Here is a 57,671-nt window from a genome sequence, read left to right as displayed (position 1 = left end):
ATCGCTCAATGCCGTCAGGTTATTGGTGATGACATGCAGGCCGCGTCGCTGATTGAGCACATGAGCCAGCGCACTGGTGCTGGTGCCGCCTTCCAGGAACAGCGTGTCGTGATCGTTGATGTGCGCCAGCGCCGCCAGGGCGATGTCCATCTTCTCCTGGCTGTGCTGGCGGCTGCGTTCTTCAATCGTGGTTTCCGGTTCACGCTGGCCAATGTGCGCAGCACCGCCGTAGGTGCGGATGATCAGGCCGTCTTCGGCCAGTGCTGTCAGGTCGCGCCGCACGGTGGCTTCCGAAACGCCGAGTTGGGCACACAGCTCATCGACGTTGGATTTTCCGGAGAGAACCAGTTCGAGTATCGATTGGCGACGATTGGCGACTTTCATTCAAGCTCTTCTAACGCAGGAAAACGAGGTGCAACCTTACAACGACGCACCGCCGCATACCACCAGGCTTTGACCGGTGATGGCACCTGCGTCCGGGCCGAGCAGAAAGGCGGTCAGCCCGGCAATCTCGTGGGGCTGCACAAAACGCCCCAGTGGCGGCTTGTTGGGTGGCGTTGCGCTGCGAGCCGGGTCCAGCAGCATCGGGGTTTCGGTAGCACCGGGGGCAATGAGATTGACGGTGATTCCCCTTGGGGCCAGCTCAATGGCCCATGAGCGGACCATGCCTTGCAGCGCAGCCTTGGTCGCGGCGTACTGGCTGCGCCCGGCGGCGCCCTGCATGGTGCGGCTGCCGATCATTACCAGACGGGCACCGGGTTTGAGTCGCGGGTAAAGCGCATTGACCATATGGCTGGCGGCGGCCACATGCAGATGCCACATGGCCTGGCCGTCGGTATCGTTGAGTTGCCCAAGCGGTGCGGTGCGCATGAAGCCTGCGGCATGCACCAGTGCATCGATCTGCGGAGTCTGTTGCAGCGCCCGGTCCAGGGCGTTGAAGTCATTGAGGTCGCATTCGATCCAGGTGAAGTTCGGGTGTTGCAGGTCTGGCGCACGACGGCTCAGGCCGGTGACGTGCAAACCCTGCTCAAGCAGGCGCACGACGATGGCCTGACCGATGCCGGAGCTGGCACCGGTCACAAGTACGGATTCTATCGGGTCGGGCATATTCAGGGCTTCCGAAGGTGGGCCGGCTCGCAGGCCGGCGCAGGACTTTCAGCGAATCGCATTGAGCGGCAGATGCACGTGCTTGATCTTCTGCCGGAAGTAAGTGAACGCGACATGCAGGCTACCATCGGCGGCCTGGATGATGCTGGGGTAGGAGAACTCGCGATTGAGTTTTTCCTGCGAGTTGTTGGTCAGGCAGAAGCCGTCACCCAGTTCGATATCCAGACGAGTCGGCCAGCTATGACCGCCATCGCGGGAGACGGCCAGGCTCATCGGCGCACGCGGAATGCCCCAGATGGCTGCCTTGCCATCGCTGCGGGCACCTGGCGTTACCCGATCGTCGCCTTCGTCCTCGATCTCGTCGTACAGCGAAGCGCGGCGCTGGCTGTGACCTTCGGCACTGACCGGGTTGTAGACCAGCGCCAGCTCATCGGTGGCCAGCCTGACGAACTGGATCGATGAATTGTTGTTAGGCAGTTCGGTCGGGGCCGGCGCGCTCCAGGTGCGGCCACGGTCGTTCGAGCGGCTGCTGTAGATGAAGTCCGCCCAGCGGCTGCGAAACAGCCCGAGCAAAGTGCCGTCCGGTAACTGGTGGACGTTCATGTGTACGCTGCCGGTGCTGTCCGGCACGTCATGGCGTGACCAACTGACGCCTTGGTCGCTGGAGATCATCACGGCGCTGACGTCATGATTGCCGACCCACTTTTCACCCGGCCCCGTGATGCAGTACCAGACCGGCAGCACCCAGTCGCCGTTGTCCAGTACGGCTGGCGGCTGGCGCACGAAAGTGCCGGCTTCGTCGAACAGGGTTTCGATGGCACCCCAGGTCTTGCCCTGGTCCAGCGACAGGCGACGGCGGATGATCGCCGTCTCCTGATTGCCGGAAACCTGTGCGGTCCAGATCAGCCAGAGTGGCCCGTTTGGCGCCTGGAACAGGATCGGATTCTGCTCGGAACGGGTCGAGTCCTCGGACAGCTTTTGCGGTTCGCTCCACACACCGGTTTGCGGGTCGCGGCGCGACAGCAGGACGAAGATGTCGGCCATGCCTTCCTGAGTGCCGGCAAACCAGGTACAGAGCAGCGTACCGTCGGCCATTTCATGCAGGTTGGCGGCATGGTTCTGGGCGTAGGGCGTTGGCAGGAAGGCGTCCTGGCGAATGTCATTGGTTGGCATTGGGAACCTCGGCGTCTTGGCGTTTGGCCTGGGCGGATTTGGGCAGCAGGTGTTCGATGGCAATCACGATGGCCGGTGTCACCAGAGCGATGTACATGTTGTCGATGCCATATGGGTTGTTCAACAGATACCAGGCGCTGGTGGTGATGGCCGAAGCGATCAGGCCCAGCGTGGCACCACGGCCCGAGCCGAAGAACGGCAGGTAGATGGCGACCATGGCAACCACGGCAATCGACAGGCGCAGGGCGCGGGTGAAGAACGACAGGTTAAGGATTTCCGGTACGAAGAACACGAAGAACAGGGGCACGAAGCCGATCACCAGAGCGATCAGGCGTGTGGTCTTGAATTCCTGATCCACCGAAGGTTTACGCCAGGGCACGTAGAAGTCGCGCACCACCAGCGAAGCGATGGCCAGGGCCACGGTGCTGACGCTGACGAAGATCGAGGCCACCAGGGAGATGGTCACGACACCCGCCATGACCGGGCTCATGGATTGCAGGAATACCGGCAGGGCGTAGAGGCTGCTCATGTCCGGGTGCAGGTATTTGGACGCCACACCGATAAAGCCCAGCGCCAGCGCAATCGGGATGCACAGCAGCGATGCATAGAAGGTCGAACGACGGGCCGCATCCGGGCTCTGGGTAGAGGAAATCGCCTGAATGATGAACTGGGTGGAGAAGATCGCACCAACGGTGCCGATGATCCACGCCATGATTTTCGAGCCGCCGATGGTGCCGTCCCAGGTGAAGTAGTGCTCCGGCATGTTCTGGATCACTGGCGTGAAACCACCGGTCATTTGCAAGGCTACGCCCAGTACGATCAACACCCCGATATATTTCACTGCGGTGTGCAGGATGCTCATGTAGGCCACACTCTTCAGGCCGCCGAACACGTAGTAGAGGGTACTGATGATTGCGGTGATGAAAGCCGCAGTAGTGAGGTTGATCTTGAGCACTGTGGCGATGGCGGCGGCACCGCTGACATAGTTGCCGACGTTCACCAGTAGCAGCGCGTAGATCATGATGATCGACACCGCGAGCTTGGTGGACGTGCCGTATTTCTTGGCGATGAAGCCGGAGATGGTGAACTCCCCGGAGCTGTAAAGCTTGCGGGCCATCAACAGTCCGAACAGCGGGAAGCCGATGGCGGCGGCAATTACCGACCATGAAGCAGCGAAGCCGCTTTCAAAGGCTGCCTGTGCGGTGCCGACCGTGGATTTGGCGCCGATGAATTCGGACATCATCAGAATGCCGACGATGATGGCAGGCATGGTCCTGGCAGCGACCATGTATTGCTCGCTGGTCTTGCTGCGCATGCGCATGCTCATCCAGGTGGTGATTGCGATGTAGACGATCACCATGCCGACGATGATCGAGGTGTCTTGTGCGTTGAAGGTATCCATCGGTATCGCTCCATTATTGTTTTTTTGGCGCGTTATGGGTGCCGCACGTCTTTGCCGGTTTTTGCGCTCAGACGGCGATGGAATTGCGGGTGTCGCGTTTACGGGTAGCCAGTTCCCCTGCCTGGCGCAGGGCTTCGATCAGGCTGCGTTCGTCGGCAATGCCTTTACCGGCGATGTCGAAAGCGGTGCCGTGATCCACCGAGGTCCTGATCACAGGCAGGCCGATGGTGACGTTGACTCCGGCTTCCAGGCCCATGACCTTGACCGGGCCATGGCCCTGATCGTGATACATGGCGACCACGGCATCGAAGTCACCGCGACCGGCGCGGAAGAACAGCGTGTCGGCCGGCAGCGGGCCTTCGACACGCCAGCCGCGTGCGCGCAGTTCGTCGATGGCGGGCTGGATCTTGGTGGCTTCTTCGCCGTAACCGAACAGGCCGTTTTCACCGGCATGGGGGTTGATACCGCACACCGCGATCAGCGGGTTTTCGATACCGGCCCGCACCAGGGTTTCCCGGGCGCGCTCAATGGTGCGCTTGACCAGACCCGGTTCGATCCGGGCGATGGCGTCGATGATGCCGATGTGAGTGGTGACGTGGATGACCCGCAGAATCGGGGTCATCAGCATCATCGACACTTCTTCCACGCCCAGCAGGTGCGCGAGCATTTCTGTGTGGCCGGGGAATATATGCCCGCCTGCATGCAGCGCTTCCTTGTTCAGCGGTGCAGTGCAGATCGCATCCAGTTCACCAGCTTCGGTGAGTTGCACGGTGCGTTCGATATAGCGAAAGGCGGCATCACCGGCGATGGGCGACAACTTGCCGTAAGGCAGGTCGTCGGGGATCAGGCCCAGATCGATGCAGTCCACCACGCCCTGGACAAAGCGGGCCTGCGCCGGGCTGGCGATACTGTTGACGCGCAGATTGCTGCCGACGATGCGGCTGGCGTCTTCAAGGCGCTTGGCGTCGCCGATCACCAGCGGACGGCAGGTTTCGTATACCGAGGCGTGGGTCAGGGTTTTCATGATGATTTCAGGGCCCACCCCGGCGGCGTCGCCCATGGTGATACCAATGACAGGACGTTCAGACATAGGGAGCTTCCTCTTTGAAAGGTGTGCCGGTCGAAGCCGGTTCGTGCAGCTGTCGCCAGGCCGCGAGAAAGGTATCGGGTTCGCCAAAGCCGCCAGCCTTGGTCACCACGTTGAGGGTGCGAGCGCCGAGCCGGGCCTGGGACAGCACGACGCCGGTGGCCAGTTCGCCCAGCAGCGGCATCTGCTCGATACCGGCCTCGACCAGAATCGCCCGTGCGGTTTCGCCACCGGTGGCGATCAGCGAACCGGCATGGGGCAAGGCCGGTGCCAGCCACCTGGCCAGTGCGTTGCTCAAGGCTGCGGCGTGTGTCGGGTTGCGTTGTTGCTGATCCAGTCGTACCAGCACGTCATGTCCGGCGCTTAACTGGTCTTTCAAATGTTGGTGCAGTGCATCGCGTTCGGCCTGGGCGCTGCTGTCGAGCAAGGTGCCCGGAGCAATCGTCAGGCTGTATTGCGGGCTGGATTGCGCCAGCGTATCGGCCTGTAACTGGGAGTGCCGGGACATGCTGCCGACCACGGTCAACACGGGAGAGCAGGGCGAAATCTTGATGGGGCTGGCCGCTGGCAGACCCAATGCCTCAGGCAGATGCCGGGCAAGACCTGCCGAACCGACCCAGAACAGTTCTTGATGCCACGGGGCTGAGGCCTCCGCCAGCTTTTGCAGGTCGCTGTCCAGCTCGGCATCGCAGACCAGAGCCTGCACTCCGTTTTCCAGCGCTGTGCGCAGAGCCTGTTTCAGCGTGTCACTGTTGCGTATTTCGTCCAGGCCCAGCCATTGCGTACGCAAGCCTTGCTTGAGCAGCAGTTCCAGCAGGTTGCTGGTGCCTTGCAGGTTTTCATTGCGCCACACATCGCTTTGATCCACCGGCACACCGTCGATCAATTGCACGCCCTGGCTGGTGGTGCGTTTCATGTCCGGGAAGGCCGGCGCCACCAGTGCCATGCCGCGCACCGATTGCAGCGCGTCGATTTCGCTGGCGACATTGCCGCGCAGGGTCGAGTCGATTTTCTTGTACAGCGCCATCGCCGTCGCATGCTGTTGGCGCAGTACGGCATGGTGCTGTTCGGCGGCCTGCTGAGGGGCAAGGCGACGGGAGTCCACGTCGATTGCAACGACACCCGTGCCAGCCACGTGTGCGCCGCCATGGTTCAGCACCACGCGGGTATCGATACGGGCTGCAAAGTCCGCTGCACAGTCGGCGGCTCCCGACAGATCGTCGGCGAGTATCAGCAGGCCGGGAAAGTCGGCGCGAATCATGGCAGCAGGCACCGGTACAACTGCTGAATGTCTTCCAGGCTCAAAGGCTTGGGATTGTTGGTCATCAGGCGGGTGACTTTGGAGGCCGCTACTGCCATGTCCGGCAGATGCTCTTCGGCCACGCCGAAATCACGCAGGTTCTGGGGAATGTTCAGCACCAGAGTCCATTGGCGGATCTGCTCGATCAGCTTGTGGGCCGCCACTTCGTTGCTGTCGTCATGGCTGGCCAGACCGCATGTCAGCGCGGCGCGCTTGAGGCGTTCGGCGCAACTGTCCAGGTTGAAGGCCATGACATGGGGCAGCAGCATGGCGTTGGCCACGCCATGGGTGACGTGGAACTTGCCGCCCAGTGGATAAGCCAGTGCATGCACCGCTGCGGTTCCGGCTGCGGTCAGGGCCAGGCCGCCATACATCGAGCCCAGCAGCATATCGCCGCGCGCCCGTATCGATTCCGGTTGCTGATAGGACTCGACAATGCTGCCCGCGATCAGGCGCATGGACTCCAGCGCAAAGGCATCGCTGATGGGGTTGGCCTTGGTGGAAATGAAGGATTCCAGCGAGTGGGTAAAGGCATCCATCCCGGTGGCAGCGGTGATCGGGCGTGGCAGGCTCAGGGTCAAGAGCGGGTCGAGCACCACCAGCGTCGGCAGCAGATGGCGGCTCACTACGCCGATCTTCAATTCTTCATCGGGCAAGGTAACGATGGCATTGGGCGTGACTTCCGAGCCTGTGCCCGACGTGGTCGGCACCAGCACCATGGGTTTGCCGGGGTGCGTGACCTTGTCGATGCCCAGCAGGTCCTTGAGCGGTGTGTCGTTGGTCAGCATCACGGCGAACAGCTTGGCCGCATCCAGCACGCTGCCACCACCAATGGCGATCAGTGCGTCGGGGGCGTGTGGTGCAACGTCTTCCCGAAATACGCGCTCGATGTTTTCCAGAGTCGGTTCGATCTCGACGTTATCGAGCATATGCACGGCGATGTTGCGGGCCTTGAGTTGCTCGGTGACGCGCTGAGTCACGCCCAGGTTGTGCATGGCATTCTGGGTGACCAGCACCACGGTTTTGACCGGGACGTCGAGCAGCGGCAGCTTTTCAGTGAGCAGATCGAGGCTGCCGGGGCCGTGAACCACATGCTTCACGGTCTGGAAGTGATAAGTGGCGGACATGGGATTACCTCCGGCTTAGCGGTAGACGGCCAGCAGGCCTTGGAGTTTTTCCAGTGCGGCGGCATCAAGCGGCTGGACCGGCGCACGGCACGGGCCGACGGGGACGTTGAGCAATCGGGTCGCGGTTTTCAGCACCACAGGCATGGTGCCCAGCGCAAAGGCATCGCGCAGTGGACGAAGAGCTTCCTGGGCAGCGCGGGCGGCTTCGTGATTGCCTGACTGGAAGTTGTTCCAGATCGACATGACCGCATCCGGCACCGCATTGGCGGTGGCTGCGATAGCGCCATCGCCACCGGCCAGCAGGTTCCAGTAGATCAACGAGTCAGTGCCGGCGAACACGGCGAAGTCGTCGCTGCGGTATTTCATCATCTGCACCAGCGCGTCGAAGTTGCCGGCGCTGTCCTTGATGCCTTTGATTTTCGGGTGCTGGCTCAGGGTTGCCACGGCACCGATGCCGATGGACATGCCGGTCTTGGCCGGAATGTTGTACATCATCAGCGGCAACTCGGAGGCATCGGCAATCGCGGTGTAGTGCTTGATGAGTTCGGACTGGCTGATGGCATTGAAGTAGGGCGTGATGATCGACAGGGCATCTGCGCCCACATCGATCATTTTTTTGTTCAGTTCGATCACTTCATGAGTGGCAAAGGCACCGGTACCGACCACTACAGGCACACGTCCGGCCGCCGCTTCGACAGTGATGCGGGCGATTTTCAGTTTTTCGGATTCGGAGAGGGTAAAGAACTCGCCGTTGGTGCCCAGCACGAAAAGCCCGTGTACACCGGCTTGCAGAAGGTTTTCGATCAGGCCGCGAAGGGCTTGCTCATCGAGTTGCTGATCATCGGTGAAGGGCGTGACCAGAGCTGGAATGATGCCGCGAAATTGCATGGCCATATTCTCGTTTTATTGTTAGTGGCTTGATAGTGATTGAATCGATCATTTGTGGCAAGTGGTTTTGATTGGTTTTTTCAAAATGCGGGGTGAGATGTCTTTCGACACCGCAAACAAAAAAGCCAGACACGAGGTCTGGCTTTTGGTGTTGCAGGCAAGGATTACGCAGCAGCGGCCGCCTTGGGCACTGACTGGCGGCTGATCCGCAAGGCCACCAGGCTGCCGACGATGGTCAGGCCGGCCAGGGAGTACAGCGCCATGGTGGTGGAGCCGGTCTGGTCCTTGATCCAGCCCACCAGATACGGGCTGAGGAAGCCCGCCATCTGGCCGATGGAGTTGATCAGTGCCAGCCCGGCTACGGCGACGCTGGCGTTGAGCAGGGCGGTGGGCAGTGGCCAGAACATCGGCAGGCCGGTGAGGGCGCCCATGGTGGCGATGGTCAGGCCAAGAATCGCGATGACCGGCACGGCGGCGAAGTTGGCGGCGATGATCAGGCCCAGAGCGCCCATCAGCATCGGCACGACCAGGTGCCAGCGTCGCTCATTGCGCAGATCCGCCGAGCGGCCCACCAGAATCATGAATACGCCCGCCATGAGATAAGGCACGGCGCTGATCCAGCCGATCACCAGTGCGTCGCTGAAGCCCAGGTTCTTGATGATCGACGGCAGCCAGAAGTTGATCGCGTACACGCCGCTCTGGATGCAGAAGTAGATGAAGCCCAGCACCCAGATGAACGGCATGGTCAGTACCGAAAGAGGGGAGGCCTTTTCACTGATCACCGGGCGGCTGAGTTCATCGGTGGTGATATCGGCCTTGACCCGCTGACGTTGCTCGGGTGTCAGCCAGCCTGCATCTTCGACCTTGTCGCACAGCAGCAGGAACGCCAGCAGGCCCAGCACGACAGTCGGCAGGCCCTGAATCAGGAACATCCACTGCCAGCCCGCCATGCCGCCCTGGCCAGCGGCGAAGTGGTTGAGAATCCAGCCGGAGAACGGGCCGCCCAGCAGGCCGGATACCGGAATGGCGGACATGAACAGTGCCATGATCCGACCACGCCGCTGGTTCGGGTACCAGCGCGAGAGGTAGAGCACGATGCCGGGGAAGAAGCCGGCTTCGGCCATGCCGGTCACGAAGCGCAGTACATAAAACTCCACCGGAGTGGTGACGAACAGCAGGCAGGTGGAGAACGTGCCCCAGGTGATCATCATCAGGCCGATCCAGCGCCGGGGTCCGAAACGATTGAGCGCCAGGTTGCTGGGCAGGCCACACAGTACGTAGCCAATGAAGAAGATCCCGGCTCCCAGGCCGTAGACGGTTTCGCTGAAGTTCAGGGCATCGAGCATCTGCAGCTTGGCAAAGCCGACGTTGACCCGATCCAGGTAGTTGAACAGGTAGCAGATAAAGATAAAGGGTATGAGGCGCAGAGTGATGCGACGGTAGACATGATTGCCTTCGACGTCGCCAGCATCCCGAATCGATGGGTTGGACATGGCGGTGAATCCTCGGAGCTTGTTGTTTTTATACTGCGTGCAACTGATCCCGATCTTAGGGGGCCGGGAACAAAAACTCTTTGGCGATTTGCACTGCCATGCGGGGTGGTTGTTGTGAGATTGCACAAAGTAGGAGCGAATTCATTCGCGAAGCCACATTGAAAACGATAAAAATTTATTGGATGTACCGATTATCGCGAATGAATTCGCTCCTACGCGATCATTATTCAATCGCTTCGTAAGGCAGCCCCACATAATTCTCGGCAATGGTCTTGCGGCCTGATTCCGAGCCCACGTAGTAATCCAGTTCGGTCTGCTGGAGCCGCTGGCTGAAGTCATCGGTGTCTGGAAAGCTGTGCAGGATCGAGGTCATCCACCAGGAAAAACGTTCGGCCTTCCAGATCCGGCGCAGGCAGATCTGCGAATACTTCTCCAGCAGGTCCGTCCGGCCTTCCTTATAGACCTTGAGCAATATCCGGTACAGCGTGCTGACATCGCTGGCAGCCAGGTTCAGACCCTTGGCGCCGGTGGGCGGGACAATATGTGCGGCGTCGCCGAGCAGGAAAAGACGACCGTATTGCATGGGTTCCACGACAAAGCTGCGCAGCGGCGCGATGCTTTTCTCGATGGAGGGGCCGGTGACCAACCTCTCAGCCAGATGTTCGGGGAGACGGGTTTTCAACTCTTCCCAGAAGCGCTCATCCGACCAGTCTTCGACTTTCTCATCCGCGCTGACCTGCACGTAGTAACGGGTGCGAGTGGTCGAGCGCATGCTGCACAGGGCAAAGCCGCGAGGATGGCTGGCGTACACCAGTTCTTCGTTGACCGGCGGCGTGTCGGCCAGTACGCCGAGCCAGCCAAAAGGGTAAACGCGCTCGAAGACTTTCAGGCTGTCTGCGGGGATGGATTGCCGCGAAACCCCATGAAAACCGTCGCAACCGGCAATATAGTCGCAGTCCAGGCGCTGCGTTTTGCCGTTGTGGTTGAAGGTCACGTAAGGGCGATCGGTTTTCAGGTCGTGGGGTTGCACATCCTCGGCGTCATAAAGGGTCATGGCGCCTGCTGCCGAGCGGGCCTGCATCAGGTCGCGGGTGACTTCGGTCTGGCCGTAGACCATGACGGTCTTGCCATCGGTCAGGGTTTTCAGGTCTATACGCTCGCAGCGCCCGTCAAAAGCCAGTTCAAAGCCATCATGAATCAGTCCTTGGGCATCCATGCGTTCACTGGCACCGGCTTCGCGCAGCAGATCGATCATGCCTTGTTCAAGCACGCCGGCGCGGATACGGGAAAGGATGTAGTCGGGATTCTTGCGTTCGATGATGACGTTATCGATACCGGCGCGTTGCAGCAGTTGGCCCAGCAGCAGCCCGGACGGGCCTGAGCCGATGATTGCGACTTGGGTCTTCATTATTGTTTTCCTGCCATGTGATCCCTGCCAACCTATGGTCGGTGAGATGTCTTTGTTTTTGTCTCCTGTATTTTTAATGGATGCCGATGGCATAAGAAGGCAATATCCAGCGCATTATTTGGACTTTTCAAGGATTACCCTTCGGAGCCGGTCATGCCCAGAACAGCGCTCGTTGCGATTCCGGTATTCAAGCTCTATGGCGAGACGGCTGCCTGGCCGACGCCTGATCTGATTCACTGCGAGTCGATCCCCGAGCGCAGCAAGATCCATGAATGGGAGATCAAGCCCCATCGGCACAGCGATCTGGTGCAGTTGCTGTATGTGCAATCGGGGCTGGCGATGTTGAAGGTCGAAGACTCGGTCCAGCATGTCGATACACCTTCGTTGCAGGTGGTCCCGGCGCTGAGTGTGCATACCTTCAGGTTCTGTGAAGACATTCAAGGGCACATTCTCAGCCTGGCCAGGCCTTTGGTGGAGCAACTGGAGACGGCTCTGGACGGCTCGGTCCTGAGTGCGGCGCGGTGCTATTCGCTGGGTGACGACAGTCATTACGTGGATACGCTGTTCAGCGCGATTGCAGCGGAGTACCGACAGCGTCGACCTGGGCGTGACCTGATGTTGCATTCATTGATCAATGTGCTGATGGTCTGGCTCAGTCGGCGCAACAATGAGCACTCGCGTCAGGAAGTTCAGGTGCCGGATCGCGGGCGCGAGCATTTGCAGGCATTCATGCATCAACTGGAATCGAGTTTTCGCGAGCATTGGTCGATTGAGCGACATGCGCAGAAAATGGGCATCAGCGCCGCACATCTCAACGCATTGTGTCGCCGTCTGTGCGACCAGTCGGCCTTGCAGATCATCAACCAGCGACTGTTGCTGGAAGCCAGGCGCAATCTGGTTTACACCACCATGACCATCAATCAGGTGTCCGACAGCCTGGGGTTTTCAGAGCCTGCTTATTTCTCGCGTTTCTTCAAGCGTGCGACGGGGCTGTCGCCCAGGCAGTTTCGTATTCAGCGTTAAAAAAAACGGGGCGCAAGTGGGAGGGACCTTGGCCGCGACGACTAACTGACAGGCAACACATTTTCAGCGCCTTCAACTGGCTGTCGCGGCCAAGGCCCCTCCCACGGATTGTGAGTCTGGCCACCGGTTTTTTTGAAATCAGCCTCTTGCGTTTGTGTTTACGTCACTACCTGATAGCACGGCACATAGGCTGCGCCGCCGGGCAGTTTCATGCGGTGTTGTTCGACGAACGCCTGAAGCAGCTTGTCCAGCGGCTTCATGATCGCCGGGTCGCCATGGATCTGGTAAGGGCCATGTTCCTCGATCAGGCGAATGCCCTTGTCCTTCACGTTCCCTGCCACGATGCCGGAGAATGCACGACGCAGGTTGGCGGCCAGTTCATGAGGCGGCACGTCATGGTTCAGTTGCAGTTTCGCCATGTTTTCGTGGGTCGGATCGAAGGGGTGCTGGAAGCTTTCTTCAATCTTGAGCAGCCAGTTGAAGTGGAAGGCATCGTTGCGCTCGCGGCGGAACTGTTTGACTTCCTTCAGGCTGCGGGTCATCACCCGTGCAACTTCCGCAGGGTTATCGACGATGATCTGGTAATGCTTCTGCGCGGCTTCACCCAGCGTCGCGCCGACGAAGGCGTGCAGTTGTTGCAGGTAAGGCTCGGTATTTTTCGGGCCGGTCAGAATCACCGGGAACGGCACATCCTTGTTGTCCGGATGCATCAGGATGCCCAGCAGGTACAGGAACTCTTCAGCCGTGCCAGCGCCGCCGGGGAAGATGATGATGCCGTGGCCGACACGCACGAAGGCTTCCAGGCGTTTTTCGATATCCGGCAGGATCACCAGTTCGTTGACGATGGGGTTCGGCGCTTCGGCAGCGATGATGCCCGGTTCGGTCAGGCCCAGGTAACGGCCGCCATTGATCCGCTGTTTGGCGTGGGCAATGGTGGCGCCTTTCATCGGGCCTTTCATGACGCCAGGGCCGCAACCGGTGCAGATGTCCAGGCTGCGCAGGCCCAGTTCGTGGCCGACTTTCTTGGTGTATTTGTATTCTTCGGTGTTGATCGAGTGGCCGCCCCAGCAGACCACCATCTTCGGCTCTACACCGGCGCGCAGGGTACGGGCGTTGCGCAGCAGGTGGAACACGTAGTCGGTAATGCCCTGAGAGTCGCTCAGGTCGATGCGCTGGCTGTCCAGTTCGCTCTCGGTGTAGACGATATCGCGCAGGGCGCTGAACAGCATTTCGCGAGTGCTGGCGATCATTTCACCATCGACGAAGGCGTCGGCGGGTGCATTGAGCAATTCCAGGCGAACTCCGCGATCCTGCTGATGAATGCGGACCTCGAAGTTCTCGTAGGCTTCAAGAATGGTCTTGGCGTTATCGACATGGGCGCCGGTATTGAGAATGGCCAGGGCGCACTGGCGGAAAAGCGTGTAGGTGCTGCCTGAACCGGCAGCGCTGAGCTGCTGCACTTCGCGTTGAGAAAGGGTTTCGAGGCTGCCTTTGGGGCTGACCGAGGCGTTAATCACTTGTCTTGGGATCATTCTATTTTCCATTAGAGCGATGCAGTCGCAGTTGCATCAGGAAGGTGAGCATCACCTGGCCGTATTCTCTACGGCACATGGACGGGAAAGCAAACACTGCACACCACAGTCACTGTGTTCAGCATAGTCGCACGGCTGAATCCGTTTGAAATCAGTAAATAACGGGCCTTGTGCCATATGGCTGAATTTTGACGCTTGGGGGCGCGATAGTGAACCTGACCCCTTTCGCAGGGTCTGTTAGCTGACGGACTCACTCGACGGACCACAAGGTCAGGAGCCTCAGGGTCTTAATTTCTTATTTCAGACAAAGATAATCATTGCCATGTCTCTTCATCTTTCTGCACTCGTTTCCCGTGCGCCTGTCTTCTTCAACTCTTCCCGTCGTGCGCTCGGGGCCGGTCTGCTCGGCACATTGCTGACTGTTTTTACCCCTTTTCATGTCCAGGCTGCCGAAAACGAACGCTGGGTCAGCGACAGCCTCAACACTTATGTGCGCAGTGGCCCTACCGATGGGCACCGTATCGTCGGCACCCTGAAATCCGGGCAAAAGGTCGATCTGCTCTCAACCCAGGGCAGCTACAGCCAGGTCCGGGGCGAGAGCGGCAGCACCGTCTGGATCCTCAGCAGCGACCTGCAGGATGTGGCCGGTCCGGCCGAAAGGGTTCCGCAACTGACCGAGCAGGTGGGACAACTCACCGGTCAACTGGCGGACATCGACAATACCTGGAAGACCCGCGTGCAGGGCATGCAGGAAACCCTGGATGCGCGCAAGAAACTGATCGATGAGCTGGAAGCCCGAAGCCAGGCGCTCAATACCGAGCTGGCCGACACACAGGCCGAACTGCGCACGACCCAGGCTCGTCTGGGTGACGAGAACAAGCAGGTCATGATGCGTTACATGGTCTATGGTGGCAGCATTGCCGGGATCGGCTTGCTGGTTGGCCTGATCCTTCCTTCCCTGACCCGCAGCCGCAAGCGTAACGACGGCTGGGTGTGAGGTTGCATAACCTGCGTCGCGCAGCAAGCAGGTGCAGGTAGGAGCGGATTTATCCGCGAGACGTCCTTGAAGGCGATACATTTTCTTCGGATGTACGGGCCTCTCGCGAATAAATTCGCTCCTACGCCTATCTCATTCGCGAACGACCATTCAGTTTTTTAACCTTCGGTCGAAAAACTAGAGAGTCTTGTCAACTTTCTGGCAAATAGCGCAAAGAGTCCCGTCTGTGGAAAAATGTTTAATGGCTTCTAGCCATTAGTTATCATGTGCGCCCTGAAAGTTGGTTGCAAAGGCCGAACTAAAGCGTTTTCAGGTTTTTAGACGCATATTTTCACCCTCTGCAAGACAGGAATCTGGATGCTGGCGTACAACCAAAAGAGCTTTCTTATCGTCGACGATTTTTCCGATTTCCGGAGTTCGGTAAGGTCGATGCTGCGCGAGCTGGGTGTCAAGGACGTGGACACTGCCGACACCGGCGAGCAAGCCCTGCGTATGTGCTCGCAAAAGCGTTATGACTTTGTCTTGCATGACTTCAACCTGGGTGACGGTCGCAAGAACGGCCAGCAGGTGCTCGAAGACCTGATGGTCGAAAGACTGCTGAGCTATGAAAGCGTCTTTATCATGGTCACCGCCGAGAACAGCCAGGCCATGGTCATGAGCGCCCTTGAGTGGGAGCCCGATGGTTACCTGACCAAGCCGTTCAATCGCGCGGGCCTGGCTCAGCGTCTTGAGAAGCTGGTACAGCGCAAAACCCTGCTCAAGCCGATCCTGCAAGCGCTTGACCGTCGCAAGCCTGCCGAAGTTCTGGCGGCCTGCAATAACCTGATTCAACAGGACCCACGTTTCGCGCCCTTGTGCCTGCGCTACAAGGCCGACGCCCTGCGTGACCTGAACCAGAACGAGCCTCTGGAAAGCTTCCTCAAGACCATCCTGGCCGACCGGGCTACGCCCTGGGCTTACGGCGCGTTGGGCAACCTGCTGCTCAAGCGCGGCAAGGTGACCGAGGCGCAAGCGGTGTTCGAGCAGGCCATCAAAGCCTTTCCGACCATGCCGGCCCTGTTTGACGGTCTGGCCGAAGTGCTGGTGGCCCGTGGCGATGCCAAACGTGCCCAGAGCGTGCTGGAAAACGCCGTGCGCCTGTCGCCACTGGCGGTGCGCAGGCAAAAGCTGCTGGGCAAACTGGCGCTGGGCAACGAGGATTTCGAGAGTGCTTCCAAGGCTTATCGACAGGCTGTATCCCAAGGCCAGCATTCGCGTTTCAAGGACCCTGAAACCAATCTCGGTCTGGCCCACGCCCTGATCAGCAAGGGCGGCGACCAGGGGCTGGATGCGCGGACTCGCGTTGAAATCAACAATGCCTTGGGCGATGTGGCCAAGGAGCACGGCGAAGACGAAGGCTTGCAGGTGCGTACGCGCTTGATGAAAGCGGCCAGCCTGCAACATTCCGATCCTGAAACTGCCGCTAAACTGACCGAGCAGGCCATGTCGCGCCTGGACAATATGGGGCAGTTTCTCAGTGCGGAGGCGGCGCTGGTAGTGGCCACCCAGCTCAAGCAACTGGGTCAGGAAGGTGCTGGCGCAGGCGTGCTCAAGAACTGTGCAGAAATCTACGGCGATGACCCGGCTGTCATGAAAAGCATCGCCACCATGACTGATGATCCTGCGATCCTTGGTGCCAACAAGGCAGCCATCGATCTCAATCTTCAAGGCGTGCGCAGCTACAAGGCCGGTAATCTCACCGAGGCGCAGGACATGTTCCGGCGTGCCCTTGCCTTGCAGCCCAAGAACATCAGTATCGCGCTGAACATGGCGCAGTCCTTGCTGCATCCAGGGCAGAACCTGGGTGAAGCAGGTCGTGAGGAGTGTCGTGCCACCCTGAAAATGGTTGGCAAGATGCCCGATAGTGATCCACGGTACGAGCGTTATCAGAAACTCAAGGAAAGGGCGTTTGGCGCATGAGTGACAAAGAGAACGGACTCGATTTCTCGATGGTGATCGCTTCCACCGTCCACGACATGAAGAACTCCCTGGCGACCCTGACCCAGGCTCATAGCGAGTGGCTGGCCCAGCTTCCCAGCGAGCAGCGCAGTAACCCCGAGCATGGCGTCATCGATTACGAGTTCGCCAACCTCAATGGCATGCTGGTGCAGTTGCTCGGCATCTATAAGCTGGGCGTCAACCAGCTTCCATTGCGTCCCGATTATCACGAACTGGATGATTTCATCGAGGCGCAACTGGCTCACCATCAGGAAGTGCTGGGTAGCCGTGGCATTATTGCCAACTGTGAAATCGACGCCTTGAGCCCGCTGGGCTTTTTCGACCGTGAACTGATCGGTTCGGTGGTGGCCAATATCATCGTCAACGCCATCCGGTTTGCTCGCGAGGAAATCGTGATCAGTGCCAGCGAAGAGGACGGCCAGTTGAAGATCGTCATCAATGACGACGGTCCAGGCTATCCGGCGCACATGATCGAGAATCAGGACGATTATGTTCAGGGCATCAACCAGAGCACTGGCAGTACAGGGCTCGGCCTGTACTTCGCGGCGCATATCGCTCGCCTGCATGAACGCAATGGCGTGCGGGGCCGTATCGAGATTGCCAATGGCGGTGTGCTGGGCGGCGGCAAGTTCAGCCTTTACCTGCCTTGAGCCCTTCCTTGCGGGCGATTTCGATTAAATAAGCCGTGTGGTGCTTCCTGGCCACGGCTTGCACCTCTCTGGAAGTCGCTGCTATATTTTTGACGCACCCTGTAATTTAACTGGCATATGGATAAATTCCGTGAAGTTGACAGACGATAATCAACACGTTTCGGGTCGCACTTCGCAAGTAAGGTTGTTGGTGGTTTCCGATAATCCACCACTTTCCGCGGCGCTGATAGAGTGCCTTGAAACGCTGGATGAGCATTTAACTGTCACGCTGGACTTGCGCTATACCTCCTACAACAAAACGCCCCAGAGCATGGTTGAACTGGGGGCTCGCGAGATCAATGTAAAAGATGATGAGGTGGTGGATTTCATCATCAGTCATTACGATCTGGTGCTGAGTGTTCATTGCAAACAGCTTTTTCCAAAGCGTCTGGTGGAAGGCGTGCGCTGTATCAACTTTCATCCGGGGTTCAACCCCTTCAACCGTGGCTGGTATCCCCAGGCGTTTTCAATACTCAATGGCCTGCCGGTGGGCGCAACGATTCATGTCATGGATAAAGAGATCGACCATGGTCATATCATTGCCCAGAAGCCGGTCACCGTGGGGTCGGGTGAAACGTCGCTTGAGGTTTACAATAAAGTCATCGAGGCTGAAAAGGAGTTGATGCGTGAATACTTGCCTCGAATCCTGCAAGGCAGATACGAAGTATTCAAACCGCTTTCCGAAGGTAATTACAACGGTATCAAGGATTATAACGAGCTGTGTGAGTTGAACCTGGATGAAGTGGGCTCTTTGCGAGACCATATCAATCTGTTGCGTGCTACATCACATGGCAACTTCAAGAATGCCTATTTCCATGACGAACTGGGTGAGAAGTACTTCATCAGGGTTGTTCTGGATAAAGCCTGATAAAGGCACCACAAGAATGTGGTGCCTTCACACTGGCCTTATCGAGGCCTTGACCAGACAGTCTGCCAATCCTGCAGATTCGTCGTATCCAGCATCCAGTTCTCTCTCACTTCACGCCTGAACTCGTCCCCAAGACGAGCACATTCGTCAGGTTGACTGATGTGCGCCTCGATGGCCGTGATCCAGGCTGAGGTTTCATTGCTGACTGTGGTCACCGGCAGATTGCCTTCGATACACAGCACATCGCTGCAGATCACCGGGTAGCCGCAAGCGCCAAACTCCAGCAGGGACACCGGGCTTTTGCTCTGGGTGGTCAGGTCCGACCGGGCCGGAACCAGCACAAGGTCCAGGTTCAGGCTGGCCAGCAGTTCGGGATACAGAACGCCTTCCACCGGCGAGCGCAGCTCATGGATGTACGGGCGCAACCAGCGCGAGCATGGGCCCATGATCACCCATTCCACCTTGTCGGCGAGAGCCTCGATAACTCCGGACAGGATCAGCAGATCGGCCTGTTGATCGGCTGTGCCGATCCAGCCTACACGCGGCTTGTCCCGGGTTTTGCGCTGGCTTTGCACGTTCAGCCAGATATCGGGCGACAGCCTGGTCGGGATCACCTGGATGTTGGGGTGTGCATCCTGGATCAGGTCGGCCAGAGCCTGTGTCGGCACGGTGACGGCGTCCACCTGTTCCAGCGCGCTACGTAACGAGGATGCCGACTCAAGGCCTGTCGGGTATTGGGGCAGGTCAAAGGTTACCCAGGCATTGGTGTGTTCCTTGATGGAACCGATGGCCTCTATTTGCGATGCCGTGATCGAACCTTGCAGCACAACCGTGTCCGGGCTCAAGCGTGCGACTTCGGGCAGCGACAGAGGGTTGTTGCTCAGAACACCGTCCACGGCCAGGGCAGTCCCCAGCAATTGCAGTGGCTGGGCAATGCGAGTGCCTGCATGAAGACCGTCCGGTTGCACCAGAACCACGGGCAGCGGACGGTGGATCAGCGGACGCCATGCCAGTTGCGGGTTGTCTTGGCTGACAAAGCTGCCGGCCTGCAACGTCAGGTTGGTGTTGTAGGCCGGGTCCCAGGCCATGTAATGCAGCCAGCGGTGATGCAGTGCTCGCCGGGCGAAGTCCATGGCTTCTGCATCGATGGCTTGAGGGGCAGAGCGCAGCTGGATGACGGTATGAGGCGTCCAGACCACCAGATGCTGGGCGTCGCGAACCCTGAGGCACAGATCGACGTCGTTGAAGTACTGATGAAACAGATGTTCTTCCAGGCCCTGGACATCGTCAAAGAGCGACTTGCGAACCATCAGGCATGCGCCGCTGACCGCGCTGTAGTTCTGCTCTGTTTCCAGACGCGCGGCAAAGGATGCCGAGGCTGCGGGTTCGCCGCCCGTGACGGCCTGTGCCGTGTCCTGTAGGCCGACAATGATGCCGGCGTTGGCGAGGCTGCCGTCTGCGGCCAGAATCCTGGCCCCGACCACGCCGACTTCAGGTCGCTGCGCCTGATTGAGCAGGTTGTGCAGCCAGTCCTTGTGCAGGATGGCGGCATTGTCGGCCAGCAACAGCAGGTATTCGCCTTGTGCCTGTCGAGCCGCGCTATTGAGCAGGGCGGACTGGCTGAGGGTCTGTTGATGATGTACGACGCGGATCTTGTCCGATTGCAGCGAATCGATGTTCGCCAGCCATTCAAGGGTTTGCGCTGACTGGCTGTTGTTGTCGCTGATCAGGATTTCATAGTCCTGATAGGCCGTGTTTTCCAGGACGCTCTCTACACACGGCAGCAATGTTTCCAGTTGATCGTTGGAGCTGACAATGATGGAAACCAGCGGCTGTCCGGCATGACCATAGGTGATCCGGTAATGGCCCGACGCGGTTGTCTGGATTTCGCTGTCTGCATAGCCGCGAGCGAACAGGTGGCGCTGTAGCGTGCGCAGCTCGTCGTTGTTGTACTGGGGCTGGGCTTGTGGAGCGAGCACCAGCGGTTCGGCTGCATGGGCAAACTCGGTAAAGTCCGGGTGCTCGATCATGCGCAGGATCAGGTCCAGTTCCATGGCCTGTGCATGATCGGGATTGAAGCCGCCCACCAGCAGGGTTTTCTCTCGGCTGAACAGCCAGTTGCGGCTGGTTGCCGAAGGGCTGGCCAGCAGGTAGTCGAGGCTGAATTCCGGGCGCAGGCCCAGGCTGGCGCCCGCCTGGTTTTCGAGTGCGATTTCATCGCCGAACAGGGCGCAGGCGTGTGGTGCATCAATCAGTTTCAGTGCCGCGCTCAACAGGCCGCTTTGCGTGAAAGTAGTCCCTGCGTCGACCAGTACCCACCAGTCGTGTTCGTTTTCTGCCATCAGGTCATTGATGACGATGGCGCGATCCTGCTCAGTGGCGCTCAACCATGGCAACTGGGCTTGCAGTGGCGTCTGATTCGACGTGTCGTAGTCGGCGAGGATGAACACCTTGAGCTTGTCCAGCAGTTGCGGGTCGCCAGCCAGGCTCTGCACGGTGGCAAGGACGCTTTCGGGCTGCTGATTGAAGTCCGACACGACAATGGCAATTGTCGGGCCGCCGTCATGATCCTGCAGGTGCTGCCTGATCAGGGCCTGTTGCGGGACCGTAGGCCTGCGGGTGCCCAGCCAGCTGGCGACCTGCTGGTTGCGGCGCTGGTTCTCCGGGCGCCGGTCGAAATAGGCAACCAGGTCAAGTTCCTGAATATTGTCACGCTGCGACAGCGGGGCGATCTTGACGGTGCGATTCTGCTCTTCCGGGCGTACCCAGCCAAGCTCACGGGTGATGCGGTGATAATCGGCGCGTCGTTGTCTCGGGAGTTCAGGGTTGTTACGGCAGACTTCACTGCTTTGCTGATCGGAAACCCGGAAGTACGAAAGCGGGCGCGCAAGCATCGCCAGATTGCCCTGGCGAAGCAGCTTCACAAACAACGCAACGTCCGCCAGGCCCCAGATGAATATGCCCTTGAGCGACATGATTTCATTGCCGAACACCAGTGCATCTTCGCGGCGGAACATCACTGAGCTGGGTTCGCCAATGAAGTTGATCGGGTACTGGGCAATGAACGACACCAGTTCCGGACCATTGATCACGACATTGCGCCCGAACGGGTTGCGGGTGGCCATGTTGTCCTGCATGAACTGGCCTTTGTCGTCTACCAGTTTGCGGGTAGCGCAGACCATCTTGATGTCGGGGCTGTCGTGCAGGACATCGAAGAGCAGGCGTACACAGTCAGGGACCAGAATGTCATCGTCGTACAGGAACTTGATGAACTGACCACGGGCCAGGCTGATGGCGCGGGCACCGTTATGCTCTTCGCCCAGGCCTACGGGATTTCTCTCGTAGCGGATAGGCCAGCGGCTGCCGGGGCTGAGTCTGTCGACGATGTTCTTGATGGCCTCGGTCGGGCAATCGTCGCAGATGACGATTTCAACGTCGTCATGGTTCTGGCTGATCGCGCTGGCAAGCGCGGTCTCGAAGAAAGTGGCCTTGTAAGCCGGGATGACAATACTGACCAGGCGTGAAGAACTCATCGCAATACCACGTGTGAAGAGAGTAGGGAGGACCAGCCGTTCAACGGGGTCGGTGCAAGTGGGCCAGGTTCGCTCAGCACTTGCGGCCTATGTACAGAACCGATTGCTCGGTAATGCCGTGCTGTTTGAATACCCCGTCACCGAAGGCTTGGGTGCCCAGGGCATCGATCTGGAATCCGGCTGTTTCCAGGCGGGTCACGAAGTCATGTTTGGCGTACATGCGCACATGATCGTCCTGGCCAAACCGCGCCCAGCGCTCATCCACGTTTTCTTCGTCCGGATCTTCGTCGGTCACGGTGGCGGTCAGCAGCAAGGGCACCATCAGAATGGCCGAGCCGCCTTTGGCCAGTACGCGATACAGCTCTGACATGGCCCTGGCGTCGTCACGCACGTGTTCGAGTACGTGGGAGCAGACGATGAAATCGAACGACTCATCGGCATAGATGTTCATGTCCATGATGTCGACCTTGTCATCTGCCATGGGCGAAAACAGGTCTGCCGAGCGATACCGGGCATTGGGCAGGCTGCGCAGGAATCTGGACAGGACCGGGGCTGGCGCGATGTCCAGGATGCGCAGTTCCTTGCCTTGCGGGTTGTTCAGCATATGCATGGAGAACAGTGCATAGAGCCGGTCGCGATCCGAGGCTGCGCATTCAGGGCAACTGTACTGGCTGACATTGAGTGTTTCGTAGTCTTCCATCGAGTAGTGGACATTCAAACGATGGGCGGCTTCCAGATAGGTTCTACCCAAGGGATAGAAGTTCGGAAAACGACAGGAGCATACCGGGCACGTTCGCATGTTCAGTTCTCATTACTTGCAGTGACGATCACATCGATGATGCTGTCGAAGGCTTCATCGGTGAGGCTGTCGAAAATGGGCAGACAGAGGATCTGGTTGGACAGGTCGGTTGCGATAGGCAAGCGATCGGGCTTGGCCGAGTCCAGGCCTCTGTACATCGGGAAGGTGGAAATCAGTGGGTAGAAATAGCGGCGTGCGAGGATATTGCGGTCGCGCATCCGTTGGTAAAGGTCATCGCGGGAAACGGCAAACTCGTTTCTGACCAGCACCGGAAAGTACGAGTAATTGTGCTTCTCGGTGCTCTGCCAGACGATGTCGATACCGGGCACCGAGGCCAGAGCCTCCCGATAGCGTTCGTCGATACGCTGACGCTTCAGAAGCGCCTGGTCGATATGTTGCAACTGCAAAAGGCCGAACGCGGCATTCACTTCGCTCATCTTGCCGTTGATGCCGGGCGCGACCACGGTGACTTCATCGGCGAATCCGAAGTTCTTCAGGTAGTCGATGCGTTGTTTGGTTTTCGCATCCGGGCTGACGATGGCGCCGCCCTCAAAGGTGTTGAACACCTTGGTGGCGTGAAAGCTCAGTACCGACAGGTCGCCGTGGTTGAGCAGGCTCTCGCCACGGAACTGCACGCCAAAGGCATGGGCCGCGTCGTAGATGACTTTCAGGCCGTAACGGTCGGCAATCTGCTGGATGCGGTCCACATCGCAAGGGATTCCGTAGCAATGCACGGGCATGATTGCCGTGGTCGCCGGGGTAATGGCTTCTTCGATACGGTCGGGGTCCAGGCTGTAGGTGTTGGGGTCGATATCGACGAACACCGGAGTCAGGCCATTCCAGAGCAGGGAGTGAGCGGTGGCGACGAAGGAGTAGGGCGTGGTGATGACTTCGCCCTTGATCCGCAGGGCCTGGATAGCGGTCATCAGTGCCAGGGTGCCATTGGAAAACAGCGACAGATGCTGGACGCCCAGATACTCGGCCAGCTCTTTTTCAAGCTGCTGGTGAAACGGGCCGCCGTTGGTGAGTTGGTGGCTTTGCCAGATCTGTTCGAGGTAGGGAATGAATTCCTCAAGAGGCGGTAACAGGGGACGAGTTACGGGAATCGGTGCGCTCATGGAGAGTTCTCTACTCGTGTCGCAGATGATTGCTGCTCGACAGGACATTTCTTGACGCCTTCCCTGTTCACGAGAATGGCTTTGACATAAAAATGGCAGCCGAACTGTTTTGCCGATGGTAAAAGCAAGAAGTCGGCCAAGAGTGCGGCGCTGAGATTTGCTGTACGCGGGTTGTGATCCTGTCGACGAAGTCATTTCAGTGCTTGATATCTCGAACGGGCGATGCGTATTTTGTGCAGGTTGCACTGAGCGACCTAATGACAATCAAGGACTGAGTGATGACAGCCAATGACCCCCGCTCTCTTGCGCAGCGACTGGCGGGTATCGATGAGGTGGAGTGCGTGACGCCGGATCTGAATGGCGTACCGCGTGGCAAGGTGATGACTGCTGCCGGGTTTCTGGAAGGGCGTCGCCTGCAATTGGCTCGTGGTGTTTTGCTGCAATGCATCATGGGCGGCTATCCGCCCGCGCATTTTTACAGCATCGATGATGGCGACCTTGCTCTGGTTGCTGATCCACAGCAGATCCACCGTCTGCCGTGGAGCGAGCAGCCTCGTGCGCTGGCGATCTGCGATGCGGACGATCTGAGCGGTGAGGGTTGCGAGCTATCGACGCGGGTACAGCTCAAGGCTGTCATTGCCCGCTATGCCGAGCGCGGTCTGTCGCCGGTGGTTGCCACCGAACTCGAATTCTTTGTCTTTGCCCCCAACCCCGATCCTTCCCGAGCTTATGTGCCGCCGGTAGGGCTGGATGGTCGGCGTGAAGAGGGTTTTTCGGCGTTCAGCATCAGTTCCAATAACGGCCTGCGCCCGTTCTTCAGTGAGGTCTACCGGTGCATGGCGGAACTGGGGTTGCCCCGAGATACGGTCATGCACGAAATGGGTGTCAGTCAGTTCGAGATCAATCTGTGGCATGGCGATCCTTTGCTGTTGGCTGACCAGACCTTTCTGTTCAAGCACCTGCTTAAAGAGGTTGGACTCAAGCATGGCCTGAACGTTGTGTGCATGGCCAAGCCGTTAGCGCAGACGGCAGGCAGTTCGATGCATATTCATCAGAGCGTGGTGGAATCGGCGTCGGGGCGTAATGTCTTCAGTGATGAAAGTGGCCAGCCGACAGAGATTTTTCGGCATTTCATCGGTGGTCAGCAGGCCTGCCTTGTCGATTTCACTGCGTTGTTTGCGCCGCATGTGAACTCTTATCAAAGGCTGTTTCATCCTTATGCCTCGCCCAACAATGCGTGCTGGTCCTGCGACAACCGTGGCGCGGGGCTGCGCATTCCGGCGAGTTCGGCCGAGGCCAGGCGAGTGGAAAATCGCTTGCCGGGTGCCGATGCCAATCCTTATCTGGCCATTGCGGCGAGTCTGGCGGCAGGTCTGTATGGCGTCGAGCAGAAGCTGGAGCCGACAGCGCCGATTCAGGGTGAAATCGTGGTGCCGCAAGAATTGGCATTGCCATGTACCTTGCATGCGGCTCTGGAGCGTCTGAAGCGCAGTTCGCTGGCCAAGGAACTGTTTGGCCATGCTTTTATCGAAGGCTACATCGCCTCCAAGACCATGGAGCTGACCAGCTTTCTTGATGAAATAACCCCCTGGGAGCGGCGTGTGTTGGGTGCCCAGGTTTAAAAACCGCTGTTTTGGATTCGCCTGTTCGGGCGTGTCTTTATTTTTGGAACGTTCATGCGCCAAATCTGGAAGTCTTTTCGGGGTCTTTATTTCGCTTCGCTGATGATGTTGATCGGTTCGGGTCTGTTAAGCACTTACCTGGCTTTGCGGCTGGCTGCCGATGAGGTCGACGGTCTGTGGATCGGTGCGATGATGGCGGCAAACTATGTCGGGCTTGTGCTGGGCGGCAAGGTAGGGCATCGCCTGATCGGTCGGGTAGGGCACATCCGTGCCTATGCGACCTGTGCCGGGATCGTGGGCGCGGCGGTGTTGGGGCTGGGTTTGATCAACTGGCTGCCAGCCTGGCTGTTCCTGCGCATGATCGTCGGGCTGGGGATGATGTGTCAGTACATGGTCATCGAGAGCTGGCTCAACGAGCAGGCGGCTGCACGCCAGCGAGGCATGGTCTTCAGTGGCTACATGATTGCGTCGTATCTGGGGCTGGTATTGGGGCAAATGATTCTGGTGGTCCATCCGGGGCTCGGGCCTGAGCTTCTGATGTCGATTGCGATGTGTTTTGCCTTGTGTCTGGTGCCCGTGGCCATGACCCGCAGCATTCACCCGGCGCCGTTGCGTCCTGCTCCGCTGGAACCGCGCTTTTTCATCAGTCGCGTGCCGCAGTCGTTGACCACTGTGCTGGCGTCCGGGCTTATCGTCGGTGCCTTTTATGGCCTGGCGCCGCTGTACGCCGCCCAGCAAGGGCTGTCTACCGAGCATGTCGGTATGTTCATGGGTGTCTGCATTCTTGCCGGCCTGCTGGTGCAGTGGCCGCTGGGCCTGTTGTCCGATCGTTATGACCGGGCGCACCTGATGCGCGCTTTTGCAGGTGTTCTGGTGCTGGCCTCCTTGCCGCTTGCCGTTCTGCCGAGCATGCCGCTGGAAATGCTGTTTATAGTGGGTTTCATCGCTTCTCTGGTGCAGTTCAGCCTGTATCCACTGGCGGTGGCCTTTGCCAATGATCACGTTGAAGGTGAGCGGCGGGTATCGCTGACAGCAATGCTGCTGATGACTTTCGGGATTGGCGCCAGTATCGGCCCTCTGGTCGCCGGAGCCCTGATGAAGCTGTTCGGCAATAACATGCTTTATGCGTTTGTCAGCTTCATTGCGCTGGCACTTGCGCTGCTTACCCGACCCAAGGCAGTCACGCATCAGCATCAGGTGGACGACGCGCCGCTGCATCACGTGGCGATGCCGGACAGCATGTCCAGTTCACCCTTGGTGGTGGCGCTTGACCCTCGGGTCGATGAGCAGGTGGTTCAGGATCAGATGCAGACCACGGTCGAGCCGCAAGTCGAGCCTGAGGCGAGTGCCGAACCCGCACCGTCGGTGAGGCTGGAAGAAGAGGAAATCAATAGGCCTTGATGGGGAGGGCGCTGCAAGCTAAAAGCCGCAAGTCAAAAGCTTGCAGCTTAAAACTTGCAGCTTGCAACTGCTTCTATCAAAAATCGTCGTCTTTATCGAACCGACGTGCTTCGCGCTGCAGTTGGTAAACGAAGCGTTCTACCTGGCGTTGTACCAGGCCGCTCATGTTGTGAAAGCGTACGCCTGCGAAGGTGGTGTGGAATCTTTCTTCGAAGTGCAGATAGCGCAGCTCCACCGGTGCCGTCATTGCGCCGAAAGGCAGCTTGGCGATGAAGCGTTCGTACACTTGACCCAGTTGCATGCGTTCGGACACATCGCCCTCGAAGCGCAGCTTGCAGCCGGTTGCCGAGATATCCAGAAGCTTGCCGGCCAGGGGGAACTTCAGTTTGTCACCACCGATTTCAATGTCGACCAGTTGTGCAAGCTTGAGAGCGGCACGGAAGGCGTTGCGACGCTGGTGGTAGACGACTTCTGTAGGAAGGGCGCCGCGGTAGAGGCGTTGGCCATCCACGTCGACGATGGTCATCTGCTCCGAACTTTCCCAGGCGATGCGCACGCCGTCATGGAAGCCTTCGACCCGAAACGATTCGCCGTTGGCCAGGAATCGTTCACCGTCGCGGGGGATCATTTCATCAAGGGCCATGACGTTACTGTCACGGTCAACTTCGATCAGGTAGCTCTGGAAGCGTTGGGAGCGCTCATGAAAGGTAATGATCAGCGGATCATTATGTTCAAGTAGTAACCGCAGGTTGGCGGCGATTTCCAAAGGAGTATTCAGAACCTTCGGGGGCTGCGGAGCATCATCCGCGCTTGAGCCATTCACGTTTTTACTTCTCCAGGCAAAATACTACGGCAACGCAACAACAGGCATTCTGCCACTACGCACTAAACCTTGAAACAGGAAGTTACGCCTGACTGAGCGGGCGTGGTCTTGCTCTTCCTGCGGTCGACCCGCGGCTGTCATACAGCGTCGGGGTGTCGACACCATTCAAGATGCGGAGCTGGTGAGCGGTTGTCACCTGCTGCAACTGGATAAGGCTACCATTCTGCTCGTTGATAGCCTGGCATTCAGCGATCAGTGCGCTCAGTTCATCGCTCGCGGCGAGAAGCTGTTCGCCCACATCGGACTGGCTGGCCAGCTCCTGGAGACCTTTGCGGTTCGCAGGTAGCCCAAGGCCCGCGAGTAACTGACTGCGCCTGCGACCATGTTGTTCGAGCAGAATCACCAGCGCCTGTTTCTGCGCCAGAATATGTTCCATCTCGCCCATGTCGCGGCCATGCAGAACCAGTGACTCGGCCTGCAGCAACTCAAGCAGTTGCCGGGTCGGAACCATGCCGTCGGTGATCATCTGAAGCAAAGTAGTATCTTGCATCGCATGCTCTGGTTTTCAAGCGTCCAGATTATCCACCGCAAGCACAGGGCTAGCGCTGGGTTTCGAAATTAAGCAGTTTGCTGGCTACGCGGTTGCTGTCCACTGTGTAAGTACCGTCTGCAATCGCTTGCTTCAACTCGGCTACGCGAGCGCTGTTGACGGTTGGCAGTTCGCCCAACTTATCAGTGATCTTCTGCAACTGTTGAGCCTCACTGCTCAAGTGAACGGATTCCCCGGTGCCTTTGACGTTTGCAGCAGTCGCTGCAGATTCCGTTGCATCGGTTTTACCGCTTTCCTTTGTAGTCCCGGTGCGCGAAGTGCTACCGACAGACTGTGAATTTCCAAGGCGACTGAAATCTATGACCATGATTGAAAAAACCTCTGGGTGTTTGGACGCTTGCCTTGTTTTCGGCCCAACCCAAAAAAACTTTAGGCTTTGTGTGAAAAGCACACGGAACGCGCTTTCCACCGCGGGAATATGCACCGCAGTCTAGGAAAAACGCGCGTTCGACGCCAGCCTCAATCGATCTACATGGCGACTTCCACCTGTCCAGGGCCGGTAATGTTGGCCTTGATGACGCGATTGGAATTCAGGTTTTTCACCCGTATTTGCTCGTTATAACTGCCGTCGGACAGTGCCTCGCCGGGCATGCGTACCGACAGTGAGCCGCTCCTGGCCGTGATGACCACCTGATCTCCCTTGCGGATCATCTGTGGCTGTTCCAGATAAACCGGGGACAGCACCTGGTCGATGACCGTTGGTCGGATTACCTTTTGTCCTACTACATGGTCCAGTGATGTCATGAAACCCAGCCCCAGGCTGCCAATATCCCTTTCACGCAGGGCGATGTCTTCTTCTGACACGACACTGTCGCGTTTCAAGGGGCGTACCGAAACCACCACGTTGCGAAACAGCTTGACCTCTGCCGGCACGAATACGGTCCATGGCGATGAGCCTTCACAGCGTACGCGCACGCTCACTCTGCCTAGCGGCTTTGCGCTTTCCAGTTTTGCTGTCAAATCCTTGTCGCAGGAGCCCATGCGTAATCTGGGGTCCAACTGCCTGACCTGAATTTCAAATCGACCTTCAATCTGGTTACTCGATAAATAGTCTTCTACTGTGAACTCAAGAAACCCCTGAGTGACGCCGATAAGCTGTTCAGGCAGTGTGAAACTCTCGGCGCGGCCGTAGTTTGCAGTGCTTGAAAGGCACAGCATTGCGATCACGCAGAGCAGTCTGCGGGTTTCCAGTGTCAGGTGTCGAAAAATTGTCGTCTTTGTGTTCATGGCGTATAAAAAGCAAGGCTCGTGCCGCTTGCCAAATCTGGTGTGTGGCGAACGGTGGCTTTTGTTAAGGGGGTCGGGCATGGCGGGTGTAATGGATTCGGTGAACCAGCGAACTCAGCTGGTCGGTCAGAATCGCCTTGAGCTGCTCTTGTTCCGTCTTGACGGCAAGCAGCTCTATGGGATCAACGTATTCAAGGTTAAAGAAGTACTGCAATGCCCGAAACTGACCATCATGCCCAAGTCCAGCCGGATTGTGCGTGGTGTGGCCAACATTCGCGGTGGCACGATCCCGATCATGGATCTGGCAATGGCGACGGGCTCGACCGGGATGATTTCGCTGGTTAATTCCTTCGTCATCATTACCGAGTACAACACCAAGGTTCAGGGTTTTCTGGTGCATTCGGTAGAACGCATCGTGAACATGAACTGGGAAGAGATTCATCCGCCACCCAAGGGCACAGGGCGCGACCACTATCTGACGGCCGTGACTCGTGTCGATAATCAGTTGGTGGAAATCATCGACGTCGAGAAGATTCTCGCCGAGGTGGCGCCGATTACCGAGGGTGTTTCCCATGGTGTGATCGACGAAGAGACTCACAGCAAGGCCGTTTCGTTGCGAGTGCTGACGGTCGATGACTCGTCGGTTGCACGCAAGCAGGTGAGTCGTTGTCTGGAAACTGTCGGTGTCGAGGTGGTTGCCTTGAATGACGGTCGTCAGGCGCTGGATTACCTGAAGGCAATGGTTGAAGAGGGCAAGAAACCTGAAGAAGAGTTTCTGATGATGATCTCCGACATTGAAATGCCGGAGATGGATGGCTATACCCTTACAACAGCCATACGCAATGATCCACGGATGCAGAAACTACACATCACCTTGCATACCTCGCTTTCCGGGGTATTCAATCAGGCGATGGTAAAGAAAGTGGGTGCTGACGATTTTCTCGCGAAGTTTCGACCTGATGACCTGGCGGCCAGGGTCGTGGCGCGGATCAAGGCGGCAGATAATAGCTAGGGGCGTCGTCCCTGGTGGTTCACATGATTTTGAGAGGCGGCACCTTGTCTACAGGTAATTTGGATTTTGAACAGTTCCGGGTCTTTCTGGAAAAAGCCTGTGGCATCTTGCTGGGGGAAAACAAGCAGTACCTGGTCTCCAGCCGTCTCAACAAGCTGATGGAGCAGCAGGGACTCAAATCGCTGGGCGAGCTGGTCCAGCGTATCCAGTCTCAGCCTCGCAGCGGTTTGCGTGAGCAGGTCGTCGATGCGATGACGACCAACGAAACCCTGTGGTTTCGTGATACCTACCCCTTTGAGGTGCTGAAAAACAAGGTGCTGCCCGAGCAGATCAAGGCCAGCCCCGGTCAGCGTTTGCGCATCTGGTCGGCCGCCTGTTCATCCGGCCAGGAACCGTATTCGCTGTCGATGTCCATCGACGAGTTCGAGCGCAGCAATCCGGGCCAGCTCAAGGCTGGCGCGCAGATCGTTGCTACCGACTTGTCCGGCTTGATGCTCACCAACTGCAAGACCGGTGAGTACGACAGCCTGGCAATCGGCCGCGGCCTGTCGCCGGATCGCCTGCAGCGCTACTTCGACGTGAAAAGTCCGGGTCGCTGGGTTGTGAAGGCGCCGATCAAGAGCCGTGTCGAGTTTCGTTCATTCAACCTGCTCGACAGCTACGCGAGCCTTGGCAAGTTCGACATCGTGTTCTGCCGCAACGTGTTGATCTACTTCTCGGCCGAAGTGAAGAAAGACATTCTGTTGCGCATCCACGGTACGCTCAAGCCGGGTGGCTACCTGTTCCTGGGTGCCTCCGAAGCGCTCAACGGCCTGCCGGATCATTATCAGATGGTTCAGTGCAGTCCGGGGATTATCTACAAGGCCAAGTGATGGTGGGTTTTGTATGAACATGAAAGAGACCTTCGGGTCTCTTTTTTGTGGGCGGGATGTTTTGAGAGTTGGTGGTGGTTTTCATGGGAGGGGCCGTACTCTGGCGTACTGACTTCGAGCGCGCAGGAGGAGTACTTGCCGAGTCAAGTGTTACATTTTAATGAATCGGCAAGCACGTCTAGTGGATATTAATTTTCCCAGTTAACGATAACTTGGAGTGGGCCGCCTGTAACCGGCGCAAATGAGCTTGAGCGATAAATGCGGTGGTATAGGAAGAAATTTTTGCTTGGTGATTTATTTGCAAAAAAGGTGGTTGACCCGCTTTTTAGGGATGTTACGTCAATGCAGGAACTCGTATCTCCGTGACATAGGAGTGCATTGAAAGTTGCATTGGCGGGGATCGCGCCGATTGTATAGTTCCAGCTGATAAATGTTATTTTTCCGCTTGCAGGGGTGGTGCCTATAATGGGGACGGTTGTAGTATTCCACTGATTCGTAGAATAGGTGGGTTTAATGTTGGCTGTTTGAGCGTATCCACCCCCTACTGCAAAGGCATTGCTGCCAAACGTTGCCAGTACCAATGCTGCTGTGCACCCAAGAATACCTTTTCTTTTCATTTTTAAGATTCCTTCTAATCCATGATTTCGCATTTTTTACGAAGCCCCTGCCGTCTTGGCAGGTGGCGGGAGATTTATACCTTCTCGTTTTTTCTGAAGCAAGATAGTGACGTGAAAAAATAATTTTAAGCAGTGTTGGCTCTTTTTTATCACTCATTTGTGCTGAATGATTTGGTCTTTATTTGTAGGGCTTGGGGTTTGTAATGTTTTGAATTGTGTTTTGGCGGTAGTGGTGGTTAATCGCTGTATTGCCTGAGGTTTTTATAGTTTTCTACAAGGCTTTATTGTTTGTCTTGTAATTTTCTGTATTATTTCTATTCACCTGTTGAACGGGGGGGCTAAAGTTTTTTTGGGGCCATGCGTTAAATGACAGTATGATTTTCTTTCACGCAAAAAAAACGCTCCAACACCCTTTGTCGAGATGATATAAGGGCGGGCGAATATGAAGTCATGGAGCAGGCGAGGCGCAATGGAAGGGCAGGTCATTCAGGATGAAAGCGAAAAGGCTGCGCTGGCGCCGTGCATGAACCTGATTCAACTGGAGCGTATTTGCCATTCCTATCAGGCTGGGGCCGTGATGCATTCGGTCCTGCGCAATGTCTCTCTCTCTATCGAGCGCGGCCAGAGCTGCGCCATCGTCGGAAGCTCCGGCTCAGGCAAGAGCACACTGCTTAATATCCTCGGTCTCCTTGATCGTCCAACCTCTGGCGGTCTGTTTCTTGATGGCCTGGATATGGGGAGCGCCTCGGCAGAGCAGCGAGCCAGGGTTCGCAATCAGCTTATCGGGTTTGTCTTTCAAAGCTTCAACCTGCTGCCGCGCCTCAATGCTCTTGATAACGTAGCCTTGCCGCTGCTGTATCGCGGTTATTCCCGTCATGCCGCGCGAGTGGCGGCGCAGCGTGAAATAGAGCGCGTTGGCCTGGCCGACAGGGCTCACCACCGGCCTGCCGAACTGTCGGGCGGGCAGCGTCAGAGGGTTGCGATTGCTCGCGCTCTGGTCGGGCAGCCTGCTTTGATTCTTGCCGACGAGCCCACCGGAAACCTCGACAGCACGACCGCCGCCGAGATTCTTGCCTTGCTGCTTTCGCTGAATCGGGAGCAGGGCGTCACGTTGATCGTGGTAACTCACGATAACGCCATGGCCCGGCACATGCAGCGATGCCTGAATGTAAAAGACGGTTGCCTTGAAGAGCATGTGTCGTCTGTCGGGATTGCACATGCCTGAGAATAAGTCTGTGCGTTACGGCCCATCGCTTGGGCAGATATTCATGGAGCCCTTGAACAGTTTGCGTCTTTTGGGGCGCAGGTCGTTGCTTGCCTTGTTGGGGATCGCTGTGGGGTGCGCCTCCGTAGTTGCCTTGCTGAATATCGGTCAGAACGCGGCCAACGAGGCAATCAGTGCATTCAAGGGGCTCGGCAGCGATATGCTGGTCGTCAGCTTTGCGGCAATGCCTGGGGTCAAGATGCGTCCGGCGCCCTCTACGCTGGATAACCAGGCTGTCATGGATGCAGTCCCCGGAATCCTTGATATCGCGCCCCTCATAGTGCTTTCGACCAGGGTTCGTTTTGATGGTCGTGCGCACAATGCAAGTGTTGTCGGGACATCCAGTGATTTGAAGGCGGTCCTGGGGCTTCGGGTAACTCAAGGCCGGTTTCTTTCTCGCCATGATGCTAGAAGTACTTATGCCGTGCTGGGCGCACAAGTGGCCAGGGATCTGGGCATCCTGAATATTCAGGATGTGGCAGGCAGGCATATACAGGTCGACAGTTATCTCTTCGAAGTGGTCGGGATACTGGCCGATCACGGGCAGAATCCACTTATTCCCGTGGCTGTCGATCAGGCTATTGTCGTGCCGATAGAGGGCATGCGGCGGATCAGTTCAAAACCTGAAATCAGTAATATCGTCGCCAGAGGGAGAGGAGGCGAAACCCTTGAGCAGGATGGCAAAGCCCTGACGGACTTTCTGCAGCCATTGGCACCGGGACGAGATGTTCAGGTGCAGATTCCCCAGCAATTGATTGATGGCCTGGCCCAACAGTCCCGCACCTTTTCCTATCTGCTGGCAGGCCTTGGCGGTATTTCCCTGCTTGTCGGCGGGGTCGGGGTCATGAACGTGATGGTGATGAATGTCTCCGAGCGCCGACGGGAAATCGGTGTTCGCATGGCGCTGGGTGCAAGGCCACTGGATATCGGTCGGCTGTTCTTGCTGGAGGCTGCTGTGCTGTCCATCGCTGGAGCGTCGGTGGGTGCATGTATCGGTTTACTGGCAGCATGGCTGTTTTCGGTGGTGTCGGGCTGGGGCTTTACATTGTCTATTCCTTCTCTTCCCCTTGGCATTGCCAGCTCGCTGCTGGTGGGGCTTTTCTTCGGTTTGAACCCGGCCCTCATGGCGGCCCGGCTTGAGCCGGTACAGGCGTTGCGCGATGACTGATCTTTATCGTTTCGCGGCAGTGATCTGCCTGGTTTTTTACAGTGTCCAGCCTTCTCTTGCTGCGCCTTTGGCTCCTGATGCCCCGAGCATGCCGGCCAGGACTGTTTCGCTGAATGAGCAGACGATCGACCTTTCTCTGGCTGATGCCGTATTTTTGGGGTTGCGCGCAAACCGTTCCATCCGCAGTGCTTATCTGGAGCGTATTGCGCAGAAATTCGACTTGCGGGTTGCCAAGGACCGCTTTACGCCCAAGCTCGTTCTGAGCAGTCGTTATCTGGCCAACCGCAGTCAGAGTGATAGCTATCGCCAGACTCAGGTTATCCCGCAAACCACAATGCTGGGTGAGTACGGTACCCAGCTCAGTCTGGCCTGGACTAACCAGTTGACGCTTGCCGACAGTACCGGCCGCAGTCGTAATGATGGTGCAACCCTGACCATCATCCAGCCTTTGTTGCGCGGTGCCGGGAAAGATATCGCCACCGCTCCCGTGCGTCTGGCTGTGCTGGCAGAAAAGGTCAACCGCCTGGCTCTGAAGTCGACGGTTTCGGACACTATCACCCAGATCATCACGGGTTATCGTGAGTTGCTGCGCGCTCAGGAGCAGGTGCGTATCGCGCGCGATGCTCTGGAGCGATCACGCCAGTTGCTTGACGCTAACAGGGCCATGATTTCTGCAGGGCAGATGGCTGAGTTCGATATCGTTCAGACTGAAGCCGATGTCGCCACTCAGGAGCTGGCCATCGAAGAGGCTTCCAATCAGTTGGATGCCAGTCGTCTTGAGTTGCTGCGTCTTCTGGCTCTGGACCTTGGGACGCGAGTGCGAGCGGCGGAGGTGCTTGAGGCTCGCCGCATAGAGGTGGGGCTGACGCAGGCGCTTGCAACGGCCCAAGAGCGACAGCCTGCCTATCTCACGCGGTTGATCGCCACCAAGCAGGCGGAAATCAACCTCGCTGTCGCCCGCAATGATCGGCTGTGGGATGTGTCATTGATCGGCGGTGCTTCTCAGATCCGTGATCGCATTCAGAATGACTTTGGTCCGGGCACTACACGCACCTGGGAAGGCTATGCCGGTATTCAGGTCGACATTCCGATTGGTGATTTAAGTCGGCGGCAAGCCGAGGTTCGGGCAAGGGTCGATGTGGAAAATCAGGATCTGCTTCTGGCTGAGGCCAATCAGTCCCTGGCGCGTGATGTCGGTGACGGGGTACGCGATCTGGGGACACGCTGGCGGCAGTATGAGATTTCCCAGCGCGCCCGTGAATTGTCGTTGCGCAAGCTGAATATCGAACGGGAAAAGTTACAGGCCGGTCGTTCCAGTAACTTCCAGGTCTTGAGTTTCGAGGCGGATCTGCGTAACGCGGAGAATGCTCGCCTTAATGCATTGATTGCCTATCTTAATGCTCAGACTGACCTGGATCAGAGGCTGGGTACGACCCTGGAGAGCTGGGAGATTGATCTCAATGACTAAGTATCTGGCGCGATTACGCATATCTCGCGTCAGTGGCCGGGCTGTTGTCGCGGGTGTTGTTGCGGCCGGGCTTTTTGTGGGCATTGTCTATGGCTATCAATCGCGGCTTGAGCCGATATCTCCGGGTGTCAGCTGGGTTCCTGTGCAGCCGCAGTTGCTGGAAAACCAGTTGGGGCTGGTTGGGCGAATCGAAGCTGCCAGCCGCTCGACTCTGGCGGCTCCCTTTGAGGGTGTTGTGCAGGAGGTTACTGTTGTCGAAGGGCAGCAAGTGGAGCGTGGCAAGCATTTGCTGACGCTGGATACGGCACAACTGGATATTCAGTTGCGTGAGGCGCTTGCCGCTCAATTGAAGCTTCAGCGGTCAGTAAAGGACATGCAGAACTGGGCGCAGGGCGAGGAAATGGCACGGGCGCGGCGTACCGTGACCACTGCGCAATATGGTTTGAGTGATACCGAGCGAAAACTGGCTGACACTCGCCGCTTGTTTGAGCGCGGTATTGTGGCTCGCATGGATGTGGAGGCGCTTGAGCAACAAGCCAGAATGCAGCAGCTTGATATGGTTGCCTCTCAGGCGGAGTTACGCACCGTGATGGAGAAGGGGAAAGGGGAAAACCGGCAGATAGCTGAAATGGAGCTGGCCAATGCCCAGTCGCGCTATCAGGCTTTGCAGGCGCTGCATGCCCGGCGCACAATCGAGGCTCCGTTTGCCGGCATTGTATTGCGTCCCCAAAGGCCTGAAGGGGGCGCCTCTCCTTTGGTCCAGCAAGGAATGCGCATGGCTCAAGGGGTGCCGCTTTTTGAGTTGGCCAGCCTGGAGCAGATCAGGGCGGTTGCTCGTGTCGAAGAGGCGGACCTGCATCAGTTGGCTGAGGGTATGCCTGTGCAGGTCACGGGTGATGGTTTCGATGGTATTACCCTCGATGGCGCTATTTCTTCCATTGCTGCTCAGGGTGTGGCCTCCGATATGTTCGGTGGCGGTACGACTTATGAGGTTGTCATAAACATCGCTTCCTTGACCGCTGCTCAGCAATCGAAAGTGCGTCTTGGCATGAGTGCGCGGCTGGCTATCGTGACTTACCGCGCTGAAAACGGTTTCGTACTTGCTCCTGAAGCCTTGCGCCAGGATGCTGAAGGCAGGACCTTTGTTGTCTATCGACAGGAAATGGCCGATGCGCCGCAGCAGGTCATTGTCACTGTCGGCCGTGCGATGCCTCAGGGTGTCGAAGTTTCGGGCTTGAAACCCGGTTATGTCGAGTTGCCTGCCACTGCACAGTGACGGGCTCGGGGATTTCTGCTGTCAGCGGCCGGCCATGCCTGCCGCTGACATGGCAAAAAAACGACACATCCCTTGCCGCTTTACCCTCTCATAGCGGAAATGCCTTGCCGCTTTTCTGGCATTGCCGCTCTGGCCGTCGCTACAACCCCCGTAAACACTGGTTTTGTGGATTTGGCACGCTGATTGCTTTCTCAGTGATACGAGAATCAGGTCAACCGGCAAAGGTTTCCCGAAATGAGCATCAGCTTCGATAAAGCATTAGGCATACACGAAAAGGCCCTTAACTTCCGGGCTCAGCGTGCAGAGGTGTTGGCCAACAACATTTCCAACGCCGATACCCCGAACTTCAAGGCCCGTGATCTGGATTTCTCCTCGGTGCTGGCCGCCGAAAGCGAGAAGGCTCAGAACGGTCGTTTTGCGCTGAACATGACCAATAGCCGTCATATCGAAGCCGAGGGCATGAGCAGTGGCGACGGTACGTTGATGTACCGCACTCCGTCTCAGCCTTCGCTGGACCAGAACACCGTTGATTCGCAGGTCGAGCAGGCCAGCTACACCGATAACGCCATGGGTTTCCAGGCCAGTTTCACCCTGCTTAACAGCAAGTTCAAAGGGCTGGTTTCAGCCCTGCGCGGAGAATAATTCATGTCACTAGCCAATGTGTTCAACATTGCCGGCAGCGCCATGAGTGCCCAGACCACACGTCTGAACACCACGGCCAGTAACATCGCCAACGCCGAGACTGTTTCATCGAGCATGGATCAGACTTACCGTGCCCGTCACCCGGTATTTGCGACCGTGTTGCAGGGTCAGCAGTCCAACGGTGGCTCGCTGTTTCAGGATCAGGGCGATGCCGGTCAGGGCGTTCAGGTCAGCGGCATCATTGAAGACAGTTCCAACCTTGAGGCGCGCTTCGAGCCTAATCACCCTTCTGCCGACAAGAACGGGTATGTCTATTACCCCAACGTCAATGTCGTGGAAGAAATGGCCGACATGATTTCCGCCAGCCGTTCGTTCCAGACGAACGCCGAAATCATGAACACCGCAAAATCCATGATGCAGAAGGTTCTGACCCTCGGTCAGTGATAAAGGGCGAAAGTTATGGCCGTTGAAAACGATGTCTCGACGAATTTTATAAGTTCGCTGCAGAACCCCAAAGCCAGTGCGAGCAGTTCGGGCGAAGCGCTGGGCAAGGATGCGTTCCTGCAGTTGCTCGTCACGCAGATGAAGAACCAGAACCCGCTGGATCCGCAGGACAACACGCAATTCGTTGCGCAGTTGGCGCAGTTCAGTAGTCTGGAAAGCATGCAGAACCTGACGTCGACCGTTGACTCGATTGCGACCAGCTACAAGTCCTCGCAGGCATTGCAGGCTTCTTCGCTGGTGGGTCGTTCGGTGATTGTCGAAACCGGTACCGCTCAGGTGGATACCAGTAAAGGTTTGACTGGTTCTGTTGTAGTGCCTGCTTCAACGTCAGCGACGACGGTCAAGGTCTACGACGCCAGCAATAATCTGGTCGATACCATCGATTTGGGTTCCAGAAGTGCAGGCAATGCAAGTTTCACCTGGGATGGCCTCAATAGTGAGGGCACCGCCATGCCGTCCGGTACCTACAGTTTTATTGCAAATGGCACTATCAACGGCACAAACAATGGTCTCTCGACTTATCTTCCAGCAACGGTCAACAGTGTGACCACGGCTGTGAGTGGCGGGGAAATGACTCTAAACCTGGCTGGCGGCAGTTCGATCGCTTTGTCCAAAGTGCAATCAATCGGAATATAGAGCCGACTAGACGGCGTAGGAGTGGTACATGTCATTCAATATCGGCCTTAGTGGGCTCTATGCGGCAAACAAAAGTCTCGACGTTACCGGCAACAACATTGCCAACGTGGCGACAACAGGCTTCAAACAATCGCGTATCGAGTTTGCTGATCAGTATGCTCAGTCGATTCGTGGCACTTCCGGCGGCACCAGTATTGGTAGTGGCGTGACCACGGCTGCCGTTTCTCAGCAGTTTGCCCAAGGCGGTCTTACCACTGGGACGGGTAACAGTCTGGACCTGGCAATCAACGGTAATGGCTTCTTCATGCTCAGCAACAGCGGCGAGACGCTCTATACCCGTGCCGGTGCATTCCGTACCGACAAGGATGGCTTCGTCGTCAATAGTGCGGGTATGAATCTTCAGGGTTACAACGTTGATGCGAACGGCAATGTTGCTGTTGGTGTCTCGGGCAACCTGAGGGTTGACAGTTCAAATCAGGCGGCGAGTCCGACCAGCATTATCACCAACGTCGCCAACCTTAATTCGACCTCTACAGTTCCGACTATCACGCCTTTCGATGCGACGAATACCAATAGCTATAACTTTACCTATAGCACCAAGGTCTTCGATTCTCAGGGTAACGAGCACTCTCTGGAAACTTACCTGGCTAAAACAGGTACCAACACCTGGGCCATGTATTCGCTGATCGATGGTCGCAGTATCAGCAACCCGGCCAGTACCACAGCTGACCGTAACGACCTGACTTTCGACACGTCCGGCAACATGGTCATCAATACGGCGGCAACCCCGTCTGTTCCGTCGGCCAGTACCAACGTTGCAGTCAATGCCGATGGTACTTTCCAGGTCAACAATTGGGTCCCTGCCATGCAAACCGGTACGGGTACCTCGGCGACCTGGGTTGCCAACGGTGCTGTTGGCGTCACTTCGGGTATCAGGCTGGACATGACTCAGGCTACCCAGACGGCTTCTGTTTCGGGTCCTATCACTCAGACCCAGAATGGTTATGCAGCCGGACAGATCAAGGATATGAGCGTGGATGCCAGTGGCAACCTGTTTGCGTCCTACACAAATGGTCAGTCGAAGGTGATTGGTCAGGTTTCTCTGACGACATTCGCCAACGTGCAGGGGCTCTCTCCGGCGGGTGGTACTAACTGGCGTGAAACCTTCGCCTCTGGTTTGCCTGTGACCGGTGTTCCGCAGTCAGGCACTCTGGGTTACATCACGGGCCAGGCGCTGGAAGACTCCAACGTCGATCTGACACTGGAGCTGGTCAACCTGATCAAGGCGCAAAGCAACTATCAGGCGAATGCGAAAACCATTTCGACTGAAAGCACCATCATGCAGACCACTATTCAGATGACCTGATAATCAGGTTTGATGAAGTGTTGAAGAAAGCCCCTTGCGAGGGGCTTTCTTGTTTGTGGCGGTTGTGAAATCCGATGCAGGGAGCGCTTTTCGGGGTGCTGTTCAGACCGAGCAGTCGGACTTGATAAACGAGCCGTTCAGTCGTTTCCATCCCGGTCCCGGGCTGGTCTGGGCGCAGACGATCCTGCTGTCGCCCTGCCATCTGTAATAAGGCGCAGGAGCGGCCTGGGCGAGGAGGGGGCTGGTCATCAGCAGGGCTGCAATGCTGGCGAGAAGACGCGCTCGAAAGTGCATGACGATTCCCGTTATGTGGGTTCCCGGCAAGATTATCACCCTCGTCAGGCGTATCGGTCAGGGTGAGCGAAGTTTTTTTGGCGGTGTGTCAGGCGGGTTGGCTGGGTGGCGGCAATCTACCGCCGCTCTTGTGTGGCGCGGTGCCGAAGGTTGTCCGGCATGCTCCGGTTTTTACAAGAGAATCAGGCGTTTGTATCCATTCTGAAAAGTTGGTTCAAAAATTGCTTTCTCCCATGCAGAACAGCTACAGGCGGCAAGCGTCTGTCGGAGGAGGAAGACTGTGGACAAGTTGCTTTATGTCGCAATGAGCGGGGCGTCTGAAAACGCTCAGTCGCAAAAGGTTCATGCCAACAACCTGGCTAACGTATCGACCAATGGCTTCATGCGCGACCTGCAACAGGCCCGTTCGATGCCGGTATTTGGCGAGGTCATGCCTTCGCGTGCCTATGCGATGGGCGAACGTCCGGGTACTGACTTTTCCGGTGGCGCGCTGGTCCAGACCGGTCGTGAGCTGGATGTCGCCGTCAAGGGTGATGGCTGGATTGCGGTTCAGACTGCCGATGGTGGTGAGGCCTATACCCGCAGTGCCGGCATGAATATCGATGCTCTGGGTGTGCTGCGCAACGGCAGTGGTTTGCCGGTCATGGGCAACGGCGGGCCGATTGCCGTGCCGCCTGAGCAGCAGATCGAAATCGGTGCCGACGGCACGATCAGTATTCGCTCGATGGGTGAAAGCCCGCAGGTCATGGCGGAAGTTGACCGTATCAAGCTGGTCAACCCTGACCTGAGCACCATGGAAAAAGGCCCTGACGGTTTGATCCACACCAAGAGTGGCCAGGCTGCGCCGGTCGACGCCAATGTGCGTGTCGAGTCCGGCTTTCTGCAGGCGAGCAACGTCAATGCCGTGGAGGAAATGACCTCGGTACTGGCCTTGGCCCGGCAGTTTGAATTGCACGTCAAAATGATGAAAACAGCTGAAGAAGATGATCAGGCGATGGCTCGCGTCTTGCAACTTGGCTAACCATTGACAGCTTGCGTCGACAATCCGGCGCTTGAGGAGAAAACGAATGCTTCCTGCACTATATGTTGCGAAAACCGGCCTCGCTGCTCAGGACACCAACCTGACCACAATCTCCAACAACCTGGCGAACGTTTCGACCACAGGTTTCAAGAGTGATCGTGCCGAATTCCAGGATTTGCTCTATCAGATCAAGCGTCAGCCAGGTGCTCAGTCGACCCAGGACAGCGAACTGCCGTCCGGTCTGCAACTGGGTACCGGTGTGCGCATTGTCGGCACGCAAAAGAACTTCACCGCAGGCAGCCTGCAAACCACGGAAAACCCTCTGGACCTGGCAATCAATGGTCGCGGTTTCTTCCAGATCTCGCAGCCTGACGGCACCATCGCCTACAGCCGCGACGGTACTTTCCACCTGGATGCCAACGGCCAGATCGTGACTGCCAATGGCTATGCCCTGGAGCCTGCGATTGTCGTTCCACAAAACGCCCAGACCTTCACGGTCGGTCAGGACGGTACTGTTTCGATCACTGTGGCGGGTGCTACTGCAACGCCGCAGGTCATCGGCAATATTCAGACTGCCGAGTTCATCAACCCGGCCGGTCTGCAGGCCATTGGCGGCAACCTGTACCTGGAAACCGGTTCCAGCGGCGCGCCTCAAGTGGGTACTCCTGGCTTGAACGGTCTGGGTACGACCCTGCAGAACACTCTCGAAAACTCCAACGTGAGCACGGTTGAAGAGCTGGTCAACATGATCACCACTCAGCGCGCCTACGAGATGAACTCCAAAGTGATCTCCACTGCCGACCAGATGTTGCAGAACCTGACTCAGAATCTGTAAGACCCTGATGTATCTGCTCAAATCGACAGGGCGCCCGATCGGCGCCTGCTACACCGCGAGGTTTCAAGTGTCATGAAACGCCTTAGTGTTCTGCGTTTTTCAGTATTGATCGCCCCTTTGTGCGGGATCGCTTTGCTGTCAGGCTGTGTGGCGCCTTCTGCCAAGCCTAATGACCCTTATTACGCGCCGGTGTTGCCGCGCACGCCCATGTCTGCCGCTGCCAACAATGGCGCGATCTATCAGGCCGGTTTCGAGCAGAACCTGTACGGCGACCGCAAGGCCTTCCGGGTGGGTGACATCATCACCATCACGCTTTCCGAGCGTATGGCTTCCAGCAAGGCTGCCAGTTCTGCCATTACCAAGGACAGCACTGCCAACCTGGGTCTGACTTCGTTGTTCGGTTCCGGGTTGACGACCAATAACCCGATCGGCAGTAACGACCTGAGTCTCAATGCCGGCTACACGGGCGCACGTTCTACCGCAGGTCAGGGGCAGGCCGCCCAGAGCAACAGCCTGACCGGTTCGGTGACGGTGACGGTAGCTGATGTGATGCCTAACGGAATTCTGGCAGTGCGTGGCGAAAAATGGCTGACCCTCAATACCGGTGACGAGCTGGTCCGTATTGCCGGTTTGATTCGTGCCGACGACATTGCCACCGATAACACTGTGTCATCCACGCGAGTGGCTGATGCGCGTATTACGTATTCAGGTACTGGTGCATTTGCCGACTCCAACCAGCCAGGCTGGTTCGACCGGTTCTTCCTCAGCCCGTTGTTCCCTTTCTGATAGCGGGATAGACATGATCAAGTTCAAGCAACTGATTGCGGCAACCCTGCTGCTGTCCACCGCCTTCGGTGTTCAGGCCGAACGCCTGAAGGACATCGCCAGTATCTCGGGCGTCCGGGCCAACCAATTGATCGGTTATGGTCTGGTCGTGGGCCTCAATGGTACGGGTGACCAGACCACTCAGACGCCGTTTACTCTGCAAACCTTCAACAACATGTTGTCGCAGTTCGGTATCAAGGTGCCGAGCGGTTCCGGCACCGTGCAGTTGAAAAACGTTGCTGCAGTAGCGGTCTATGCGGACCTGCCGCCATTCGCCAAGCCAGGTCAGGTGGTGGATATCAGTGTGTCGTCCATCGGTAACTCCAAAAGCCTGCGCGGCGGCAGCCTGTTGATGACTCCGCTCAAAGGTGTCGATGGCAACGTCTACGCCATTGCCCAGGGCAACCTGGTGGTCGGTGGTTTCGATGCTGAAGGTCGCGACGGCTCGAAGATTACTGTCAACGTTCCTTCGTCTGGTCGTATTCCGGGTGGTGCATCGGTTGAGCGTGCAGTGCCGAGCGGTTTCAATCAGGGCAACAGCCTGACGCTGAACCTCAATCGCTCCGACTTCACCACTGCCAAGCGCATTGTGGACAAGATCAACGACATGCTTGGCCCAGGCGTCGCCCAGGCTCTGGACGGTGGTTCGGTTCGTGTGACCGCGCCTCTGGATCCGGGGCAGCGTGTGGATTACCTGTCGATTCTGGAAAACCTGGAAATCGATCCGGGCCAGACCGCCGCCAAGGTCATCATCAACTCGCGTACCGGCACTATCGTGATCGGTCAGAACGTCAAGGTATCGCCAGCCGCCGTGACTCACGGCAGCCTGACCGTGACCATCACTGAAGATCCGATCGTCAGTCAGCCCGGCGCGCTTTCCAACGGGCAGACGGCTGTCGTGCCGCGTTCAAGGCTCAACGCCCAGCAGGAAATGCACCCGATGTTCAAGTTCGGCCCGGGCACCACGCTGGATGAGATCGTCCGTGCGGTGAACCAGGTGGGCGCTGCTCCTGGCGACTTGATGGCCATTCTTGAAGCATTGAAGCAGGCTGGCGCGTTGCAAGCCGACCTGATCGTGATCTGAGGAATCGAGCATGGATATGCCCAAGAGCGGAATTTCCACGACGGTCGATTCGGGTGCCTATACCGACGTCAATCGTCTGGCCGCTTTGAAGAATGGCGACAAGGACAGCCCGGAAAACCTGAAGAAGGTTGCCCGGGAGTTCGAGTCGCTGTTCGTCAGCCAGATGCTCAAGGCCATGCGTTCGGCCAACGAAGTCCTGGCCAAGGACAATCCGCTGAATACTGCGGCAACACGGCAGTATCAGGACATGTATGACCAGCAGTTGGCAGTGACCTTGTCGACCCGCGCCAATGGTATCGGCTTGCAGGATGTGCTGATGCGTCAGTTGTCCAAGGACAAGGGTGTCAATCACGCGGCTGCGACGACTGAAAGCCCGGCTGCCGCTGCGGATGCCGCCAAGACGGGATTGGCCACCAGTGTCTATCAGCGTCCGTTGTGGGCGACGCGCTCGGCGGCAGCAGACAAGGTGGGCGCTACAGGCTCTGTCGAGGGGCGCAATGACATGGCGCTGCTCAATTCGCGTCGTCTGGCATTGCCCAGCAAGCTTACTGACCGATTGTTGCTGGGGATTGTGCCTTCGACGGCAACGGCCAACACCAATAGCCCATTGTCTGCGCAGCGCGCGACGGCGACTGGCAGCAATGGTGACTGGACGCTGGACCCCAATCTTGCCGAGCCACAATATGTTCGTACCATGGCTCAGCCGCCATTGGCTCCTGCCAAGCGCGCCTTCAGCAACTCCGACCAGTTTGTGGCGACCATGTTGCCTCTGGCCAAGGAGGCGGCAGCGCGTATCGGGGTCGATCCCGTCATGCTGGTGGCGCAGGCTGCGCTGGAAACCGGCTGGGGTAAATCCATCATGCGTCAACAGGATGGCAGTAGCAGCCACAACCTGTTTGGCATCAAGGCAACCGGCAGTTGGCAGGGCGCGCAGGCTCGTGCGATTACCAGCGAGTTCCGTGACGGCAAGATGGTCAAGGAAACGGCGGACTTCCGTTCCTACGATTCCTACGCTGACAGCTTCCATGACCTGGTCAGTCTGCTGCAGAACAACAATCGTTATAAAGAAGTCATCAACTCCGCCGATAACTCTGAACAGTATGTAAAAGAATTGCAGAAGGCCGGTTACGCCACGGACCCGGCCTACGCAAGCAAGATTTCGCAGATTGCGAAACAGATGAAGAGTTACCAGAACTACGCCGCCGCAACGGGCTCTTCCACGACTTTATAAGGTTTGAATCATGTCGCTGATTTCAATTGGGCTCTCGGGTATTACCGCCAGCAGTGCCGCGATCAATACCATCGGTAACAACACGGCCAACGTGGACACTGCCGGGTATTCGCGTCAGCAGGTAATGACCACGGCTTCGGCGCAGATCAACATTGGCCTGGGTATCGGCTACATCGGTACCGGTACCACGTTGTCCGATGTGCGTCGTATCTACAACGGCTATCTCGACGCCCAATTGCAAACCAGCACGGCGCTCAGTGCCGATGCAGTGGCTTACTCTGGTCAGGCGAGCAAGACCGATACCTTGCTGTCGGACAGCACCACGGGTGTTGCGGCGCAGATGTCGAAGTTCTTTACCGACCTGCAATCCGTTGCCTCCAATGCGACCCAGTCGGCAGAGCGTTCGACTTTCCTGACCCAGGCAAGCGCGTTGAGCGCCCGTTTCAATTCGATTGCTTCACAGTTGTCGTCGCAGAACGAGAACGTCAATGCACAGCTGACTACATTGACCGCTCAGGTCAACGAACTGACGAGTACGATTGCCAGCCTGAACAAGCAGATCACTGCAGCTTCTGCCGGAAATACCACACCCAACACATTGCTTGATACGCGCAACGAAACCGTGCGCAAACTCAACGAGCTGATCGGTGTCAAGGTGCTTGAAAGCAGTAATGGCAACTATGATGTCATGACTGGTACCGGGCAGTCCCTGGTGAGTGGTTCTACAGCGGCGACCCTTTCGGCTGGTCCAAGCAAGACCGACCCTTTGCAGTACAACCTGCAGATCAAGATAGGCCAGACCAGCACCGACGTTACCTCGGTAGTGACAGGTGGCGCCATCGGTGGTCTGTTGCGTTATCGCTCCGAAGTATTGACGCCTGCATCCAACGAGTTGGGTCGGGTGGCGCTGGTGCTGGCTGATCAGATGAACAGCCAGATGAGTCAGGGTATCGACAGCAAGGGCAATTTCGGCTCGGGCCTGTTCACCAATATCAACAGCGCTGATCTGATCACACAGCGCAGCACCGGCAAGGTGGGTAACAGTGCTGGTTCGGGCAATCTGGATGTCACGATCAAGGACACCAGCAAACTGACGGCCGACGATTACGAAGTCACCTTCAGCGATGCGAACAACTTCACCGTACGCCGCCTGCCCAATGGCGAAAGCGTCGGCACCGGTTCGTTGACGGATAACCCGCCGACCCAGTTCGAGGGCTTCACTGTAAGCCTCAACGGCAATACGTTGGCCGCAGGTGATTCTTTCAAGGTATCGCCAACACGTAACGGTGCTTCGGGGATCGCTGTTGCCCTGACCGATGCCAAGGACATTGCCGCTGCTGCGCCACTGACCGCCAAGGCGGGTGTCAGCAACTCCGGTACTGGTGGCTTTACCCAGCCGGTCCTCAATACCAAGGCCGACATCTACGATTCGACCCAGACCAGTGATCTGCGCAATGCGCTGCAAAACTCCACCCCGATGAAACTGGTGATGGGCTCGGTCAGCAGCACAGGCGTGCAGAGCTATACGCTGGTGGATTCCACCGGTGCAGCTGTGCTCGACCAGAATGGCAATGCCGTGGGCGGTTCCATCGTTCAGGGGCAGAGCAATAATATCAAGCTCAGCGTGGGCTACACCGATACCCGTACTACGCCAAGCACCCAGACCGCATTCGAGATCGAGATGACGCTCTCGGGTTCTCCAATGCTCAACGATACCTTCAGCATCGATCTTACAGGTGCCGGTTCTTCCGACAACCGTAACGCCCTGGCCGGTGTGGCCTTGCAGACCGCCAAGAGTGTTGACGTGACCGGTGGCAGTGTCGGCACCAGCCTGTCGGGCGCCTACGGGGATCTGGTCGCCAAGATCGGTACTCGCGCCAGTCAGGGCAAGAGTGATGTGACGGCCACCGATGCCGTTCTGGCTCAGGCCAAGTCAGCGCGTGATTCGGTATCGGGCGTGTCCCTGGATGAAGAAGCGGCCAACCTGATCAAGTATCAGCAGTACTACACCGCCTCTTCGCAGATCATCAAGGCGGCACAAACCATTTTCAGCACGCTGATCAACAGCCTTTAAGGAGTCGTGAACCATGCGTATTTCAACTTCCCAGTTCTACGAAGCCACGACTTCAAACTATCAGCGCAACTATTCGAACATGATCAAGACTGGCGAAGAGGTCTCCAGCGGGATCAAGCTCAATACCGCCAGTGATAACCCGGTGGGCGCGTCGCGTGTGCTGCAACTGGCACAGCAGAACTCCATGCTGACCCAGTACTCGTCGAACATCGGCACGATCAATACCAACACCACCAACTCTGAAACTGCGCTGAGCAGCATCATTGATGCCATGCAGACTGCTCAGGAACTGATCGTCAAGGCCGGTAACGGTTCGTATACCGACAAGGACCGTATCTCCACGGCAGATGAACTCAAGCAGTTGCAAAGCCAGATTCTGGGCCTGATGAACAGCCAGGACTCCAACGGGCAGTACATGTTCTCGGGTTCAAAGTCGTCGATTCCTCCGTACTCGCAGAATGCCGACGGCACCTACAGCTACAACGGTGACCAGACCCACGTGAACCTCGCGGTGGGTGATGGCCTGGTCCTGGCAAGCAATACCACCGGTTTCGAGGCGTTCGAGCAGGCCGTCAACACCTCCCGTACTTCGGCGACATTGACTTCCCCTGCTGTGGAAGATGGCAAGGTCTCGTTGACCGGTGGTCTGGTGAAGTCCAGCAACGCCTATAACAACAACTATCAGGCAGGCGAGCCTTACACGCTGACCTTCCTGAGCAGCACCCAGTTCAAGATCACGGATGGTTCGGGCAATGATGTGACCGCCGATGCTTCGACGGCGGGTAATTTTACCCACGGCAGCTTCAATGATCAGTCATTCACTTTCCGTGGCGTAGAGCTGACCATGAACGTCAACCTGACGGCGGCGGAAAGGGCCACGACTGCGGCTGCGGATGCGGTCCTGACCAACCGTACCTATCAGTTGGCTTCTACGCCGGACAGCGTGACCACCTCCCGTAGCCCGGGCAACCCTTCGACTGCGAACATCAGCAGTTCGGTCGTGGGGGCCAGCGCTGCGGACCTGACCGCGTTCAACAATACATTCCCTACCACGGGTGCGATTCTCAAGTTCACCAGTGCCACGAATTACGAACTGTATGCCTCGCCCGTCACCAGTAGCAGTACGCCGGTGTCCACAGGCACGCTGACCGGAACAACTGCCAATGCGGCGGGCGTCAACTTCACCATCAGCGGCACGCCGGCCAACGGTGACCAGTTCGTGGTGCAATCTTCCACGCATCAGACCGAAAACGTGCTGAACACCTTGTCGGCAGCGATCAAGGCGTTGACCACACCTACCGACGGCGATCTGGTTGCTTCGCAAAAGCTTGATTCTGCTCTGTCTTCGGCATTGGGCAACATAGTCAGCAGCATGGAGCAGGCTTCCACTGCGCGCTCGGCTGGCGGTGCGCGTCAGGTCGCTGCCACTGCGCAAGGCGTGACCAACGACTTGCTCAAGGGCAATAACGAGGTTGAGCAGGGTACGTTCGTCAACTCGGACATGGTTGAGGCAACCACCCGGCTGACGTTGCAGAAGACTATGCTGGACGCATCCCAGGCAGTTTTTGTCCAACTGTCCAAGTTGAACCTGTTCAGCCAGATCTGATTCCTGGCATTGAGCATCCGCCGTCTTTTTTCAGCGGTGAGGGAAGCCATTCGACTGGCTGGTTTCCCGCCGCTCATGAGTTCGTACTGTGAATCAAACTCCTCTCGTCAGCATTGTCATTCCCGCCCTCAATCCACGGTTCTTCCGCGAAGCGCTGCAAAGTGCTCTGGTTCAGAGCTACGACAATCTTGAGATCATAGTTTGCGATGACTGTCAGACTGGTGAAATCAAAGAGATCTTCGACGAGCTGGTGACCTCATCGGATGGCATTGCACGCTACGTAGGCAATCCTTATCGCCTGGGCTTTCAAGGCAATTTGCTCAAGTGTCTTGAAGAATCGAAGGGCGAGTACATCAAGTTCCTGTGTGATGACGATCGTCTGTACACGTACTGCATCGCACGCCAGGCTCAGGCACTGGATATGTGCCCTGATGTCCAGTTGGTGGTCGGCAAGCGACATCTGGTCGATGTCGATGATTATGTGCTGCCGACCCGTATGGAGAACGTTGGTCTTGTTCCCTACGATGCCCTGTTCAAGGGTGAGGACATGCTGGCGATTTTCGAGCGTACTTCACGCAATACTCTGGGTTGTTTCAGTAGCGCTCTGATGCGCAGAGCCGATGTTCTGGAGTATTTGCCATCATTGGCGCAGCCGGGGCAGGGTTTTGTTGCACTGCTCGACTTCGCGTTGTTCAACTGCCTTTTGCGACGCGGCAACCTGATTGCGCTGAACAGTCTTGAATGTCTTGAACGCTTGCATCCAGCTCGCCTCAGCAGTCAGCCGGACATGTACCACATTGCAACCACGGAATGGGGTTGGCTGAACGAGATGCTCAAGGCGCGTAGCGGCGAGCAGGCACCGGCCAAGGGTTGGGTGCGCTTCATGGCCTTGCACAAGGCTCTGGAGTCTCCAAGGGAGTGGGATGAGGTTGACATGAACGGCGTCATGGCCAGCCGGCAAGGCATCATGCGCAGCCGGGTCGGCAGTGGCAGTCAAAGTTACGCCGAGCTCTATGCCGAGTGGTTGTCATGCCGTCTCTTCACTGAGCCTCAGAAAAAGCTACTGGAGCAGCGTATCGCGCGCTGGGCATGGAATCCACGCATTGTGCCTGTGGTGATCGATGCGCAGAATGACCCCGACGCGCTGGAAATGACCCTCAAGAGCATTGCCGATCAGGATTACCCGGCTGAGTCCGTTGTGGTCTTGACCAATGCGGCCAGCCTTGAGGATCAGCAGGTATTGCGTTTCCCGCTACAGGCCGATTGGTCGCAGCAACTGAACGATGTGCTGCCGCTGCTGGAGCACGCCGACTGGGTGTACCTGCTGCGTGCCGGTGACCGTCTGACCCAGCCTGCACTGCTGGTTCTGGCCGAGCGTGTCGCCCAGATTTCAGGTCTGTTGTGTGTCTACAGTGATGAAGGCGCAATCGTTGATGACGAGTCGCAGGAGCCGGTGTTCAAGCCGGACTTCAACCTCGATCTGATGCGAGGTTACCCTTATGTGGGCCGTACGCTGGCGTTCGAGCGTCGACACCTGCTGACAATGGGCGGTTTTGACTCGGCCCATGGCGAGCTGGCGCCCCATGATGTGATCTGGCGTCTGGTGGAAAGTGCTGGCCCGCAAACCATCGAACACATTGCTGAAATACAGGTTGAGTCCAGCCTGTCGTTTGCTCAATGGCTCTCACTGCCTGAAGTGATCGAGCGTAGCGAGCCTCTGGTGTCGACTCATCTGCAGCGTATCGGCCTGGAGCATGTCATCCATCATGACCAGTTGCCGCTGCTCAACCGTATCGAGTATCTGCATGCGTCCAGTCCTCTGGTCTCGATCATCATCAGCACCCGTGATCAATTGGCCGATCTGGAACGCTGCCTCGACAGCTTGCTTAGCAAGACCCGGTATCCGAATTACGAAGTATTGATTGTCGACAAGGCCAGCGAGAGCGACGAGGCCCGGGCCTGGTTTGCTGCCATGGGTGAACTGGGTAGCGAGAAACTGCGGATTTTCGTTTCGCCCGATGCTGGTAATGAAGCGGCCACGCAGAACTTTGCGGCTTCCCATGCCCGCGGCCAGTATCTGGTTACTCTCAGCCCTCACGCGCTGATTCATCAGGCCGAGTGGCTTGACGAGTTGCTTAATCATGCCCAGCGTCCGGAGGTCGGTATTGTCGGCTCGCGGATCCTCAACCCGCAGGGCAATATCCTGTACGCCGGTATGGTGCTGGGGTTGGAAGGGCTGGCAGGCAGGCCGTTCATCAACTTGCCCGCAGGGGCGAGTGGTTACATGCATCGGCTGCAACTGACGCAAAACTGGAGTGCTGTCAGCGGCAACTGTCTGATGGTGCGCAAAGAGGTATTTGACAGTGTTGGCGGGATGGATGCGGCCTCATTCTCATTGGGGCTGCATGATCTTGACCTGTGTATGCGCGTTGGTGGCGAAGGTTATCTGATTGTCGGAACACCATGTTCCTCTGTAGTCCTGGCCGAGCCCGCCGCTGCTCAGCGTTCGGAGTCTTCTCGCGAGAAGCTTGATAACGAGCAGAAGTCCTTTTACCTGAAATGGCTGCCGAAAATGGCCAGGGATCCGGCCTATAACCCGAACCTGTGCCTGGGCGAGGTCTCCTCCTTCAATCTGGAAACCGGGTTGCTGGCTGGCTGGAACCCGTTCTGCACTCGCCATCTGCCCTCGATTCTGGGCATGGCCGTCAATTCGTCGGCCGTGGGGCATTATCGGGTCAGCCAGCCTATGCTCGAACTGGTGGCTGCCGGGCGGGTACTCGGGAGAATGACCTACGAGTCGCCTTCGATCATCGAAATCGAGCGTCAGTCCCCGGATGTCATCGTCTTTCAGGGGCGTTATACCGAGGCCAAGGTGCCGGATATTGTCCTGGCGAAGAATTACTCCAGTGCGATGCGTATTTTCGAGCTGGATGACTACATCGCCGATGTTCCGGAGAAGAACGAGCATCGACGTAATATGCCGGACAATATTGCGGCCATGTTGCGCAAGGGGATCGGGCTCTGTGACCGGGTCGTGGTGTCGACTCATCCACTGGCTCAGGCCTTGTCCAGCATGCACAGCGATATTCGCGTGGTGCCCAACATGCTGGCACCCCATCTGTGGAGCAACCTCAGGAGTTTGCGTCGCAGCTCCGGCAAGCCGCGGGTCGGTTGGGGCGGCGGAACCAGCCACCGGGGTGATCTGGAGCTGATCGTCGATGTGATACGCGAGCTGGCCGATGAAGTGGAATGGGTTTTCTTCGGCATGTGTCCTGATTTGCTAAGGCCTTACATCCATGAATTCCATTCGGCTGTAAACCTGAGCACGTACCCGGCCAAACTGGCGAGCCTGAATCTGGACCTGGCTCTGGCACCGCTGGAGTTCCATATCTTCAACGACTGCAAGAGTAACCTGCGTCTGCTGGAGTACGGGGCTTGCGGCTACCCGGTAATCTGTTCGGATACCGAGGCCTATCGCGGTCACTTGCCAGCCACGCGCATCCACACCAACAGTTCGGATGAGTGGTTGCAGGCGATCCGCATGCACCTGTCCGACCCCAATGCCAGCTATCGCATGGGTGACGAGCTGCGCGAAGCCGTGCTGCGTGACTTCATGCTGCGCGGCGAGAATCTGCAGTACTGGGCCAACGGCTGGTTGCCGGATTGATCCGCACAAAATGAATATTCTCCAGCGCAGGACTTGTGCTGGAGATGCTATGTTTTTGCTCTTGCTTCAACAGCGGGCCGAGCAGTCCCCTCTGTTGAGAGAGTCATCGGTTCGCTATGGGAAAGACTATGCAAAGCAATTTCGGGAATGAAGCTACGCCGTTGAATCAGCGTCTGACACTGGTATTGCTGGCTCAGGATCAGCCGGACTTTCTGCGTCGAGCCTTGAAGTACTACAGCGACTATCCCTGTGCTCTGGTGGTTGTGGATACATCTCGGGTGCCCGATACCGAAATCGCCAAGACCCCGGGTCTTGAGTACTGGCACGATGCGGCACTCGCCGAGGCCGGTTTGAGTGCCCGGATTGCCGAAGGCATCAAGCGTGTCGCCACGCCTTTTGTTGCGTACCTGGATGCCAGCAGTTTCCTGTTGCCGGACGCGCTGACCGAGGCATTGCGCTTTCTTGAAGAGAATGACCAATACGGTGCGAGCCAGGGCTACAGCCTGAGCTATCAGGCACACGTCGCTCAGGTGGATTATTTGCGTCGCGACCGCAAGGTCGTGGAGGATCACTCATCGGATCAGGCGAGCGAGCGTCTTGTCGGTTTTCTGGGGCAGAGCATTTCCTTGCTCAACGCCGTCACCCGAACCGAACTGGCCCGGCAGTGGTTCGCCGCTGTACCCGAAAATACGGATCTGCACTGGCAGGAAATCGGCCACATGGCCTATCTGGTAGCGACTGCCAAGCTGCGCATCCTGCCTGTTCCTTATGGGTTGCACTTCATTGAAAGTGAAGAAGTGCAGTCGCGCCATGGTGCTGCTATCAATGCTGCGCTTACGCATATCGACCCCAAGGCCAGGGCCGGGCGCGAAGGTTTTGCCGAGATGTTGCTGGCTATCCTGGGCTCGGCTTCGGGCTTTGCGGGCGAGGAGGGTAAAAAGCAGGTTCTGGCCGGTCTTGAAGTCATGGGCGAATCTCTGAGCACTCAGAGCTTTCAAGGCAAGGAAAAGATTGTCAGTGCGGTATGGAACGTTGCCTTCGAGCGTTCCGAGCCGCGTTTCGAGCCCCAGCAGTTCGTTGAAATGCCATTTTACAACCAGCCCTTTTTCGACGAACTGGCCCGTATCGAATTTCTGATCCATATCCTGCCGGCCGGTCGTCAGCAACTGGAAGGTCTGGAAGCTGCGCTGCTCAAGCAGAGCGAGCTGCTGCGCCCACAAAGCAACCCCGATGCCGAGACGCTGGTCAGCCGACTCTGGCAGGCGTATGGAACCTACGCCTTCAGTCATGGCGTTGTGCAGAAACTGGCTCAGGAGCTGGGCAAGTCTGCAGACGATGAGGAAGAGGCAGAGCGGCTCGTGGCCTGGGGCAAGCGCCTGCAGGCTGTTTCCGGCAATGACAACGGCAAACTGCTCGACGGCATGGCTTCCGGTCGCCTGCTCAAGTGGCTGGGTGCGCGCAGCCCGAGCCCTTTAGAGCTGAAGAAGCTCAATGCCCGGCTGGAGAAAAAGCCGACGGGCTCGCAGGTCGGCATTCTGCTGCTTGATCTTGACGCCGATATTTTCAAATTGCAGGCCACTTTCGATAGCTTGATCAATGGTCATTATCGAGCGTTCAAGGTCATTGTTTTCACCACGGGTGAGCTGCCAGCGACCACCACGCTGCAAAATACCCTGCATTTCGTGAAAGTCACCGAAAGCAACTATGTCGACAAGATCAATCAGGTCGTCAAACAGTCCCCCAGTGACTGGTTGATGCTGGCGCGTGCCGGTGAAGAGTTCACCCAAAGCGGTTTGCTCCAGGCCAGCATCGAACTGATCGACGCATCCCAATGCCGGGCGGTGGCGGTAGATGAAATCCATCGTCAGCCTAACGGTACGCTGGCACCTCTGTTCCGTCCGGGCTTCAACCTGGATCTGCTGCAAAGCCTGCCTGCGCTGATGGCGCCTCACTGGCTGATCCGCCGTGACTTGCTGGTCGAGTCCGGTGGTTACTCCCGTGAATTCCCGAAAGCGCTGGAGTTCGATCTGCTGCTGCGCTTGATCGAGCAGGGTGGCATGAGCGGATTGGCACACCTGAGTGAGCCGGTTCTGATCTGTGAAGCGCCCGAGCTTGTGGAGAATGAAGACGAGAAAAAGGTGCTGACTCGCCATCTTGGCAAGCGCGGCTATCAGGCTGAAGTCAGTTCGATACTGCCGGGCACCTACAAGATCGACTACCGCCACACTCATCGGCCGATGGTCTCGATCCTGCTGCAAAGCCAGGACAACCTGCCGCAGTTGCAACGCTGCCTGCAAAGCATTCTGCAGCGCACCCGTTATCAGCGCTTTGAGGTGTTGATTGCCGATAACAACAGCAGTTCGCCTGAGCTGTCGACCTGGCTCGATCAGCAAGAGAAGTTGTCCAATCGGGTTCGTGTGTTCAGGTCTGACCAGCGTTTGAGCCCGGCGGTCTTGAATAACCTCGTCAGCCAGGAAGCCAAGGGCGAGTACCTGATTCTGCTTGATGCCCAGAGCCAGATCGTCAACGTTGGCTGGATCGAGTCGTTGCTCAACCAGGCTCAGCGTCCGGAAGTCGGTATCGTTGGTGTCAGGCTGGTGGATCGCGAAGGTACCGTGACGCAGGCGGGCCTGATTCTGGGCTTGAATGGCGGTGTCGGTTCAGGCTTCGTGGGCGAGTCGAAAAAATCCAGAGGCTACATGCACCGTCTGGTGGTCGAGCAGAATTACTCGGCTGTGTCCTCGGCTTGCCTGATGATCGAGAAGTCGTTGTTTGAGTCGGTAGGCGGTCTGGATGAAGGTGATTTTGCCGAGGCCCTGTCCGATGTCGATTTGTGCCTCAAGGCTTCCCAGGCCGGTTATCTGACGGTCTGGACGCCCCATGTCCAGGTCGTGCATTCCGGCGTGGTGAATGCTCCTGACGAGGCGCTTGCGGCACTGATCGACAAATGGTCGGCACAGTTCGCGCATGATGAAGCTTACAGTCGCAATCTTGACCTCAATGGCCCGGGCTTCACGCTGGCTGCGCGTTAATCCTGCCTGATCAGGTGATCCGTCTGTAACGCAGGCGGATCACCTTTCCCTGGCAAGGTCAGGGGAGACGCTTTTTTCTGTTTTTCCATGCTCCACAAACCGTAAAGCACGCATCTCGGAGTGACCTGCGGGTCATAAAGTGCATCTCCACTGTATCGTGTTACAGGGAGCGACGTGCGTTCGACTTGCGTAAGCATGCACCGCCCCCTGAAAATGCCCGCAAATCGCCTCTATTCGGTAGCGCCCTGATTTCTTTGGGACGAACATTTACCTGTTTACTAATCGGGAAGCCATGATGATTGGCATAAAAAGCATAGCGAGTTACGTGCCCACAGATGGCGTGGATAACTACGCTCAAGGTGCCAGATTCGGCAAGGATGAAGAGTTCATCTTTGGGAAAATAGGCTCCACATTTCTCCCGCGCAAGGATTCCGCACAGGAGACGTCGGATCTGTGCGTGGAAGCGGTCAATAAACTGCTGGCCAACAATCCTCAGCTGACGCGCGAAAGCATCGATGTGCTCATCGTTGTCACTCAGAACGGTGACGAAGAAGGGCTGCCGCATACTGCTGCCATCGTGCAGGACAAGCTGGGCCTGCCGACCAGTGTCGCTGCGTTCGATATCTCCCTGGGTTGCTCCGGTTATGTGTACGGCATCTATGCGATCAAGGGCTTCATGGAAGCCGCGGGCCTGAAGAACGGCCTGCTGGTGACTGCCGACCCTTACTCGAAGATCGTCGACCCTGAAGATCGCAACACCACCATGCTGTTTGGCGATGCCGCCACTGCGACCTGGATGGGTGAAGATGCTCCCTGGCAGTTGGGCAAGGCCAAGTTCGGTACTGACGGTTCCGGTGCGCCGCACTTGAAGGTCAGCAATGGCGTGTTCTTCATGAATGGTCGTCAGGTCTTCAACTTCGCATTGCTTAAAGTGCCTGCGCACCTGCATGAATTGCTGGGTGATTCCGGTCTGCAGCCTGACGATATCGATGCCTTCTGTATTCACCAGGGAAGCGCAGCCATCGTTGATGCCGTGGCGCGTCGTTTTGAAGACAAGCCCGAGAAGTTTCTCAAGGACATGGTCGAAACCGGCAATACGGTGTCTTCGAGCATTCCGCTGCTGATTGAAAAACATGTGCTCGACTCTTCCTGGAAGCGCGTTGCACTGAGCGGTTTTGGTGTCGGACTGTCCTGGGGATCGGCGATCATCTACAGGGCCTGATCCCGGCCTGTTCAAAAAAAGCGCTTGCGGGGCCTCCCTCAAGCGCTTTTTTCATGAAAAAGAGTGGTTGCGTAATAGCAGCAGTTTTGAGTTTCTGCTTTTTCCATACTTGCAAGTTCCTTTATGCAAGACCGTTTACCGGTGTTATTTCCTTGTGGGTAGAGGGCCAAGCCCTTGTTTTATAAGGGCTGGCAGATTGCTGGCAAAAATTTTCAAAAAAATGCTCAAGCAACCTGCCACCGCGACGATAACTATTACGAAGGTTCTCTAGGCACACCCGGCGCTTGCAGGGGCCGGAAGCCACGTAGTACCCAACCAACGAGGAATTCATCATGGCTTTAACAGTAAACACCAACGTTGCATCGTTGAACGTTCAGAAGAACCTGGGTCGCGCCTCTGACGCACTGTCGACTTCGATGACTCGTCTGTCTTCCGGTCTGAAAATCAACAGCGCCAAAGACGACGCTGCCGGTCTGCAAATCTCCACCCGTATCAACTCGCAGATCAAAGGCCAGACCATGGCCATCAAGAACGCCTACGACGGTATGTCCCTGGCTCAGACCGCTGAAGGTGCTCTGCAAGAGTCCACCAACATTCTGCAGCGTATGCGTGAACTGGCTGTCCAGTCGCGAAACGACAGCAACAGCGCTACTGACCGTGACGCTCTGAACAAAGAATTCACCGCGATGAGTGAAGAACTGACTCGTATCGCAAACAGCACCAACCTGAA

At 57.3% G+C, this 57,671-nt stretch carries 47 protein-coding genes and 1 pseudogene (2 of these 48 running past the window's edge); 28 read left to right on the top strand and 20 right to left on the bottom strand.

The window, feature by feature from the left end:
• The 10 genes from Q6A51_RS06460 to pobA all read right to left on the bottom strand — a co-directional run.
• Nucleotides 1-384, bottom strand: partial view of a DeoR/GlpR family DNA-binding transcription regulator gene (locus Q6A51_RS06460; RefSeq protein WP_304574374.1) — the beginning only. It extends 393 nt beyond the left edge of the window; only the first 384 of its 777 coding nucleotides appear in the window; the start codon lies at nt 382-384; its stop codon lies beyond the left edge, outside the window.
• Nucleotides 385-420: 36 nt separating this feature from the next.
• Entirely contained in the window at nt 421-1,107 is a 687-nt protein-coding gene (locus tag Q6A51_RS06455; protein ID WP_201018396.1) for an SDR family NAD(P)-dependent oxidoreductase, read from the bottom strand.
• Nucleotides 1,108-1,155: 48 nt separating this feature from the next.
• Entirely contained in the window at nt 1,156-2,280 is a 1,125-nt protein-coding gene (locus tag Q6A51_RS06450; protein WP_304574373.1) for a sialidase family protein, read from the bottom strand.
• On the bottom strand, nt 2,267-3,682 hold the full coding sequence (locus Q6A51_RS06445) for a sodium:solute symporter family protein (protein WP_201018398.1): 1,416 nt from the start codon (nt 3,680-3,682) through the stop codon (nt 2,267-2,269). The genes Q6A51_RS06450 and Q6A51_RS06445 overlap by 14 nt, the downstream gene beginning before the upstream one ends.
• 67 nt (nt 3,683-3,749) lie before the next feature.
• Complete coding sequence (gene pdxA, locus Q6A51_RS06440; RefSeq protein ID WP_304574372.1) at nt 3,750-4,772, bottom strand: 4-hydroxythreonine-4-phosphate dehydrogenase PdxA; 1,023 nt, start codon at nt 4,770-4,772, stop codon at nt 3,750-3,752.
• A complete protein-coding gene (locus Q6A51_RS06435) occupies nt 4,765-6,030 on the bottom strand; it encodes a four-carbon acid sugar kinase family protein (protein WP_304574371.1) in 1,266 nt (421 codons plus the stop codon). Before Q6A51_RS06435 ends, pdxA begins: the two co-directional genes overlap by 8 nt.
• Complete coding sequence (locus tag Q6A51_RS06430; protein WP_304574370.1) at nt 6,027-7,196, bottom strand: iron-containing alcohol dehydrogenase; 1,170 nt, start codon at nt 7,194-7,196, stop codon at nt 6,027-6,029. The genes Q6A51_RS06435 and Q6A51_RS06430 overlap by 4 nt, the downstream gene beginning before the upstream one ends.
• A 15-nt stretch (nt 7,197-7,211) precedes the next feature.
• Nucleotides 7,212-8,084 (bottom strand): 4-hydroxy-tetrahydrodipicolinate synthase, encoded by an 873-nt coding sequence (gene dapA, locus Q6A51_RS06425; protein WP_304574369.1) that lies wholly within the window; start codon nt 8,082-8,084, stop codon nt 7,212-7,214.
• Between the two features lie 164 nt (nt 8,085-8,248).
• Complete coding sequence (locus Q6A51_RS06420) at nt 8,249-9,577, bottom strand: MFS transporter (RefSeq protein WP_304574368.1); 1,329 nt, start codon at nt 9,575-9,577, stop codon at nt 8,249-8,251.
• A 223-nt stretch (nt 9,578-9,800) separates the two neighbouring features.
• Complete coding sequence (pobA, locus tag Q6A51_RS06415; protein WP_201018405.1) at nt 9,801-10,985, bottom strand: 4-hydroxybenzoate 3-monooxygenase; 1,185 nt, start codon at nt 10,983-10,985, stop codon at nt 9,801-9,803.
• 153 nt (nt 10,986-11,138) lie between these two features.
• On the opposite strand from pobA, the gene Q6A51_RS06410 reads away from it, so the two are divergent.
• Complete coding sequence (locus Q6A51_RS06410) at nt 11,139-12,008, top strand: helix-turn-helix domain-containing protein (RefSeq protein ID WP_304574367.1); 870 nt, start codon at nt 11,139-11,141, stop codon at nt 12,006-12,008.
• A 158-nt stretch (nt 12,009-12,166) separates the two neighbouring features.
• On the opposite strand, the gene ppnN is transcribed toward Q6A51_RS06410, so the two are convergent.
• Nucleotides 12,167-13,540, bottom strand: coding sequence for a nucleotide 5'-monophosphate nucleosidase PpnN (gene ppnN / locus Q6A51_RS06405; protein WP_201004766.1), 1,374 nt, complete (start codon nt 13,538-13,540; stop codon nt 12,167-12,169).
• A gap of 322 nt (nt 13,541-13,862) precedes the next feature.
• Between ppnN and Q6A51_RS06400 the strand changes: the two genes are divergently transcribed.
• The 4 genes from Q6A51_RS06400 to Q6A51_RS06385 all read left to right on the top strand — a co-directional run bounded on the left by Q6A51_RS06400 (nt 13,863) and on the right by Q6A51_RS06385 (nt 18,092).
• Nucleotides 13,863-14,537 (top strand): TIGR04211 family SH3 domain-containing protein, encoded by a 675-nt coding sequence (locus Q6A51_RS06400; protein WP_304574366.1) that lies wholly within the window; start codon nt 13,863-13,865, stop codon nt 14,535-14,537.
• Nucleotides 14,538-14,894: 357 nt separating this feature from the next.
• Entirely contained in the window at nt 14,895-16,496 is a 1,602-nt protein-coding gene (locus tag Q6A51_RS06395) for a tetratricopeptide repeat-containing response regulator (RefSeq protein WP_201004763.1), read from the top strand.
• Complete coding sequence (locus tag Q6A51_RS06390; RefSeq protein WP_201018408.1) at nt 16,493-17,185, top strand: sensor histidine kinase; 693 nt, start codon at nt 16,493-16,495, stop codon at nt 17,183-17,185. Before Q6A51_RS06395 ends, Q6A51_RS06390 begins: the two co-directional genes overlap by 4 nt.
• A 130-nt stretch (nt 17,186-17,315) precedes the next feature.
• Nucleotides 17,316-18,092: a dTDP-4-amino-4,6-dideoxyglucose formyltransferase gene (locus tag Q6A51_RS06385; protein WP_201018409.1), complete on the top strand. Its 777-nt coding sequence runs from the start codon at nt 17,316-17,318 to the stop codon at nt 18,090-18,092.
• A 38-nt stretch (nt 18,093-18,130) separates the two neighbouring features.
• Here the strand turns inward: Q6A51_RS06385 and Q6A51_RS06380 are convergent, their stop codons facing one another.
• The 3 genes from Q6A51_RS06380 to vioA all read right to left on the bottom strand — a co-directional run bounded on the left by Q6A51_RS06380 (nt 18,131) and on the right by vioA (nt 23,542).
• Nucleotides 18,131-21,625, bottom strand: a complete 3,495-nt coding sequence (locus tag Q6A51_RS06380) for a glycosyltransferase (protein WP_304574365.1) — start codon at nt 21,623-21,625, stop codon at nt 18,131-18,133.
• A gap of 73 nt (nt 21,626-21,698) precedes the next feature.
• Complete coding sequence (locus tag Q6A51_RS06375) at nt 21,699-22,424, bottom strand: class I SAM-dependent methyltransferase (protein ID WP_304574364.1); 726 nt, start codon at nt 22,422-22,424, stop codon at nt 21,699-21,701.
• A gap of 2 nt (nt 22,425-22,426) precedes the next feature.
• Entirely contained in the window at nt 22,427-23,542 is a 1,116-nt protein-coding gene (gene vioA, locus Q6A51_RS06370) for a dTDP-4-amino-4,6-dideoxy-D-glucose aminotransferase VioA (protein WP_201018411.1), read from the bottom strand.
• A gap of 380 nt (nt 23,543-23,922) precedes the next feature.
• Here vioA and Q6A51_RS06365 point away from each other — a divergent pair, with 380 nt between their 5' ends.
• Nucleotides 23,923-25,164: a glutamine synthetase family protein gene (locus Q6A51_RS06365; protein ID WP_201018597.1), complete on the top strand. Its 1,242-nt coding sequence runs from the start codon at nt 23,923-23,925 to the stop codon at nt 25,162-25,164.
• A 54-nt stretch (nt 25,165-25,218) separates the two neighbouring features.
• The gene (locus Q6A51_RS06360) at nt 25,219-26,565 is read left to right on the top strand and encodes an MFS transporter (protein ID WP_201018412.1); all 1,347 of its coding nucleotides are present in this window, start codon (nt 25,219-25,221) and stop codon (nt 26,563-26,565) included.
• A gap of 76 nt (nt 26,566-26,641) precedes the next feature.
• Here the strand turns inward: Q6A51_RS06360 and Q6A51_RS06355 are convergent, their stop codons facing one another.
• From Q6A51_RS06355 to flgA, 4 genes are all read right to left on the bottom strand, one after another.
• Nucleotides 26,642-27,388: a flagellar brake protein gene (locus tag Q6A51_RS06355; protein ID WP_201018413.1), complete on the bottom strand. Its 747-nt coding sequence runs from the start codon at nt 27,386-27,388 to the stop codon at nt 26,642-26,644.
• Between the two features lie 82 nt (nt 27,389-27,470).
• Nucleotides 27,471-27,938: a flagella synthesis protein FlgN gene (locus Q6A51_RS06350; RefSeq protein ID WP_201004753.1), complete on the bottom strand. Its 468-nt coding sequence runs from the start codon at nt 27,936-27,938 to the stop codon at nt 27,471-27,473.
• Between the two features lie 49 nt (nt 27,939-27,987).
• Entirely contained in the window at nt 27,988-28,305 is a 318-nt protein-coding gene (gene flgM / locus Q6A51_RS06345; protein ID WP_201004752.1) for a flagellar biosynthesis anti-sigma factor FlgM, read from the bottom strand.
• A 161-nt stretch (nt 28,306-28,466) separates the two neighbouring features.
• A complete protein-coding gene (gene flgA / locus Q6A51_RS06340; RefSeq protein WP_201018414.1) occupies nt 28,467-29,225 on the bottom strand; it encodes a flagellar basal body P-ring formation chaperone FlgA in 759 nt (252 codons plus the stop codon).
• 79 nt (nt 29,226-29,304) lie between these two features.
• Between flgA and Q6A51_RS06335 the strand changes: the two genes are divergently transcribed.
• Together Q6A51_RS06335 and cheR are read left to right on the top strand one after the other, a co-directional pair.
• Entirely contained in the window at nt 29,305-30,237 is a 933-nt protein-coding gene (locus Q6A51_RS06335; protein ID WP_201004748.1) for a chemotaxis protein CheV, read from the top strand.
• A 44-nt stretch (nt 30,238-30,281) separates the two neighbouring features.
• The gene (cheR, locus tag Q6A51_RS06330; protein ID WP_025260925.1) at nt 30,282-31,109 is read left to right on the top strand and encodes a protein-glutamate O-methyltransferase CheR; all 828 of its coding nucleotides are present in this window, start codon (nt 30,282-30,284) and stop codon (nt 31,107-31,109) included.
• Between the two features lie 188 nt (nt 31,110-31,297).
• On the opposite strand, the gene Q6A51_RS06325 is transcribed toward cheR, so the two are convergent.
• Nucleotides 31,298-31,726, bottom strand: coding sequence for a flagellar protein FlhE (locus Q6A51_RS06325; RefSeq protein ID WP_304574363.1), 429 nt, complete (start codon nt 31,724-31,726; stop codon nt 31,298-31,300).
• A gap of 442 nt (nt 31,727-32,168) precedes the next feature.
• Between Q6A51_RS06325 and Q6A51_RS06320 the strand changes: the two are divergent.
• The 8 genes and pseudogenes from Q6A51_RS06320 to flgE all read left to right on the top strand — a co-directional run.
• Nucleotides 32,169-32,781, top strand: a pseudogene (locus Q6A51_RS06320) (ABC transporter ATP-binding protein); the annotation flags it as partial.
• A gap of 162 nt (nt 32,782-32,943) precedes the next feature.
• A complete protein-coding gene (locus Q6A51_RS06315; RefSeq protein WP_304574362.1) occupies nt 32,944-34,158 on the top strand; it encodes an ABC transporter permease in 1,215 nt (404 codons plus the stop codon).
• Entirely contained in the window at nt 34,151-35,626 is a 1,476-nt protein-coding gene (locus Q6A51_RS06310) for a TolC family protein (RefSeq protein WP_405046123.1), read from the top strand. The genes Q6A51_RS06315 and Q6A51_RS06310 overlap by 8 nt, the downstream gene beginning before the upstream one ends.
• Nucleotides 35,619-36,902: an efflux RND transporter periplasmic adaptor subunit gene (locus Q6A51_RS06305; protein WP_201004741.1), complete on the top strand. Its 1,284-nt coding sequence runs from the start codon at nt 35,619-35,621 to the stop codon at nt 36,900-36,902. The genes Q6A51_RS06310 and Q6A51_RS06305 overlap by 8 nt, the downstream gene beginning before the upstream one ends.
• Before the next feature lie 234 nt (nt 36,903-37,136).
• Nucleotides 37,137-37,544: a flagellar basal body rod protein FlgB gene (flgB, locus tag Q6A51_RS06300; RefSeq protein ID WP_201004739.1), complete on the top strand. Its 408-nt coding sequence runs from the start codon at nt 37,137-37,139 to the stop codon at nt 37,542-37,544.
• Nucleotides 37,545-37,547: 3 nt separating this feature from the next.
• A complete protein-coding gene (flgC, locus tag Q6A51_RS06295) occupies nt 37,548-37,988 on the top strand; it encodes a flagellar basal body rod protein FlgC (RefSeq protein WP_201004738.1) in 441 nt (146 codons plus the stop codon).
• Nucleotides 37,989-38,003: 15 nt separating this feature from the next.
• A complete protein-coding gene (locus Q6A51_RS06290) occupies nt 38,004-38,684 on the top strand; it encodes a flagellar hook assembly protein FlgD (protein WP_201018418.1) in 681 nt (226 codons plus the stop codon).
• Nucleotides 38,685-38,712: 28 nt separating this feature from the next.
• Nucleotides 38,713-40,050 (top strand): flagellar hook protein FlgE, encoded by a 1,338-nt coding sequence (gene flgE / locus Q6A51_RS06285; RefSeq protein ID WP_201018419.1) that lies wholly within the window; start codon nt 38,713-38,715, stop codon nt 40,048-40,050.
• Between the two features lie 102 nt (nt 40,051-40,152).
• Here the strand turns inward: flgE and Q6A51_RS06280 are convergent, their stop codons facing one another.
• Nucleotides 40,153-40,344 (bottom strand): hypothetical protein, encoded by a 192-nt coding sequence (locus Q6A51_RS06280; RefSeq protein ID WP_201018420.1) that lies wholly within the window; start codon nt 40,342-40,344, stop codon nt 40,153-40,155.
• A gap of 280 nt (nt 40,345-40,624) precedes the next feature.
• On the opposite strand from Q6A51_RS06280, the gene Q6A51_RS06275 reads away from it, so the two are divergent.
• From Q6A51_RS06275 to Q6A51_RS06225, 11 genes are all read left to right on the top strand, one after another.
• Nucleotides 40,625-41,365, top strand: a complete 741-nt coding sequence (locus tag Q6A51_RS06275; protein ID WP_201018421.1) for a flagellar basal body rod protein FlgF — start codon at nt 40,625-40,627, stop codon at nt 41,363-41,365.
• Between the two features lie 46 nt (nt 41,366-41,411).
• Complete coding sequence (gene flgG / locus Q6A51_RS06270; RefSeq protein ID WP_201018422.1) at nt 41,412-42,200, top strand: flagellar basal-body rod protein FlgG; 789 nt, start codon at nt 41,412-41,414, stop codon at nt 42,198-42,200.
• 72 nt (nt 42,201-42,272) lie between these two features.
• Entirely contained in the window at nt 42,273-42,986 is a 714-nt protein-coding gene (gene flgH, locus Q6A51_RS06265) for a flagellar basal body L-ring protein FlgH (RefSeq protein WP_201018423.1), read from the top strand.
• Between the two features lie 13 nt (nt 42,987-42,999).
• Nucleotides 43,000-44,109 (top strand): flagellar basal body P-ring protein FlgI, encoded by a 1,110-nt coding sequence (locus Q6A51_RS06260; protein WP_025260912.1) that lies wholly within the window; start codon nt 43,000-43,002, stop codon nt 44,107-44,109.
• A 10-nt stretch (nt 44,110-44,119) separates the two neighbouring features.
• Nucleotides 44,120-45,340 carry a flagellar assembly peptidoglycan hydrolase FlgJ gene (gene flgJ, locus Q6A51_RS06255; RefSeq protein ID WP_201018424.1) on the top strand — a complete coding sequence of 407 codons (1,221 nt, stop codon included), beginning with the start codon at nt 44,120-44,122 and terminating at the stop codon, nt 45,338-45,340.
• A 10-nt stretch (nt 45,341-45,350) separates the two neighbouring features.
• Nucleotides 45,351-47,414 (top strand): flagellar hook-associated protein FlgK, encoded by a 2,064-nt coding sequence (flgK, locus tag Q6A51_RS06250; protein WP_304574361.1) that lies wholly within the window; start codon nt 45,351-45,353, stop codon nt 47,412-47,414.
• 13 nt (nt 47,415-47,427) lie between these two features.
• A complete protein-coding gene (locus Q6A51_RS06245) occupies nt 47,428-49,020 on the top strand; it encodes a flagellar hook-associated protein 3 (RefSeq protein WP_304574360.1) in 1,593 nt (530 codons plus the stop codon).
• Nucleotides 49,021-49,108: 88 nt separating this feature from the next.
• The gene (locus tag Q6A51_RS06240) at nt 49,109-52,687 is read left to right on the top strand and encodes a glycosyltransferase (RefSeq protein ID WP_304574359.1); all 3,579 of its coding nucleotides are present in this window, start codon (nt 49,109-49,111) and stop codon (nt 52,685-52,687) included.
• A 128-nt stretch (nt 52,688-52,815) separates the two neighbouring features.
• On the top strand, nt 52,816-55,719 hold the full coding sequence (locus tag Q6A51_RS06235; protein WP_304574358.1) for a TIGR00180 family glycosyltransferase: 2,904 nt from the start codon (nt 52,816-52,818) through the stop codon (nt 55,717-55,719).
• A 295-nt stretch (nt 55,720-56,014) separates the two neighbouring features.
• The gene (locus Q6A51_RS06230; RefSeq protein ID WP_201018429.1) at nt 56,015-56,941 is read left to right on the top strand and encodes a ketoacyl-ACP synthase III; all 927 of its coding nucleotides are present in this window, start codon (nt 56,015-56,017) and stop codon (nt 56,939-56,941) included.
• Nucleotides 56,942-57,273: 332 nt separating this feature from the next.
• Nucleotides 57,274-57,671 carry the beginning of a flagellin domain-containing protein gene (locus Q6A51_RS06225; RefSeq protein ID WP_201018430.1) on the top strand. The gene runs 451 nt beyond the window's last position, so 398 of the gene's 849 nt are visible here — the first part of the coding sequence; it begins with the start codon at nt 57,274-57,276; the stop codon falls past the right edge of the window.

The sequence above is a fragment of the Pseudomonas serbiensis genome, assembly GCF_030580745.1.
In the GTDB taxonomy this organism is placed as follows: Bacteria; Pseudomonadota; Gammaproteobacteria; order Pseudomonadales; family Pseudomonadaceae; genus Aquipseudomonas; species Aquipseudomonas serbiensis.
The sequence above is the reverse complement of the archived record's forward strand: the minus strand, read 5'-3'. Positions and strand labels throughout refer to the sequence as shown.

Excerpts from the sequence above, each read along its gene's own strand:
- Q6A51_RS06430 (WP_304574370.1), bottom strand. The coding sequence starts at position 7,196 with ATGTCCGCCACTTATCACTTCCAGACCGTGAAGCATGTGGTTCACGGC.
- Q6A51_RS06435 (WP_304574371.1), bottom strand. The coding sequence starts at position 6,030 with ATGATTCGCGCCGACTTTCCCGGCCTGCTGATACTCGCCGACGATCTG.
- Q6A51_RS06235 (WP_304574358.1), top strand. The coding sequence starts at position 52,816 with ATGCAAAGCAATTTCGGGAATGAAGCTACGCCGTTGAATCAGCGTCTG.
- Q6A51_RS06325 (WP_304574363.1), bottom strand. The coding sequence starts at position 31,726 with ATGAAAAGAAAAGGTATTCTTGGGTGCACAGCAGCATTGGTACTGGCA.
- flgH (WP_201018423.1), top strand. The coding sequence starts at position 42,273 with ATGAAACGCCTTAGTGTTCTGCGTTTTTCAGTATTGATCGCCCCTTTG.
- pdxA (WP_304574372.1), bottom strand. The coding sequence starts at position 4,772 with ATGTCTGAACGTCCTGTCATTGGTATCACCATGGGCGACGCCGCCGGG.
- Q6A51_RS06290 (WP_201018418.1), top strand. The coding sequence starts at position 38,004 with ATGGCCGTTGAAAACGATGTCTCGACGAATTTTATAAGTTCGCTGCAG.
- Q6A51_RS06420 (WP_304574368.1), bottom strand. The coding sequence starts at position 9,577 with ATGTCCAACCCATCGATTCGGGATGCTGGCGACGTCGAAGGCAATCAT.
- Q6A51_RS06310 (WP_405046123.1), top strand. The coding sequence starts at position 34,151 with ATGACTGATCTTTATCGTTTCGCGGCAGTGATCTGCCTGGTTTTTTAC.
- Q6A51_RS06350 (WP_201004753.1), bottom strand. The coding sequence starts at position 27,938 with ATGCAAGATACTACTTTGCTTCAGATGATCACCGACGGCATGGTTCCG.
- pobA (WP_201018405.1), bottom strand. The coding sequence starts at position 10,985 with ATGAAGACCCAAGTCGCAATCATCGGCTCAGGCCCGTCCGGGCTGCTG.
- Q6A51_RS06245 (WP_304574360.1), top strand. The coding sequence starts at position 47,428 with ATGCGTATTTCAACTTCCCAGTTCTACGAAGCCACGACTTCAAACTAT.
- Q6A51_RS06230 (WP_201018429.1), top strand. The coding sequence starts at position 56,015 with ATGATTGGCATAAAAAGCATAGCGAGTTACGTGCCCACAGATGGCGTG.
- flgA (WP_201018414.1), bottom strand. The coding sequence starts at position 29,225 with ATGAACACAAAGACGACAATTTTTCGACACCTGACACTGGAAACCCGC.
- flgE (WP_201018419.1), top strand. The coding sequence starts at position 38,713 with ATGTCATTCAATATCGGCCTTAGTGGGCTCTATGCGGCAAACAAAAGT.
- dapA (WP_304574369.1), bottom strand. The coding sequence starts at position 8,084 with ATGCAATTTCGCGGCATCATTCCAGCTCTGGTCACGCCCTTCACCGAT.
- Q6A51_RS06455 (WP_201018396.1), bottom strand. The coding sequence starts at position 1,107 with ATGCCCGACCCGATAGAATCCGTACTTGTGACCGGTGCCAGCTCCGGC.
- Q6A51_RS06380 (WP_304574365.1), bottom strand. The coding sequence starts at position 21,625 with ATGAGTTCTTCACGCCTGGTCAGTATTGTCATCCCGGCTTACAAGGCC.
- Q6A51_RS06445 (WP_201018398.1), bottom strand. The coding sequence starts at position 3,682 with ATGGATACCTTCAACGCACAAGACACCTCGATCATCGTCGGCATGGTG.
- flgB (WP_201004739.1), top strand. The coding sequence starts at position 37,137 with ATGAGCATCAGCTTCGATAAAGCATTAGGCATACACGAAAAGGCCCTT.
- Q6A51_RS06450 (WP_304574373.1), bottom strand. The coding sequence starts at position 2,280 with ATGCCAACCAATGACATTCGCCAGGACGCCTTCCTGCCAACGCCCTAC.
- Q6A51_RS06410 (WP_304574367.1), top strand. The coding sequence starts at position 11,139 with ATGCCCAGAACAGCGCTCGTTGCGATTCCGGTATTCAAGCTCTATGGC.
- Q6A51_RS06395 (WP_201004763.1), top strand. The coding sequence starts at position 14,895 with ATGCTGGCGTACAACCAAAAGAGCTTTCTTATCGTCGACGATTTTTCC.
- Q6A51_RS06280 (WP_201018420.1), bottom strand. The coding sequence starts at position 40,344 with ATGCACTTTCGAGCGCGTCTTCTCGCCAGCATTGCAGCCCTGCTGATG.
- Q6A51_RS06375 (WP_304574364.1), bottom strand. The coding sequence starts at position 22,424 with ATGCGAACGTGCCCGGTATGCTCCTGTCGTTTTCCGAACTTCTATCCC.
- Q6A51_RS06260 (WP_025260912.1), top strand. The coding sequence starts at position 43,000 with ATGATCAAGTTCAAGCAACTGATTGCGGCAACCCTGCTGCTGTCCACC.
- vioA (WP_201018411.1), bottom strand. The coding sequence starts at position 23,542 with ATGAGCGCACCGATTCCCGTAACTCGTCCCCTGTTACCGCCTCTTGAG.
- Q6A51_RS06400 (WP_304574366.1), top strand. The coding sequence starts at position 13,863 with ATGTCTCTTCATCTTTCTGCACTCGTTTCCCGTGCGCCTGTCTTCTTC.
- Q6A51_RS06315 (WP_304574362.1), top strand. The coding sequence starts at position 32,944 with ATGCCTGAGAATAAGTCTGTGCGTTACGGCCCATCGCTTGGGCAGATA.
- ppnN (WP_201004766.1), bottom strand. The coding sequence starts at position 13,540 with ATGATCCCAAGACAAGTGATTAACGCCTCGGTCAGCCCCAAAGGCAGC.
- Q6A51_RS06365 (WP_201018597.1), top strand. The coding sequence starts at position 23,923 with ATGACTGCTGCCGGGTTTCTGGAAGGGCGTCGCCTGCAATTGGCTCGT.
- Q6A51_RS06390 (WP_201018408.1), top strand. The coding sequence starts at position 16,493 with ATGAGTGACAAAGAGAACGGACTCGATTTCTCGATGGTGATCGCTTCC.
- flgM (WP_201004752.1), bottom strand. The coding sequence starts at position 28,305 with ATGGTCATAGATTTCAGTCGCCTTGGAAATTCACAGTCTGTCGGTAGC.
- flgK (WP_304574361.1), top strand. The coding sequence starts at position 45,351 with ATGTCGCTGATTTCAATTGGGCTCTCGGGTATTACCGCCAGCAGTGCC.
- flgG (WP_201018422.1), top strand. The coding sequence starts at position 41,412 with ATGCTTCCTGCACTATATGTTGCGAAAACCGGCCTCGCTGCTCAGGAC.
- flgC (WP_201004738.1), top strand. The coding sequence starts at position 37,548 with ATGTCACTAGCCAATGTGTTCAACATTGCCGGCAGCGCCATGAGTGCC.
- Q6A51_RS06305 (WP_201004741.1), top strand. The coding sequence starts at position 35,619 with ATGACTAAGTATCTGGCGCGATTACGCATATCTCGCGTCAGTGGCCGG.
- Q6A51_RS06335 (WP_201004748.1), top strand. The coding sequence starts at position 29,305 with ATGGCGGGTGTAATGGATTCGGTGAACCAGCGAACTCAGCTGGTCGGT.
- Q6A51_RS06360 (WP_201018412.1), top strand. The coding sequence starts at position 25,219 with ATGCGCCAAATCTGGAAGTCTTTTCGGGGTCTTTATTTCGCTTCGCTG.
- flgJ (WP_201018424.1), top strand. The coding sequence starts at position 44,120 with ATGGATATGCCCAAGAGCGGAATTTCCACGACGGTCGATTCGGGTGCC.